This is a genomic window from Actinotalea sp. JY-7876, assembly GCF_014042015.1.
Lineage (GTDB): Bacteria > Actinomycetota > Actinomycetes > Actinomycetales > Cellulomonadaceae > Actinotalea.
Genome location: NZ_CP059493.1, coordinates 1,320,337 through 1,377,180, shown reverse-complemented (window position 1 = coordinate 1,377,180; position 56,844 = coordinate 1,320,337). Strand labels below are relative to the sequence as shown.

Annotated in this window: 51 protein-coding genes (2 of these 51 cut by a window edge); 17 read left to right on the top strand and 34 right to left on the bottom strand. The window is 75.4% G+C overall.

Translation table 11 applies throughout. The features are described 5' to 3' along the window. The 9 genes from murG to mraZ all read right to left on the bottom strand — a co-directional run. Positions 1-910: the 5' portion of an undecaprenyldiphospho-muramoylpentapeptide beta-N-acetylglucosaminyltransferase gene (murG, locus tag H2O74_RS06505; protein ID WP_182113649.1), read on the bottom strand. The gene continues 215 nt to the left of window position 1, outside the view; the window shows 910 of its 1,125 coding nt (coding positions 1-910); it begins with the start codon at positions 908-910; its stop codon lies off the left edge, out of view. Then, the gene (gene ftsW, locus H2O74_RS06500) at positions 903-2,165 is read right to left on the bottom strand and encodes a putative lipid II flippase FtsW (protein ID WP_182113648.1); all 1,263 of its coding nucleotides are present in this window, start codon (positions 2,163-2,165) and stop codon (positions 903-905) included. The genes murG and ftsW overlap by 8 nt, the downstream gene beginning before the upstream one ends. A gap of 3 nt (positions 2,166-2,168) precedes the next feature. Next, positions 2,169-3,611, bottom strand: a complete 1,443-nt coding sequence (gene murD / locus H2O74_RS06495; RefSeq protein WP_255491825.1) for a UDP-N-acetylmuramoyl-L-alanine--D-glutamate ligase — start codon at positions 3,609-3,611, stop codon at positions 2,169-2,171. Beyond that, complete coding sequence (gene mraY / locus H2O74_RS06490; RefSeq protein WP_182113646.1) at positions 3,611-4,693, bottom strand: phospho-N-acetylmuramoyl-pentapeptide-transferase; 1,083 nt, start codon at positions 4,691-4,693, stop codon at positions 3,611-3,613. Before mraY ends, murD begins: the two co-directional genes overlap by 1 nt. Continuing rightward, complete coding sequence (locus tag H2O74_RS06485) at positions 4,690-6,720, bottom strand: UDP-N-acetylmuramoyl-L-alanyl-D-glutamate--2,6-diaminopimelate ligase (protein ID WP_220458028.1); 2,031 nt, start codon at positions 6,718-6,720, stop codon at positions 4,690-4,692. Before H2O74_RS06485 ends, mraY begins: the two co-directional genes overlap by 4 nt. A 76-nt stretch (positions 6,721-6,796) precedes the next feature. Beyond that, on the bottom strand, positions 6,797-8,611 hold the full coding sequence (locus tag H2O74_RS06480; protein WP_255491824.1) for a penicillin-binding protein 2: 1,815 nt from the start codon (positions 8,609-8,611) through the stop codon (positions 6,797-6,799). A gap of 401 nt (positions 8,612-9,012) precedes the next feature. Continuing rightward, positions 9,013-9,444, bottom strand: coding sequence for a hypothetical protein (locus H2O74_RS06475; protein ID WP_182113645.1), 432 nt, complete (start codon positions 9,442-9,444; stop codon positions 9,013-9,015). After that, complete coding sequence (rsmH, locus tag H2O74_RS06470) at positions 9,441-10,445, bottom strand: 16S rRNA (cytosine(1402)-N(4))-methyltransferase RsmH (protein ID WP_182113644.1); 1,005 nt, start codon at positions 10,443-10,445, stop codon at positions 9,441-9,443. The genes H2O74_RS06475 and rsmH overlap by 4 nt, the downstream gene beginning before the upstream one ends. Positions 10,446-10,694: 249 nt before the next feature. Continuing rightward, positions 10,695-11,162: a division/cell wall cluster transcriptional repressor MraZ gene (gene mraZ / locus H2O74_RS06465; protein WP_182113643.1), complete on the bottom strand. Its 468-nt coding sequence runs from the start codon at positions 11,160-11,162 to the stop codon at positions 10,695-10,697. A gap of 352 nt (positions 11,163-11,514) precedes the next feature. Between mraZ and H2O74_RS06460 the strand changes: the two genes are divergently transcribed. The 3 genes from H2O74_RS06460 to H2O74_RS06450 are packed head-to-tail and all read left to right on the top strand — an operon-like array spanning position 11,515 to position 16,000. Next, a complete protein-coding gene (locus tag H2O74_RS06460) occupies positions 11,515-12,513 on the top strand; it encodes a MoxR family ATPase (protein WP_182113642.1) in 999 nt (332 codons plus the stop codon). A 5-nt stretch (positions 12,514-12,518) separates the two neighbouring features. Further along, a complete protein-coding gene (locus tag H2O74_RS06455) occupies positions 12,519-13,796 on the top strand; it encodes a DUF58 domain-containing protein (protein ID WP_182113641.1) in 1,278 nt (425 codons plus the stop codon). Continuing rightward, a complete protein-coding gene (locus H2O74_RS06450) occupies positions 13,793-16,000 on the top strand; it encodes a DUF3488 and transglutaminase-like domain-containing protein (protein WP_182113640.1) in 2,208 nt (735 codons plus the stop codon). The genes H2O74_RS06455 and H2O74_RS06450 overlap by 4 nt, the downstream gene beginning before the upstream one ends. 19 nt (positions 16,001-16,019) lie before the next feature. Here H2O74_RS06450 and H2O74_RS06445 read toward each other — a convergent pair whose 3' ends face one another. From H2O74_RS06445 to H2O74_RS06435, 3 genes are read right to left on the bottom strand one after another with little or no spacing between them, the layout of a single operon-like run. Continuing rightward, the gene (locus tag H2O74_RS06445) at positions 16,020-16,409 is read right to left on the bottom strand and encodes a DUF3040 domain-containing protein (RefSeq protein ID WP_182113639.1); all 390 of its coding nucleotides are present in this window, start codon (positions 16,407-16,409) and stop codon (positions 16,020-16,022) included. A gap of 36 nt (positions 16,410-16,445) precedes the next feature. Next, positions 16,446-17,711 (bottom strand): DNA polymerase IV, encoded by a 1,266-nt coding sequence (gene dinB, locus H2O74_RS06440; RefSeq protein WP_182113638.1) that lies wholly within the window; start codon positions 17,709-17,711, stop codon positions 16,446-16,448. Between the two features lie 29 nt (positions 17,712-17,740). Continuing rightward, the gene (locus H2O74_RS06435; RefSeq protein WP_182113637.1) at positions 17,741-18,259 is read right to left on the bottom strand and encodes an SAV_6107 family HEPN domain-containing protein; all 519 of its coding nucleotides are present in this window, start codon (positions 18,257-18,259) and stop codon (positions 17,741-17,743) included. 64 nt (positions 18,260-18,323) lie between these two features. Here H2O74_RS06435 and H2O74_RS06430 point away from each other — a divergent pair, with 64 nt between their 5' ends. Beyond that, positions 18,324-19,250 carry a spermidine synthase gene (locus H2O74_RS06430; RefSeq protein ID WP_255491823.1) on the top strand — a complete coding sequence of 309 codons (927 nt, stop codon included), beginning with the start codon at positions 18,324-18,326 and terminating at the stop codon, positions 19,248-19,250. A 27-nt stretch (positions 19,251-19,277) separates the two neighbouring features. Here the strand turns inward: H2O74_RS06430 and H2O74_RS06425 are convergent, their stop codons facing one another. The 6 genes from H2O74_RS06425 to H2O74_RS06400 form a co-directional block, all read right to left on the bottom strand. Continuing rightward, the gene (locus H2O74_RS06425) at positions 19,278-19,481 is read right to left on the bottom strand and encodes a cold-shock protein (RefSeq protein ID WP_182113636.1); all 204 of its coding nucleotides are present in this window, start codon (positions 19,479-19,481) and stop codon (positions 19,278-19,280) included. Between the two features lie 180 nt (positions 19,482-19,661). Continuing rightward, entirely contained in the window at positions 19,662-20,939 is a 1,278-nt protein-coding gene (locus H2O74_RS06420) for a nitrate/nitrite transporter (RefSeq protein WP_255491822.1), read from the bottom strand. Positions 20,940-21,021: 82 nt separating this feature from the next. Continuing rightward, a complete protein-coding gene (locus H2O74_RS06415; RefSeq protein ID WP_182113634.1) occupies positions 21,022-21,960 on the bottom strand; it encodes a proteasome assembly chaperone family protein in 939 nt (312 codons plus the stop codon). Between the two features lie 85 nt (positions 21,961-22,045). After that, positions 22,046-22,483 (bottom strand): response regulator, encoded by a 438-nt coding sequence (locus H2O74_RS06410; protein ID WP_182113633.1) that lies wholly within the window; start codon positions 22,481-22,483, stop codon positions 22,046-22,048. After that, the gene (locus H2O74_RS06405) at positions 22,480-24,186 is read right to left on the bottom strand and encodes an ATP-binding protein (RefSeq protein ID WP_182113632.1); all 1,707 of its coding nucleotides are present in this window, start codon (positions 24,184-24,186) and stop codon (positions 22,480-22,482) included. Before H2O74_RS06405 ends, H2O74_RS06410 begins: the two co-directional genes overlap by 4 nt. Further along, on the bottom strand, positions 24,183-25,364 hold the full coding sequence (locus H2O74_RS06400; RefSeq protein WP_255491821.1) for a PP2C family protein-serine/threonine phosphatase: 1,182 nt from the start codon (positions 25,362-25,364) through the stop codon (positions 24,183-24,185). The genes H2O74_RS06405 and H2O74_RS06400 overlap by 4 nt, the downstream gene beginning before the upstream one ends. Before the next feature lie 148 nt (positions 25,365-25,512). On the opposite strand from H2O74_RS06400, the gene H2O74_RS06395 reads away from it, so the two are divergent. Next, positions 25,513-27,906 (top strand): AAA family ATPase, encoded by a 2,394-nt coding sequence (locus H2O74_RS06395; RefSeq protein ID WP_182113631.1) that lies wholly within the window; start codon positions 25,513-25,515, stop codon positions 27,904-27,906. On the opposite strand, the gene H2O74_RS06390 is transcribed toward H2O74_RS06395, so the two are convergent. Continuing rightward, the gene (locus tag H2O74_RS06390) at positions 27,885-28,730 is read right to left on the bottom strand and encodes a matrixin family metalloprotease (protein ID WP_182113630.1); all 846 of its coding nucleotides are present in this window, start codon (positions 28,728-28,730) and stop codon (positions 27,885-27,887) included. The genes H2O74_RS06395 and H2O74_RS06390 overlap by 22 nt on opposite strands. An 82-nt stretch (positions 28,731-28,812) precedes the next feature. Between H2O74_RS06390 and serA the strand changes: the two genes are divergently transcribed. After that, positions 28,813-30,012: a phosphoglycerate dehydrogenase gene (gene serA / locus H2O74_RS06385; RefSeq protein ID WP_182113629.1), complete on the top strand. Its 1,200-nt coding sequence runs from the start codon at positions 28,813-28,815 to the stop codon at positions 30,010-30,012. A gap of 72 nt (positions 30,013-30,084) precedes the next feature. On the opposite strand, the gene H2O74_RS06380 is transcribed toward serA, so the two are convergent. Continuing rightward, a complete protein-coding gene (locus H2O74_RS06380; protein ID WP_182113628.1) occupies positions 30,085-30,357 on the bottom strand; it encodes a DUF5302 domain-containing protein in 273 nt (90 codons plus the stop codon). A gap of 148 nt (positions 30,358-30,505) precedes the next feature. Here H2O74_RS06380 and H2O74_RS06375 point away from each other — a divergent pair, with 148 nt between their 5' ends. Both H2O74_RS06375 and H2O74_RS06370 read left to right on the top strand, forming a co-directional pair. Continuing rightward, positions 30,506-31,528: an aldo/keto reductase gene (locus H2O74_RS06375; RefSeq protein WP_182114104.1), complete on the top strand. Its 1,023-nt coding sequence runs from the start codon at positions 30,506-30,508 to the stop codon at positions 31,526-31,528. Positions 31,529-31,577: 49 nt separating this feature from the next. Continuing rightward, positions 31,578-33,287 carry an AMP-binding protein gene (locus tag H2O74_RS06370; protein ID WP_182113627.1) on the top strand — a complete coding sequence of 570 codons (1,710 nt, stop codon included), beginning with the start codon at positions 31,578-31,580 and terminating at the stop codon, positions 33,285-33,287. 12 nt (positions 33,288-33,299) lie between these two features. Here H2O74_RS06370 and H2O74_RS06365 read toward each other — a convergent pair whose 3' ends face one another. From H2O74_RS06365 to H2O74_RS06355, 3 genes are all read right to left on the bottom strand, one after another. Further along, the gene (locus H2O74_RS06365) at positions 33,300-33,833 is read right to left on the bottom strand and encodes a hypothetical protein (RefSeq protein ID WP_182113626.1); all 534 of its coding nucleotides are present in this window, start codon (positions 33,831-33,833) and stop codon (positions 33,300-33,302) included. Positions 33,834-33,899: 66 nt separating this feature from the next. Further along, positions 33,900-34,361: a transcriptional regulator NrdR gene (gene nrdR, locus H2O74_RS06360; protein WP_182113625.1), complete on the bottom strand. Its 462-nt coding sequence runs from the start codon at positions 34,359-34,361 to the stop codon at positions 33,900-33,902. A gap of 128 nt (positions 34,362-34,489) precedes the next feature. After that, positions 34,490-34,924 (bottom strand): LysM peptidoglycan-binding domain-containing protein, encoded by a 435-nt coding sequence (locus tag H2O74_RS06355; protein ID WP_182113624.1) that lies wholly within the window; start codon positions 34,922-34,924, stop codon positions 34,490-34,492. Positions 34,925-35,180: 256 nt separating this feature from the next. Here H2O74_RS06355 and lexA point away from each other — a divergent pair, with 256 nt between their 5' ends. Then, the gene (lexA, locus tag H2O74_RS06350) at positions 35,181-35,945 is read left to right on the top strand and encodes a transcriptional repressor LexA (protein WP_182113623.1); all 765 of its coding nucleotides are present in this window, start codon (positions 35,181-35,183) and stop codon (positions 35,943-35,945) included. Positions 35,946-35,952: 7 nt separating this feature from the next. Here lexA and H2O74_RS06345 read toward each other — a convergent pair whose 3' ends face one another. The 3 genes from H2O74_RS06345 to hflX form a co-directional block, all read right to left on the bottom strand. Further along, positions 35,953-36,942: an L-lactate dehydrogenase gene (locus H2O74_RS06345; RefSeq protein WP_182114103.1), complete on the bottom strand. Its 990-nt coding sequence runs from the start codon at positions 36,940-36,942 to the stop codon at positions 35,953-35,955. 81 nt (positions 36,943-37,023) lie between these two features. Beyond that, a complete protein-coding gene (locus H2O74_RS06340; protein ID WP_220458027.1) occupies positions 37,024-39,282 on the bottom strand; it encodes an ATP-dependent DNA helicase in 2,259 nt (752 codons plus the stop codon). A gap of 52 nt (positions 39,283-39,334) precedes the next feature. Beyond that, on the bottom strand, positions 39,335-40,822 hold the full coding sequence (gene hflX, locus H2O74_RS06335) for a GTPase HflX (protein ID WP_182113622.1): 1,488 nt from the start codon (positions 40,820-40,822) through the stop codon (positions 39,335-39,337). Between the two features lie 109 nt (positions 40,823-40,931). Here hflX and H2O74_RS06330 point away from each other — a divergent pair, with 109 nt between their 5' ends. Continuing rightward, positions 40,932-41,594 carry a class I SAM-dependent methyltransferase gene (locus tag H2O74_RS06330; protein WP_255491820.1) on the top strand — a complete coding sequence of 221 codons (663 nt, stop codon included), beginning with the start codon at positions 40,932-40,934 and terminating at the stop codon, positions 41,592-41,594. 34 nt (positions 41,595-41,628) lie between these two features. Here H2O74_RS06330 and dapF read toward each other — a convergent pair whose 3' ends face one another. From dapF to H2O74_RS06315, 3 genes are read right to left on the bottom strand one after another with little or no spacing between them, the layout of a single operon-like run. Continuing rightward, positions 41,629-42,621, bottom strand: coding sequence for a diaminopimelate epimerase (gene dapF, locus H2O74_RS06325; protein WP_182113620.1), 993 nt, complete (start codon positions 42,619-42,621; stop codon positions 41,629-41,631). Next, on the bottom strand, positions 42,618-43,610 hold the full coding sequence (gene miaA / locus H2O74_RS06320) for a tRNA (adenosine(37)-N6)-dimethylallyltransferase MiaA (protein ID WP_182114101.1): 993 nt from the start codon (positions 43,608-43,610) through the stop codon (positions 42,618-42,620). Before miaA ends, dapF begins: the two co-directional genes overlap by 4 nt. Continuing rightward, a complete protein-coding gene (locus H2O74_RS06315) occupies positions 43,607-44,338 on the bottom strand; it encodes a hypothetical protein (RefSeq protein WP_182113619.1) in 732 nt (243 codons plus the stop codon). The genes miaA and H2O74_RS06315 overlap by 4 nt, the downstream gene beginning before the upstream one ends. A 75-nt stretch (positions 44,339-44,413) precedes the next feature. On the opposite strand from H2O74_RS06315, the gene H2O74_RS06310 reads away from it, so the two are divergent. Together H2O74_RS06310 and H2O74_RS06305 are read left to right on the top strand one after the other, a co-directional pair. Continuing rightward, on the top strand, positions 44,414-44,995 hold the full coding sequence (locus H2O74_RS06310; protein WP_182113618.1) for a YbjN domain-containing protein: 582 nt from the start codon (positions 44,414-44,416) through the stop codon (positions 44,993-44,995). Continuing rightward, on the top strand, positions 44,992-45,477 hold the full coding sequence (locus H2O74_RS06305) for a YbjN domain-containing protein (protein ID WP_182113617.1): 486 nt from the start codon (positions 44,992-44,994) through the stop codon (positions 45,475-45,477). Before H2O74_RS06310 ends, H2O74_RS06305 begins: the two co-directional genes overlap by 4 nt. A 24-nt stretch (positions 45,478-45,501) precedes the next feature. On the opposite strand, the gene miaB is transcribed toward H2O74_RS06305, so the two are convergent. Then, complete coding sequence (gene miaB, locus H2O74_RS06300; RefSeq protein ID WP_182113616.1) at positions 45,502-47,121, bottom strand: tRNA (N6-isopentenyl adenosine(37)-C2)-methylthiotransferase MiaB; 1,620 nt, start codon at positions 47,119-47,121, stop codon at positions 45,502-45,504. Between the two features lie 122 nt (positions 47,122-47,243). Here miaB and H2O74_RS06295 point away from each other — a divergent pair, with 122 nt between their 5' ends. The 4 genes from H2O74_RS06295 (at position 47,244) to H2O74_RS06280 (ending at position 50,618) form a co-directional block, all read left to right on the top strand. Next, complete coding sequence (locus tag H2O74_RS06295; protein ID WP_182113615.1) at positions 47,244-48,032, top strand: amino acid ABC transporter ATP-binding protein; 789 nt, start codon at positions 47,244-47,246, stop codon at positions 48,030-48,032. A 91-nt stretch (positions 48,033-48,123) separates the two neighbouring features. Then, positions 48,124-49,011, top strand: a complete 888-nt coding sequence (locus H2O74_RS06290) for a glutamate ABC transporter substrate-binding protein (RefSeq protein WP_182113614.1) — start codon at positions 48,124-48,126, stop codon at positions 49,009-49,011. An 84-nt stretch (positions 49,012-49,095) separates the two neighbouring features. After that, positions 49,096-49,746 carry an amino acid ABC transporter permease gene (locus H2O74_RS06285; RefSeq protein ID WP_182113613.1) on the top strand — a complete coding sequence of 217 codons (651 nt, stop codon included), beginning with the start codon at positions 49,096-49,098 and terminating at the stop codon, positions 49,744-49,746. Further along, positions 49,743-50,618, top strand: coding sequence for an amino acid ABC transporter permease (locus H2O74_RS06280; protein WP_182113612.1), 876 nt, complete (start codon positions 49,743-49,745; stop codon positions 50,616-50,618). Before H2O74_RS06285 ends, H2O74_RS06280 begins: the two co-directional genes overlap by 4 nt. Before the next feature lie 43 nt (positions 50,619-50,661). Here the strand turns inward: H2O74_RS06280 and rny are convergent, their stop codons facing one another. From rny to H2O74_RS06260, 4 genes are all read right to left on the bottom strand, one after another. After that, positions 50,662-52,131: a ribonuclease Y gene (rny, locus tag H2O74_RS06275; protein ID WP_182113611.1), complete on the bottom strand. Its 1,470-nt coding sequence runs from the start codon at positions 52,129-52,131 to the stop codon at positions 50,662-50,664. A 75-nt stretch (positions 52,132-52,206) separates the two neighbouring features. Beyond that, positions 52,207-52,686: a regulatory protein RecX gene (locus tag H2O74_RS06270; RefSeq protein WP_255491819.1), complete on the bottom strand. Its 480-nt coding sequence runs from the start codon at positions 52,684-52,686 to the stop codon at positions 52,207-52,209. Between the two features lie 110 nt (positions 52,687-52,796). Beyond that, entirely contained in the window at positions 52,797-53,837 is a 1,041-nt protein-coding gene (gene recA / locus H2O74_RS06265) for a recombinase RecA (RefSeq protein ID WP_182113610.1), read from the bottom strand. A 326-nt stretch (positions 53,838-54,163) separates the two neighbouring features. Continuing rightward, positions 54,164-54,388 (bottom strand): DUF3046 domain-containing protein, encoded by a 225-nt coding sequence (locus H2O74_RS06260; RefSeq protein ID WP_182113609.1) that lies wholly within the window; start codon positions 54,386-54,388, stop codon positions 54,164-54,166. Positions 54,389-54,471: 83 nt separating this feature from the next. Between H2O74_RS06260 and H2O74_RS06255 the strand changes: the two genes are divergently transcribed. Continuing rightward, positions 54,472-56,844, top strand: the beginning of a protein-coding gene (locus H2O74_RS06255; protein WP_182113608.1) for an ATP-dependent helicase. Its footprint extends 2,610 nt past the window's final position; the window shows 2,373 of its 4,983 coding nt (coding positions 1-2,373); it begins with the start codon at positions 54,472-54,474; its stop codon lies beyond the right edge, outside the window.

Below are 56,844 nucleotides of genomic sequence, written 5' to 3'. Positions count from 1 at the left end.
TGCCCACCGGGAGCGGCACGTAGACGGCCGGGATCCCGAGCGCGGCGAGCTCGCCCACCGTGCCGGCGCCGGAACGGCACAGCACCAGGTCGGCGACGGCGAGGGCGAGCTCCATCTCGGCGAGGTACTCCCGGACCTGGTAGGCCGCCGCGTCCGCGGGCCCGAGCCCGCCCAGGGCCGCGCGCACGTCGTCCGCCTTGCCGCGACCGGTCAGGTGGAGCACCTGGGCACCCGCGGCGAGGAGGTCGGCGGCGGCGCCCGCCGCCGCTCGGTTGAGGCTGAGCGCGCCCAGGGAGCCGCCCGTGACGACCAGCGTGGGGCGGTCCGGGTCGAGCCCCAGCGCGGCCGCGGCGGTGGCGCGCGAGCCGGCCGGGTCCGCGGTGCGCGCGACCACGAGGTCGGCGACCTGGCGCCGCAGCGGGAGGCCGGTCACCACCGCGCCGGGCAGCGGCGTCCCCGGGAACGTCACGGCGACGGACCGGGCCCACCGGGCACCCAGGCGGTTGGCCAGACCGGGCCGCGCGTTCTGCTCGTGGATGACGACCGGGACGCCCCGGCGGCGCGCGGCGAGGTAGGCGGGGGTCGAGACGTAGCCGCCGAAGCCGACGACGACCTGTGCGCCGGTCGAGTCGATTGCCTCGCCCGCCGCCGCCACCGCGCTCCGCAGCCGGCCCGGGAGCCGCAGCCAGTCCGGGGTGGGACGGCGGGGCAGCGGCACGCGCGGCACCTCGACGAGCGGGTAGCCGCGCGCGGGGACGAGGTCGGCCTCCAGCCCGGTCGCGGTGCCGAGCACCGTCAGCCGCGTGCCTGCGTCCCGGGAGCGCAGCTCGTCCGCGACCGCCAGCAGCGGGTTGACGTGGCCGGCCGTCCCACCGCCCGCCAGGAGCACCGAGGCCAGCCGCTCAGTCATCGCTCACCTGCCCCGCGCGCCGGCGCTCGCCGCGGTCCGGGCCCGACGGGCGTCCGACCACCGCGAGCGAGCGCCGCACCATGCTCGCGCGCGCGGAGAGCGCCTCCTTCGCCCCGGGCTCCGTCCGCGCGAACGAGACGAGCACGCCGATGGCGATCATCGTGGTGATGAGCGCCGACCCGCCCGCCGAGACGAGGGGAAGCGGCACGCCGATGACGGGCAGGAGACCGATGACGACGGCGATGTTGATGAGCGCCTGGCCGAGGATCCAGGCCCCGATGGCACCGGTCGCGACCTGGACGAAGGGGTCGGGGTGCCGGCGGATCAGGCGGGTGACCGCGATCGCGAGCACGGCGAACAGCGCCAGCACGAGTCCCGTCCCGAGCAGACCGAGCTCCTCGCCGAGGATCGCGAAGATGAAGTCGTTGTGCGCCTCGGGCAGGTAGGACCACTTCTCGCGGCTCTCGCCGAGGCCCCGTCCGGTCAACCCGCCGGACGCGAGGCCGTACATGCCGCGCGTCGTCTGGTAGCACGCACCGAGCTGGTCGCAGTCGTCGCTGAAGAAGGCCTCGATCCGTGCGATGCGGCTGATGTTCAGCTGGGCGAGCCCGACGACCCCCGCCGCGGCGAGGACACCGGCGAGCGCGAACATGCGCATCGGCACGCCCGCCACGAAGAAGGCGCCGGCCACCAGCGTGAGCAGCACGATGCCCGTGCCGAGGTCACCGCCCGCCAGGACGAGCCCGACGGCCGCCAGCGCCACGACGACGGCGGGCAGGAGCACGTGCATCCACTGGTCCAGCAGGTGGCGCTTGCGCGCGAGGACCGTGCCGAGCCACACCGCGAGGGCGAGCTTGACCGCCTCCGACGGCTGCACCTGCACCGGGCCGAGCGGGAGCCAGTTCTTGTTGCCGTTGACCTCCTCGCCGACGAGCACGGTGAGGACCTGCAGGCCCGCGGCCCCGATGAGCAGCGGCCAGGCCGCGCGGCGGTAGAACGCCACCGGCATGCGGCTCGCGAGCCACGCGAGCGGCAGGCCGACGAGGGCGAACTGCGCCTGCCGCAGGAAGATGCCGTACGGGGAGGCGCCCTTCGAGGCGATGAGAGCGTCCACGCTCGAGCTCGACAGAACCATGATCAGGCCGAGCGAGAGCAGCAGCCCCGACGCACCCAGGATCAGGTAGTAGCTCGTGACCGCGCTGTTCCACTGACCGAGGACCGAGGTGCGCGTGTCGTCGGCCGTCTGGACCGCCACGGCTCAGCCCGCCGTCGGGGCGTCGGGGGCGAGCTCCCGCACGGCGTGGGCGAACGCGTCCCCCCGCTGGGCGTACGACGCGAACTGGTCCATCGAGGCGCACGCGGGCGCCAGCAGCACGGTGTCGCCCGGACGGGCGAGCGAGCGTGCTGCGGTCACGGCGCGGGTCATCACGGTCCCAGTGTCGGCCGGATCGATCGCGACGACGGGGATTGCGGGCGCGTGTCGGGCCAGCGCCTCGCGCCACGGCTCCTGGTCGACGCCGATGAGCACGACCGCCCGCAGCCGGTCCGCCCGGTCGCGCACGAGGTCCTCGAACCGGGCGCCCTTGGCCAGGCCGCCCGCGACCCACACGACCGTGCCCGGCGCGAAGGCGGCGAGCGACGCCGCCGCCGCGTGCGCGTTCGTGGCCTTCGAGTCGTCGACCCACTGCACGCCGTCGAGCGTGGTCACGTGCGCGATCCGGTGCGCGCCCGGCCGGTAGTCCCGCAGCCCGTCGCGCACCGCCGACGCCGGCACGCCGTGGGCCCGCGCCAGGGCGGCCGCCGCCAGGGCGTCCGTGACGACGTGGGCCGCGAGGCGGCCGTCCGGCCCGGCGAGGTGCGCCAGGTCCTGCGTCGTGCCGAGCTCGGCGGCCGAGCGTGCCCGCAGCGGGTCGTCCGCCGCCGCGTGGAACGCGCGGTCGACGAGGATGCCGTCCACCAGCCCCAGCTGCCCCGGCCCGGGCGCGCCCAGCGTCAGGCCGACGGCGCGTGCGCCCTCGGTGACCTCGGCCTCGCGGACCATGCGCTCGAGCAGGGGGTCGTCGGTGCCGTAGACGCAGGCCACCTCGACCCCCGTGTAGATGCGCGCCTTGTCCGCCGCGTAGGCCTCGAACGAGCCGTGCCAGTCGAGGTGGTCGGGCGCCACGTTCAGGACCGCCGCGGCCTGGGCCGCCATGGTGTGCGTGTAGTGCAGCTGGAAGCTCGAGAGCTCGACCGCGAGCACGTCCACGTCGGGGTCCGTCGCGGCCGCGACGACCGGCGTGCCGACGTTGCCGACCGCCGCGACGCGCCGGCCGGCGGCGCGGAGCACCGACTCGAGCATCCCGACCGTCGTCGTCTTGCCGTTCGTGCCCGTGAGCACGAGCCACGGGGCGGGCCCGAGGTCGCCGCGCTCGGCGCGCAGCCGCCAGGCGAGCTCGACCTCGCTCCACACCGGCACGCCGCGTGCTGCGGCGGCGGACAGCACGGGGCCCGACGGCGCGAACCCCGGCGAGGCGACGACGAGGTCGACGCCGTCGAGGTCGACGTCCTCCTGCGAGGCCACGTCCGCCTCCGGCGCCCGCGCGTCGAGCGTGACGACATCGGGCGGGTCCGGCAGGGCACGCAGCGCCGCGAGGACCGCGCGCCCGGTCACCCCGAGGCCGAGCACGAGCACCCGGCGTCCGCCGAGGTCCAGAGCCACTACCCGGCCACCCACTCCGCGTAGAAGATGCCGACGCCGACCGCCACGAAGAGCCCGGCGATGATCCAGAAGCGGATGACGATCGTCACCTCGCCCCAGCCCGACAGCTCGAAGTGGTGGTGCAACGGGGCCATCTTGAAGACCCGTCTGCCCGTCATCTTGAAGAAGCCGATCTGGATGACGTCGGACAGCACGATGAGGACGAACATCCCGCCGATGATCGCCGCGAGCACCTCGGTGCGGGACAGGATCGACAGGCCCGCGAGCGCGCCGCCGAGCGCGAGCGACCCGGTGTCGCCCATGAAGATCTTCGCGGGCGACGCGTTCCACCACAGGAAGCCGAAGCAGGCTCCGGTCACGGCGGCCGCCACCACGGCGAGGTCGAGCGGGTCACGCGTCTCGTAGCACCGCGGCCCCGCCGTCGCGAGCTCCTGGCACGTCTGGTTGGACTGCCACACGCCGACCAGGACGTAGGCGCCGAACACGATGAGCGAGACGCCCGTCGCCAGGCCGTCCAGGCCGTCGGTGAGGTTCACGGCGTTCGACCACGCCGTGATGAGGAAGTTGGCCCAGATGATGAACAGGATCAGGCCGACCGTCGGCCCCGCCCAGGCGAGGTCGATCTGCGTGTCGCGGACGAACGAGATGCGGGTGGACGCCGGGGTGCGGAAGTTCTCGTTGGGGAACTGCAGCGCGAGCGCGGCGAACGAGATCCCGACCAGGCCCTGGCCCACGACCTTCCAGCGCGCCGAGAGCCCCAGGCTGCGCTGCCGCGAGATCTTGATGAAGTCGTCCAGGAACCCGACGACCCCCAGGCCCGTCATGAGGAACAGCACCAGCAACGCGGAGGCGCTCGGCCGGTTGCCGGTGACCAGCCCGGCTCCCGCCCAGCCCAGCAGGGTCGCGACGATGATGACGACGCCACCCATGGTCGGGGTGCCGCGCTTGGTGAAGTGCGCCGTCGGGCCGTCCTGGCGGATGAACTGGCCGTACTGCTTCTTGACCAGGAAGCGTATGAACAGCGGCGTGCCCAGCAGCGCGATGAGGAGCGAGAGGCCGCCGGAGATCAGGACGGTTCTCATCGGCCCACCCCGCGTGCCACGTCCAGCACGGGCGCGAGCCCGCCGCCGGTCACCAGGACCACGTCGCCCGCACGCAGCTCCCCCGCGAGCCAGTCGGCCGCGGCGGCCGCGTCCGCGACCACGCGCGACTCCTCACCCCAGGAGCCCTCCTGGAGGGCCCCGGTGTGCACCGCCCGGACGGCGTCGCCGACCGCCACGAGCCGGTCGACGTCGAGCCGCACGGCCAGCCGGCCGACGCCGTCGAGCTCGTCGACCGGCGGGGCGCCCGCCAGCGTCCCGACGACGGCGATGCTGCGTCCCGTGCCGGCTCGCGTCACCAGCTCCCGCAGACCGGCGCGCACGGTGTCCACCGTCGCGCCCGCCGTCTCGTCCAGGACGGTCACGTCGGGCACCGTCGTGTCGGGCACCGTCGTGTCAGGCACCGTCGTGTCAGGCACCGCGAGGGCGGCCGCCGCCTCGAGGAAGACGTCGCGGTCGTTGTAGCGGTGGAACACGCCGGCGATCTCCTGGGTCGGCTCGTGGCCCTTGCCGGTCACGATGACGGTGTCCTGCTCCCCCGCGAGCCGCACGGCCGTGCGCAGCGCCTCGGCGCGCGGCTCGACCTCGTGGACGTCGGCAAGGTCGGGCCGCACGGCCCGCACGCCCTCGAGGATCGCGGCGCGGATCGACGCGGGCGGCTCGGACCGGGGGTTCTCGTCCGTGACGACCAGGACGTCGGCGAGCCGGGCGGCGATCTCGCCCATCATGGGCCGCTTGCCGCGGTCGCGGTCGCCGTCGGACCCGAACACCACGACGAGCCGGCCCGGGGTGATCGGACGCACCGCCTCGAGGGCGAGCACGAGCGCGTCGGGCGTGTGGGCGTAGTCCACGAGGCACAGGGGAAGGCCGGAGCCGCGCTCGACGACGCGCTCCATGCGCCCCGGGACCGCGGACGCGCCCGCGACGCCCGCGACGGCGTCGGCCAGCGGGACACCGGCCCGGTAGGCGGCGACGATCGCGACGGCCGCGTTCGACACGTTCACCAGCCCCGGCAGAGGGCTGACCGCCTCGAGCCGCTCGCCGCCCGGGCCCGTGAGCACGAACGTCGAGCCGACGCCGTCGAGCCCCACGCTCGCCTCGCTCACGCGCCAGTCCGCGACCGCGGCGCCCGCCGAGTCCTCGCGCGTCGCCACCGAGTCCACCGGGATCTGTGCCTGCGCCGCGAGGCGGACGCCCCACTCGTCGTCGACGCACACGACGGCGCGCCGGGCGTGCCCGGGCGCGAACAGCCGCGCCTTGTCGCGGAAGTAGCCCTCCATGTCGCCGTGGAAGTCCAGGTGGTCCCGCTGCAGGTTCGTGAAGACCGCCACGTCGACCTCGAGGCCGCCGACGCGCTCGAGCGCGAGGGCGTGCGAGGAGACCTCCATCGCCACGGCCGTGGCCCCGCGCTCGCGCATGAGGGCGAACAGGCCGTGCAGGACGGGCGCCTCGACCGTCGTGCGGGGGCTCTCGATCGCCTCGGCGCCCACCCGGAGCTCGACCGTGCCGACCACGGCGGTGGTGGCGTGCGCGCGGCGCAGGGCCGCGTCGACGAGGTAGGACGTCGTCGTCTTGCCGTTGGTCCCGGTGATGCCGACCACCGTGAGGTGCTCGGCGGGGCGGTCGTAGAACCAGGCCGAGAGCTCGCCGAGGAGCGTGCGCGGGGAGGCCGTCGGCCCCCAGACCAGCACGGGCACCTCCTGGGCCGCCGCGCCGAGCAGGTCGAGCCCGGCGGCGTCGGTCAGGACCGCCGCCGCCCCGGCCGCGACGGCGGCGTCGGCGTAGCGCGCACCGTGCGAGCGGAGGCCGGGCAGGGCGACGAAGAGGTCCCCCGGAAGGACGTCGGCGGAGCCGACGGCGACACCCGTCACCTGCACGTCCACGTCGTCCGCGCGGCCCCGAGCGGACGCGCCGCGGGGCGCGCGCTCGAGCCCGAAGCGGGCGGCGAGGTCGGTGAGGTGACGCGTCGGGCGATGCTCGGGCCGCATCCGGCCCTGGGGGGACGTCACGGACCCGAATCTACCGGTGTCCGCGCCGGGCGCCGCGCCGGAGCCGCGTCCGAGCACTCGTCGAACCGCCCCACGCTCACTCCCACGTGGTCGCGAAGAGCTCCGGCGGGGTGCCGCTCGGCGGGATGCCCAGCGAGCGCAGGGCGTGCGCGGTCACCTCGCTGAAGACGGGTGCTGCGACGTCGCCGCCGTAGATGGAGGACTTGGGGTCGTAGAGCGCCACGTTGACGGCCAGGCGCGGCTCGTCCGCGGGGGCGATGCCGACGAACGACGCGACGATCTTCTGCACGCCGCCCTCCTCCCACGCCTGGGCCGTCCCCGTCTTGCCCGCGATGCGGTAGCCGGGCACCGCGGCGTTGGACCCGGTGCCCTCCGCGACGGCGCTCTCGAGCATCCGCAGCACCGTGTCCGCCGTCTCGGGGCTCACGACCTGGACCGGCTCGCTCGTCGGCGTCGGGTGGAACGTCCCGTCCGCGTCGTACGTGCCCGCGACGACGTGCGGCTGCACGCGCAGCCCCCGGTTCGCCAGCGTCGCGAACACCTGGGTGCTCTGGAGCGTGGTGACGCCGACGCCCTGGCCGAACAGCACGGCGTAGGCGGTGCGGCCGTCCCAGTCCTCCGCGTCGTGCAGGAGGCCCCGCGACTCGCCCGGCAGGCCCACGCCGGTCTTGGTGCCGAAGCCGAACCTGCTCATGTAGTCGTGCCGCACCTGCGGGGGCAGGTTCTGCCCGACCATGACGGTGCCGGTGTTGGACGACTGGGCGAGGATCCCGTTGAGGGTCAGCTTCTCGTCCGGGTGCTCGTGCGAGTCCTTGAACGTCTGCCCGTTCGGGGTCGTGTACTGGTACGGGACGACGTACTGCGACGTCGGGGTCGCGATCCCGGTCTCGAGCGCCGCAGCCATCGCGACCACCTTCGCCGTCGAGCCGGGCTCGTAGACCGCGGCCACGGCGCGGCTCGCGGCGGCGCTCGTGGGGGCGTTCGGGTCGGTCGTCCCGGAGTCGGCGAGCACCAGGATCTCGCCCGTGCGCACGTCGACCACCTGGACGACGCCCCACGCGGCGCCGGTCGCGGCGACCTGCTCGTCGAGCGCTGCCTGGGCCATGTGCTGCAGGTCGCGGTCGATCGTGAGCTGCACGTCCTGCCCGGGCACGGCGGGGACCAGCTCCTCCAGGCCACCCGGGATCCGCTGGCCGCGCGCGCCCTGCTCGTACGTCTCCGAGCCGGGACGCCCCGCCAGCACGTCCTCGAACACCTGCTCCAGGCCGGCCTGGCCGAAGCCCTCGCCACCCACGAAGCCGACGATGTTGCCGCCGGTGGTGCCCTCCGGGTAGAGCCGGTCGGTGGTCCGCTCGCCGGAGATGCCGGCGATCTGCAGGTCCCGCACCTGGCGGTAGACGTCGGGGGTGACGCCCTTGCTGAGGTAGACGAACTTGTCGGTGCCCATGAGCTTGAGGGCGAGCGACTGCGGGTCGACGCCCAGCATCTCGCCCAGCCTGGTCGCCGCCTCGAGGGCCGCGGTCTCGAGCGCCCCGGGCTCGTCCGGCACCACCTGGCCGAACTGCTCCTGGTTCACGACGAGGTCGTAGCGCTCGACGGAGGTCGCGAGGACGTCGCCGTCGCGGTCGAGGATGTCCCCACGGTCGCCCGGGATGGCGACGGTGTGCAGCCGCTTGTCCATCGCGACGGCGGCGATCTCGGCGCCCTGGAGCCCCTGGACGTAGACGAGCCGCCCCGTGAAGAGGACGAGGAGCGAGAGCGCCAGCCCGAGCAGCACCGTCTGGCGACGGCGCGGGGTCCCCGTCCGGGGTGGGGGCAGCGTGACGACGCGGGGCGCGGCGGCGCGGGCGGCGGCCGGACCCTCGCCCGCCCGGGTTCGTGGGCGTGCCACCGACGGCCGCGGCGTGACCCGCGTCCCGCGGGACGCGGACGCGTTCGCGCGCGTGGGCGTGGGCGCCGTCCGGCGCTGCGGCGAGGCCGCGCGGGGGGCGCCGCCGGGGACCTGCCCGGCGGCGCCACGGCGCCGGTCCGGCGCAGGGCGCGCGCCGGTCGCGGGACGGGCGCCGTCCGGGACACGCGGTCCGGGACGGGGCGCGCCGGCGACCGGGGCACCGGGTCGGGCGGCGCCGGGGCGCGGGGCGCCCGTCCGCGGCACGCCCTGGCGGCGCTCGCCGCCGCGGGGCGTCCGGGCGCCCGCCTCGGTGCGGCTCTGCTCTGCCCTGCGCGGCTCTGCCCTGCGTGGCTCGGTGGCGGGACCCCGCCCGGGCGAGCCGGACCCGGGCGTGCGCGGGCTCATCCCTCGGCCCCCGCGGGGACGGGGTCACCGAGCACCGCGCCGTCCGCCAGGCGCAGGTAGGCGCCGTGCGTGGTCGGCACCATGCCCAGCGCCGTCGCGGCGGCAGCGAGCTGGGTCGAGGACTCCGCGGCGCGCAGCTCGGTCGCGATCCGCTCCTGCTCGCGCGAGGACTCGGCGAGCCGCTGCTGGAGCGCGAGGCGCTCGTACTCGCCCTGCGCCATCGAGGTGTTCAGGAGCAGCGCCCCGAGGAGCGACGCCGCCAGGAGCGCCATGCACAGGACCACGAAGGGCACGCGCGTGCGGGCCTGGGCGGGCGCACGCACCACGCGCAGGCGGGGAGCCGGCTCGGGCGCCCGCCGACGCCCGGGCGAGGGCGCGGGTGCGGTGCGGGCGGTGGCCCGCACCGCGGTCTGCTCCGCCGCGCTCATCGTGCCCACCCCCCGCTGAGCTCACGCAGGTGGTCGGGGGTGGCGCGCAGCCGCTCGGCGGCGCGCAACCGCACCGACGCGGACCGCGGGTTCGCGGCCAGCTCCGCCTCGGACGCCCGCTCGGCGCCCCGCGTGAGCAGGCGCAGGTACGGGCGGTGGGTCTCCGGCTCGACCGGGAGCCCGGCGGGTGCGCTCGAGACCGCGCCGCGGGCGAGCGCTCGCTTGACGAGCCGGTCCTCGAGCGACTGGTAGGCCATGACCACGATCCGGCCGCCGACGGCCAGGGCCTCGATCGCGGCCGGCATGGTCCGCTCGAGCACCTCGAGCTCACCGTTGACCTCGATGCGCAGCGCCTGGAACGTGCGCTTGGCCGGGTTGCCGCCGGTGGCGCGCGCGGCCGCGGGGATCGAGGCGCGCACGATGTCGACCAGCTCGGCCGTGCGGGTCAGCGGGGCGGCCGCGCGGCGCGCCACGACGGTACGGGCGATCCGGGGCGCGAAGCGCTCCTCGCCGTACTGCCGCAGGATGCGCACGATCTCCGCCTCCGGGTAGGTGTTCAGGACGTCGGCCGCCGTCGGGCCGGTGGACGCGTCCATCCGCATGTCCAGCGGGGCGTCCTTGGCGTACGAGAAGCCGCGCTCGGCCTCGTCGAGCTGCAGCGAGGAGACCCCGAGGTCCCCGAGCACGGCCTGCACCGGTCGGCCGACGACGTCCTGGACCACGTCGAGGACCTCGTCGTAGACCGCGTGCACGGCGGTGAACCGGTCGCCGAAGGGGCGCAGCCGCTCGCTCGCGAGCGCGATCGCCTGCAGGTCGCGGTCCAGTCCGACGACCCGCAGCGTCGGGAAGCGACCCAGGAGGGCCTCGGTGTGCCCGCCCATGCCCAACGTCAGGTCGACGAGCACGGCGTCCGGCCCCTCGAGCGCCGGGCCGAGCAGCTCGACGCACCGGTCGAGGAGGACGGGCACGTGCCGGTCGGAGGTCGCGCGCTCCTGGTCCATCCCCACCTCCTCGGTGCGTCGTGCGTCGTGTCGTCCGCGGCTGCGCGCGGTGCTCGTGTGGTCCCGCGCCGGCGCGCGTCGTGCGTGGTGCGTGGTGCGTCGTGCCTCGGTGGTTGCAGGTCGGGCGGCCCTCCGCCGCCCGACCAGGTCTCCCTCCGCAGCCCCTCTGGCACCGGGGAAGTGCGCCAGAGCGGGCGGGGAGAGACCTCGTCGTGCGGAGGCGGCCGGTCTGCCCGGCCCCGTGGTCATTCAGAAGGCACCGGGGAACACCTCCTCGGCGGTCTCGGAGTAGGTGGTGACCTGCTCCTCGAGGTAGGTCTCCCAGGCCGCCGCGTCCCAGATCTCCACCCGGGTGCCGGCGCCGATCACGGCGACATCCCGGTCGAGCCCCGCGTAGGACCGCAGCGCCGCCGGGATCGACAGGCGCCCCTGCTTGTCCGGCACCTCGTCGTGCGCGCCGGAGAGGAAGACGCGCAGGTAGTCGCGGGCCTGCTTGCTCGTGACGGGCGCCTGGCGGATCTGGTCGTGCATCCGCCGGAACTCGTCCATGGGGAAGACGAAGAGGCAGCGCTCCTGCCCGCGCGTGACCACCAGTCCGGAGGCCAGCTGGGGGCGGAACTTCGCGGGCAGGATCAGCCGGCCCTTGTCGTCGAGCCGCGGCGTGTAGGTGCCCAGGAAGGGCGTGTAGGACGCGTACGCCGTCGGCTCGTTCGCCACGTCGCGCCCTCCCCTCACCCCGTTGCGCGCCCCGGGCAGGCCCACCGCTCCCCAGGTCCCACCACAGTACTCCACTTCCCTCCACCAGCAAGGGAGCAGTGCCACGTTTCACCCTCCTGCCACGGTGTCGCCGCAGGTGAGGGGCGGTGGAGGACGGTGGAGGGCCGTGACGCGGCGGGCGCCGCCCCAGGCGCGTCCCGGGGGCCAGGACGCCCCGGCGTGCGGGGCAGCGCACCGGGCGCGGCGCCGGCGACCCGTCCCGGTGGAGCGAAGTGGGGGATCGCCCGCCCGGGGGCCATCGCCCCAGGGCACCCGGTCGCCTACGCTCGGGACAGCCGAGGAAGGGGTCGCCATGCACGCACTGCCCTCCGCGCGCGAGATCGACGACGTCGCCGACACCGCGCAGCGCGTACGGGCGGCCATGGAGACGGTCATCTCCGGCCGCGCGGAGCTGGTGCGGCTCACGGTCGCGGCGCTCCTCGCCGAGGGCCACGTGCTGCTCGAGGACGTGCCGGGCGTGGGCAAGACGACGCTGGCCAAGGCGCTCGCACGATCGGTCGACTGCAGCGTGGGGCGCATCCAGTTCACGCCGGACCTGCTGCCGAGCGACCTCACGGGCGTGACGATCTACCGTCCCGAGTCGCACCAGTTCGAGTTCCGCCCCGGCCCCGTCTTCGCCAACGTCGTCATCGGCGACGAGATCAACCGCGCCTCCCCCAAGACGCAGTCGGCGCTGCTCGAGTGCATGCAGGAGGGGCAGACCACGATCGACGGCACGACGTACGCGCTCCCCCGGCCGTTCCTCGTCGTCGCGACGCAGAACCCCATCGAGATGGAGGGCACCTACGCCCTGCCCGAGGCGCAGCGCGACCGCTTCATGGTGCGCCTCAGCGTCGGCTACCCCGACCGGGCCGCCGAGGTCGAGATGCTCGACCGCCAGGAGGCCGCCGACCCGCTCGCCCACCTGACGCACGTGACGAGCGCGACCGAGATCGCCGCGATCGTCGACGTCGCGCGGCGGCTGTACGCCGCACCCGGGATCAAGCAGTACGTCGTGGACCTGGCCGACGCCACACGCCACGACCCCATGCTGCGGCTGGGCGCGTCGCCGCGAGCCGCGATCCAGCTGCTGCGGATCGCCAAGGCGTCCGCCGCCATGGCGGGCCGGGACCACGTCCTGCCCGACGACGTGCAGGACCTCGCCGCACCGGTGCTCACCCACCGCCTCCTGGCCAGCACGGACGCACGGCTGTCGGGCCGCAGCGTCGCGCAGACCCTCGAGGCGGTCGTCGCCCGCACCCGGCTCCCGGCGGTCCGCACCGCGGCTCCCGACCGGCGCGCGATCGGCTGAGGCGGATGAGGGAGGCGCTGCGCGGAGTCCGCCCGACCGGCCGGGGTGCCGCGCTGGGCGCCGTGGGCGCCGTGACGGCGGTCTCGGGAGCGCTCACCGGCGTCCGCCTGGTCACCCAGATCGGCGCCCTGCTCCTCCTCGTCGTGGCCGCCGCGGTCGGCTCCCTGGTCATGGAGGGCCGGCTGCAGGGACGCGGGCGCCTCGCCCTGACCCGGCACGTGGTCCCGCACCCCGTGACGCGGGGCGAGCCGGCGACGGTCCACGTCGACGTCACGAGCACGAGCGGCGCGCACCGGCTCGACCGGCTGCAGATCGCGGAGCGCGCGGCGCGAGAGCTCTCGGGACCCCGGCCGCTGCGGGCGCGGGTCCAGCGGTCGCCGGGGCGCCTCGGCCTGCGCTACGCGATCGAGCCGCAACGCCGTGGCCGCTGGCCCGTGGGGCCGCTCGAGGTCCAACGCCACGACCTCTTCGGTGTCGCCCGGTGGCGCGGGGCGCTGGGCGAGGCGATGCTCGTCGCCGTCCGGCCGGCGACCGCCGTGCTGCCCGTCGCGCACGGGGCAGCCGCGACCGACGCCGACCGGGCGTCGCTGGGCGCGCGCACCGCCGCGGCCGACGACTCGTCCCTGCGCGACTACCGGACGGGCGACGACCTGCGGCGGGTGCACTGGCGCAGCAGCGCCCGTCGCGGCCAGCTCATGGTGCGCCAGGACGAGCGCGCGGGCCGCCGGCCCGCGAGCGTGCTCCTCGACCTGCCGGTGGACGACGCCGGTGCCGAGTGGACGATCTCGCTGGGCGCGTCGATCGCGCTCGCGCTCGCGGGTGCCGGCCACCACGTGCGCCTGCTCGGCGGTGACGCCCTGGGGGCGGCACGCGACCACCACCGCGCCGACGCCGACGGCACGGCCGCGGCGGCCCTCCTCGACCAGGCCGTCGACCTCGTCCGCCCCACCAGCCCGGCGACCCGCACCTCGTGGCTCCTCACGGCCGTGGACACCCTCAGCGAGCAGGGCCGCGGTGCGGAGCTGGTCTTCGCGGTCGTCGGCGCGCTCGAGGTCGACACGCTGACGACGCTCGCGCGCATCGGCGACCTGAGCGTCGGCTGGGCCATGGTCCGCACCACGGGCTCGGGTCCCGACGGCACGCCGACGACCGACGAGGCCCGCACGCTGCGCGCGCTGCGGCGCGCGGGCTGGACGGCGTGCGCGGTCCGCCCGGGCGAGGACCTCACGGCGTGCTGGCACCGGCTGCTCGACTCCGACGACCGGGTCGGGGCGGCGCGATGAGCGCCCCGCCCGTCGCGGGCCGGGCGGTCTGGGTCGGCGCCGGACTCGTGGCGGTGGCCGCGAGCGCCGGCGTGGCGTCGCTCGGCGCGCTGATCGCGCCCGGGCCCTGGCGCCCGGTCGCGACGGTGGTCGCCGTGCTGGTCGCCGCGGCCGTCGCCGGGGTCCGGCACGTGAGCAGGTCCCGCGTGACGCCGTCGGTCTGTGGCCTGGTCGCGGGGCTCGTCGTGCTCGTGTCCCTGTACGGCGGCGCGTCGAGCACGCCGGGGCTGCCGCTCCCGACCCCGGCGACGTTCGACCGGCTGCTGCGCCTCGCGGCTGCGGGCGCGGACGCCGTCGTGGACGGCCGGATCCCCGTCGCCCCCTCGCGCGGGCTCGAGCTGCTCGTCGTGGCGGGCACGGTCGCGGTCGTGCTCGTCACGGACGCGCTCGCGCTGGCGCTCGGGCGCGCCGGGCTCGCCGGCCTGCCGCTGCTCGGCCTGTGGGTGCCCGTCCTGGCCTTCGAGCGCGACCCCGGGGTGGTCGCGATGGTCGTCGGCGGTGCGGCGTACCTCCTCCTGCTCACCCTCACCCGCGCCCCGGCACCGCGGGCGACGGGAGGGCGCGACGCCGCTCCCGCGCTCGGCGTCGCCGTCGTCGTGGGCGTGCTGGCGGTCGCCGTCGGACCGGCCGTCGCGGCGCTTCCCGGCTACGGGTCGATGCGCCTGCCCGGCTCGTGGGGCGGGGCGGGCGTCGACGGGCCCCTGCGCCTGTCGACCGACCTGGACATGCGCTCGAGCCTGGGGGCGCGGTCGGACCGCCCGGTGCTGACCTACACCACGGACGCGGAGCGCGTCGGACCGCTGCGGATGTACACGATGGTCGAGTTCGACGGTCGGGAGTGGCAGCGCACCCCGGCCGAGGAGCTCACCGCCGCCGACGGCGTGCTGTGGCCGGTCGACCTGCCCGCCGCCCCGGACGAGGCGCTCGAGCGCCTCAGCGTCCGGGTGGGCGACCTCCAGCAGGACCGCCTCCCCGTACCGACGGAGCCCCGCGCGCTCGAGCTCGCCGGCTCCTGGTACTACGACGCGGCGCGGGACGAGGTGGTGGCCGGAGGAGGCCGCTCGACGCAGGGCCTGTCCTACGAGGTCACCATCGCCGCCCGCGACCTGTCCGCGGAGACGCTGCGTGCCGACACGGTGGGCGTCGTCGCACCGGACGACCCGACGCGCACGCTCCCCGACTCGCCCCACGCCGACCAGATCCGCGCCCTCGCGCAGGAGGTGACCGCTCAGGAGGACACCGCCTACGACCAGGCGCTCGCCCTGCAGTCGTTCTTCCGCGACGGCCGCAGCTTCCGGTACGACACGCGGGTCCCGCCGCCGGAGACCGAGGACGCAGTCTGGGACTTCCTCACGCAGAGGTCCGGCTACTGCGTGCAGTTCGCGACCGGCATGACGGTCATGGCGCGGACCCTCGGGATCCCCGCCCGCCTCGCCGTCGGGTTCCTCCCGGGCACGGCCAGCCGTGACGTCGTCGGGGAGTTCGTCGTGTCCGGCCGGCAGGCCCACGCCTGGCCGGAGCTCTACTTCGCCGACGCCGGCTGGGTGCGCTTCGAGCCGACCCCCGCCGTCCAGACCGGCGCCCCGCCGTCCTACGCCGACCCCTTCGCGGGGCTGCCGATCACGCCCGAGGAGGCGGAGCCGTCGGCGTCGGCGTCCGCGCCCGCCGCCGCTCCCGTCGCGCCGGGGCAGGAGGACCCGGGCACGGACGGGCAGGTCGGCATCGGCACGGCGAGCGTCCCGACCTGGCTCGTGGTGGGCGCGAGCGTGACGCTCGGACTGGCGCTCGCGCTCGGCGCCCTCGCCTGGCGCACCCGCCGCCGGCGGCGCGGCCCTCGGCTGCCCACCGAGCCGGAGGGCTGGTGGGCGCTGCTGCGCGCCCGGCTCACGAAGGCGGGGATCTCCTGGAGCGACTCGGCGACGCCCCGCCAGGTGGCGGCCCGTCTGCGCGACGACCTGCCGGACCAGGACCCGGCGGCACACGCGCAGGCGCTCGAGGCGGCCGACCGCCTCGTGGACGTCGTCGAACGCAGCCGCTACGCCCCCGGACCCGTGGAGTGGGACGTCGACGCGCTCCAGGGATGGGTCGAGGCGGTGCTGCGGCCCGTCGAGGCCGGGTCCGACCAGGCCGAGCCGAGACGTCGGCAGCCGACGGCGACCCGCTGAGCGGGCGGGCCGACGGCGGTCAGCGCCCTCGCTCGTCGCGACGGCGGTCCCAGCGCTCCTCGAACCGCGCGACCAGGCCGCGGTTCGCGGGCCGCGCCTTCGCGCGCGGTCGCACCGACCCGTCCTGCGAGACGACACCCGCCGGTCCGCGGCGCCGCGGCGGCGAGAACGCGAGCACGACCGAGACGAACATGGCGATGAAGCCGAGGACACCCACGAGCGGCTGGCTCGTCGCCGCGCCGATCACCAGAACAGTGAGGCCGGCGATGGCGCCGGCTCCGGTGAGCAGCCATCGCTTCACGGTCCGCGCCCCGCCACCCTGGAAGGTGTTCACGAGCTTCGGGTCGTCAGACGTGAGCTGCCGCTCCATCTGCTCCAGTACGCGCTGCTCGTACTCGGACAGAGGCATCGCTACCTCCGTGGTGCCGGTGGGACTGGGACAGCCTCAGGATAGGTCCTCCCCGGCTGGGGCGGTAGTTGAGCCCCGTCCCCGCGCCACCGTGAGCGCCGCGGCACCCAGCGCACCCGCGCCGAACCGCTGGCGGACGTCATCCATGGCCTGCTCGGCGCGCCGCCGCGCGTCGGACGCGTCGTCGACGGCTTCCTCCAGCGTGAGCTGTCGCGCGGTGGCCTCGCCGAGGCCCTCGGCGCGCACGCCGAGCAGCCGGACGCGGCGGGCGCCGAGGTCGACGCCGCCGAGCAGGTCCCTGGCCGCGGCGTACAGGTCGCGGCCCACGTCGGTCGGGGTGCCGAGGGTGCGCGAGCGGGTCAGGGTCGTGAAGTCCTCGGTGCGCACCTTGAGGGAGACGGTCCGGGCGACGTACCCCCGGGCGCGGAGCTGGCTCGCGCAGCGGTCCGCGAGCCGAAGGAGGTGGCCCTCGAGCACGTCCACGGCCGCGGTGTCCTGCTCGAACGTCGTCTCGGCGCCGATGCTCTTCTCCTGGCGCTCCGTCACGACGGGCCGGGGGTCACGGCCCCACGCGAGGTCGTGCAGGTGGGCACCGGTCGCCCTGCCGACGGCGCGCTGCACCACCGCGACGTCGGCGTCGGCGAGCTGCGCGACCGTCGTGATGCCCCACCGCGCGAGGGCGTCCCGCGTCCGCTCCCCCACGCCCCACAGGGCACCGACGGGCAGCGAGCGCAGCAGCTCGACGGTGGCGTCCCGCGGCACGAGCAGCACGCCGTCCGGCTTGGCGAAGCCGGACGCCAGCTTCGCCACGAACTTGGTGCTCGCGATCCCCACCGAGCACGGGAGACCGAGCTGCTCACGGACGTGCCCGCGGATCAGCGCGGCGATGCTCGTGGGTGGTCCCAACCGGCGTCGCGCCCCCGAGACATCGAGGAACGCCTCGTCGACGCTCACCTGCTCGACGACGTCGGTGACGTCCCGCAGGATCGCCATCACGGCCGTCGAGGCCCGCAGGTAGGCGGCTCGGTCGGGCGGCAGCACGACGGCCTGCGGGCACAGCCGCCGCGCGCGGGCCATCGGCATCGCCGAGTGCACGCCGTAGGCGCGCGCCTCGTAGGTCGCCGCGAGCACGACCGACCGCGTGTCCCCACCGACGATGACGGGGCGGCCACGCAACTCCGGGCGGCGCAGCAGCTCCACCGAGGCGAAGAAGGCGTCCATGTCGACGTGCAGGATCGAGCAGCCGTCCTCGTCGGTCCCCCAGCTGCGCTTCACCCCCGCCGGCGGCGGCGTGCGACTCATCCGCTCGTCCTGCCCATGCCCCGATCCTCTCAGGACGCGTGCAGCACCAGCCGCCCCTGCGACGCCGCGTCGGCGCCGAGCGTCCGCCGCACCGCGTCCTGGAAGTCCTCGGCGGCGGCCACGGTCCGCTCCGCCTGCTCCGCGCCGACCTCGTGCTCGCGGCCGGACTCGAGCGCGGCCCGCACCGGCGCCCCGCCGGCGAAGAAGGTGGTCCAGGGCGACAAGTCCGGGGCGACCGCGGCGACCATGTCCCAGACCGTGCGCGGGACCGGCCGACGCCGGGGCCGCCCGGTGACCTCGAGCAGCGCCGCCCCCGCGCGCAGCGCGGCGAGGTGGGCGTGCAGGAAGCGCTCCTCCTCCGAGCCGGCGAGCTGCGCGGCCGTCAGCTCCGCGTCGCTCCGCGCCAGGAGCTCCACGGCGGACGGCGGCACGGGGCGCTCCGTACCCTGCGCCCCCTCGACCGCGCGCAGGACGCGGGGTCCGCCGTCGCCGGCGCCGACCCGCAGGCGCCGCGTCGCGGCTCCCGCCGTGCTCGTCGTCGTCGTCATCGCTCCACCTCCTCAGCCATCATCGAACACCTGTTCGAGCCACGTCAAGGGCTAGCGTGTGCCGGTGCCCGATCGTCGCCAGTCCCGAGGTCGCCGCCCGGCGACCCCGCCGGCCGCGCCGGAGCTCCCGGACGGCCCCGTGCCGATCGCGACCGGGACCGCGGAGGTCACCAGGTCACCGGACGACCCCCGCGCCGTGACGCTGTTCGTCAACGGCGTGCCGAGCTCCCACCTGGACCTCGACGACCCGACCTGGCTCGAGTTCGAGTACATGCAGCACATGGCCGCGATCCTCACGCACACCACCGACACGGACGCGCACGGGCGCGACGCGGGCGGCCCACCCCTGGACGCCGTGCACCTCGGCGCGGCCGGCTGCGCGCTCCCGCGCTGGCTGGAGGCGGTGCGCCCCGGCTCCCGTCAGATCGCGGTCGACGTCGACGCCGAGCTCCTGCGACTGGTGCGGACCTGGTTCGCCCTCCCGCGCTCGCCACGGCTGCGCCTGCGCGCGGGCGAGGCGCGCGCGGTGCTCGCCGCGCTGCCGACCGGCTCGGCCGACGTCGTCGTGCGCGACGTCTTCGCCCCCGACGTCACGCCGGCGCACCTGCGCACCGTCGAGTTCCTGCAGGAGGTGTGCCGCGTGCTCCGCCCGGGTGGCCTCTACCTGGCGAACTGCGCCGACCGCCCGCCGCTGACCACCGCGCGCGCCGAGGTCGCGACGGCGCGCGCCGTCCTCGACGACGTGCTGCTCGTGGCGGAGCCCGGCCAGCTGCGCGGACGCCGCTACGGCAACCTCGTGATCGCCGGACGCGCGCCCGGCGGGCCCACGCGACCCGTGCCGCCCGCGCTCGCGCGGCACCTGCGGACGCTGCCGGTGCCCGCCGCGCTCGTCACGGGCGACGAGCTGGCCGCCTTCGCCGGCTCCTCGCCGCAGCTCCGCGACGAGGCTCCCGAGGTCACGCCCGGAGACGACGACGGCCGCGCCCCCTGAGGGGACGCGGCCGCCGTGCGAGGTCCGTCAGAGCGGGCGGACGTTCTCGGCCTGGGGGCCCTTGGGACCCTGCGTGATCTCGAACTCGACCCGCTGGGCCTCCTCGAGCGTGCGGTACCCCTGCGTCTCGATAGCGGAGTAGTGGACGAAGACGTCGGCGCCGCCGCCGTCCTGGGCGATGAAGCCGTAGCCCTTCTCGCCGTTGAACCACTTCACAGATCCCTGCGCCATGCTGTGCCTGTCCTTCTGTCCAACCGGGGGACGCTGATGACCCGACCTTGTGCCCGGTCCTCGTGCCGCAGTGCTAGTCCCACGTCCTGGCGGTGCCGGACAGGTCAGCCCTCGCAACGCGGAAAGCATCGCACGCGGCTCCCGCGTGCGCCATAGTCAAATGCGGTCCATCTGGGTGCTTCAGGGCGTCCCGTCGGCCGCCCGCGCGCCGCGCCGCCGCGCGAGCACCGCACGCACCGGGGGCACGACGACGCCCCGGGAGGCCATCTCACGCCGCGTCGCCCGCCGGCTCAGGAGGAGACCGGCCAGGCACCCCAGCCAGGGCAGGAGCATGACGGCGAACGCGGGGCGGAACGCCTCCAGCGACAGCGGCGCCGCGCCGCGCGTCGCGGCGACGTCGAGCACCACGCCGACCGCGAGGACCGAGACGACGGCGACCGCGAAGCCCCCGACGTTGACGAGGCCCGTCGCGGTCCCGAGCCGCCCGCTCGCGTTGAACGTCCGGGCGTAGTCGAAGCCGATGGCGGAGCCGGGCCCGCCGACGCCGAGGACCACGACGAGGACCACGAGCAACCACAGCGGGCTGCGTCCCGGGTGGACGAGGACGGCGACCCACGCGGCGAGGGTCGCGAAGGCGATGGTGAGCACCATCCACGACCGGCGCAGCGGGTGGCGCCCGGTGAGCGTCCCCACGACCGGACCGGACGCCACGACCGCGAGCGCGTTGAGCGTGAGCAGCCCACCGGCCTGCGCGGGGCTCAGCCCCTGCGCCACGGTGAGGAAGGGGTAGCCCCACAGCAGCACGAACACGGTGAAGCTGAACTGGCTCAGCGCGTGCGACCAGAACCCGAGCCAGGTGCCGGGTACGCGCGCCACCTCGCGCACCGGCGACAGGAGCCCGCCGCCGCTGCGCACGACGGTCCCGGGCGGACCGTCCCGCACCACGCCGAACGCGAGCGCCGACGCCATCGCGCCCACCGCGGCGAGCCCGACGAACGCCGTCTGCCAGCCGGCGAGGTGCAGGACGGCCACGAGCGGCACGGCCGCGGCCACCTGCCCGGACTGCCCCACGATGCCTGTGAGCTGGGTCAGGAGCGGGACCCGACGGGCCGGGAACCAGGCGGCCACCAGCCGGACGACGGAGATGAACGTCGCCGCGTCGCCCGCCCCGATGAGCACGCGCGCCACGTAGGCCGCCGGGAGGTCCTCCACGACACCCAGCAGCAGCTGGCCCGTCGCCATGAGCACGGCGCCGGAGCCGATCATCACGCGCGGCCCGAAGCGGTCGAGGAGCACCCCGGCCGGGACCTGCAGCGCGGCGTAGACGCCCAGCTGGACGACGACGAAGGTCGACAGCACCGCGGCGCCGACGCCGAAGCGCTCGGTGGCCTCGACGCTCGCCACGCCCAGCGAGCCCCGGTGCAGCACGCCGATCGCGTACGCCACGAACGCCGCCACGAGGACCAGGCTCGCGCGCCTGTGCGTCCCGCGACCGCCGGTCGCGGGACCTGTCGCCACCGTCATCTCTGCGTGCCCACCGTCACTTCGGCGAGCCGTCCCCGCCCTGCTGCTGCGCCAGGAAGCGCTCGAACTCCTCGCCGAGCTCGTCGGCCGTCGGGATGTCCGCCTGGTCGGCGAGCAGGTTCGTCCGGCCGATCGCCCGGGTGAAGGAGTCGTACTGCTCCTCCAGCGCCCGCACGACGGCGGCGATCTCCTCGGAGCCCGCGACCTGGCGCTCGATCTCCTCGGTCGCCTCGCGGGCGGCCGGCTCGAGCGCGGACGGGTCCAGGTCCAGCCCGGTCGCGCGCTCGACCTGCTGGAGCGCCACGAGCGACGCCTGCGGGTAGGACGACTGCGCGAGGTAGTGCGGCACGTGGACCGCGAACCCCATCGCGTCGTGGCCCCAGCGCCCGAGGCGGTACTCGAGCAGGGAGCTGGCGCTGGCCGGCACCTGCACCCGCCCGAAGAACGACTCGTGGTCGGCGACGAGCTCGGGGCGGTTGGCGTGCGCGGTGACGCCCAGCGGGCGGGTGTGCGGCACCCCCATCGGCACGCCGTGCACGCCGACGGACAGCGGCACCCGGAAGCGCTCGACGATCTGCCGCACGGCGGCGACGTACCGCTCCCACTGCACGTCCGGCTCGGTGCCGTGGAGCAGCAGAAAGGGGACGTGCTCGCCATCGCGCACGACGTCGACCGCGAGGTAGGGCTCCTCGTACTCGGACCACGTGTTCGCGTCGAACACCATCGTCGGCCGCCGGGAGCGGTAGTCCAGCAGCGCGTCGACGTCGAAGGTCACGAGGCGCTCGGACTCGAACCGGTCCGCGAGGTGCCGCGCGGCGACCTGGCCGGCGCTGCCGGCGTCGACGAAGCCGCGGACGATGTGCAGCAGGACGGGGCCCTGCCCGGCCTCCGCGCGCAGCGTCAGGTCGCGCGCGACGTCCTCGTCGATCGTGTAGATCTCGCTCGGTTCACGCATCACGTCCTCCGTCCTCCTCGCTCCTGTGGGCGCAACGCCGCCCGCCCGCCCCGCATTCCGCCGGCGACACGCCGACGGCGGGGCCTCAGCGCGAGGGGAGCCGGACCACCGAGACGAAGAAGTCGTCGATCTGGCGGACGACGTCGATGAAGCGATCGAAGTCGACCGGCTTGGTGACGTAGGCGTTGGCGTGCAGCGAGTAGCTGCGCAGCACGTCCTCCTCGGCCTCCGACGTCGTCAGCACGACGACGGGGATCCGGCGCAGCTGGTCGTCGGACTTCATCGCCGCCAGGACCTCGCGGCCGTCCATGCGGGGCAGGTTGAGGTCCAGGAGGATCAGGTCCGGCGTCGGCGCGTCGGCGTGCTCGCCCTCCTTGCGCAGGAAGGCCAGCGCGCTGACGCCGTCGCTCACGACGGCGAGGCGGTTGGCGACCTTGTTCTCGGCGAACGCCTCGCGCGTCATGAGGACGTCGCCCGGGTCGTCCTCCACGAGCAGCACGTCGATCGGCTTGGGATCGGTCATCGAGCAGCGTCCTCCCCGCCGGTACCGGCGTCCTCGTGGGCCACGTCCACCTCGGCAGCCCGCGCCGAGCCTACGGGATCCGCGCGGTCGGCACCGTCGGCCTGGGCACCGTCGGGCTCGACGCCGTCGGCGCCCCGCACGGGCAGCGTCCAGCGGATCGTGGTGCCGCCGTCGGCGGGCTCGGGGTCGATCCAGATCTGGCCGCCGTGGTACTCCACGATCTTCTTGCACAGGGCCAGCCCGATGCCCGTGCCCTCGTAGACGTCCTTGGCGTGCAGCCGCTGGAAGATCACGAAGACCCGGTCGGCGTACTGCGGGTCGATGCCGATGCCGTTGTCGTGGCAGGCGAGCTCCCACACGTCGCCCGCGCGGCGCCCCTCCAGGCGCACGCGCGGCGCCCGCTCGGGGTGCCGGAACTTCAGGGCGTTGCCGACGAGGTTCGCCACCAGCTGCGTGAGCAGGGGCTCCTCCCCGCGCACGACCGGCAGGTCCTGGGTCAGCACCTCGCCGCCCGACTCGGCGATCTGCTCGTCGAGGTCCCCGACCACCCGACGGACCACCGCGTCCAGGTCCACGTCCGACAGCTCGCCGCCGATCCGCCCGACGCGGGAGAAGCCGAGCAGGTCGTTGATGAGACGCTGCATGCGCTTGGCGCCGTCGACCGCGAAGGCGATGTACTGGTCGGCGCGCTCGTCGAGCTGCCCCTCGTACCGCTTGGCGAGCAGCTGCGTGAAGCTGGCGACCTTGCGCAGCGGCTCCTGCAGGTCGTGCGAGGCGACGTACGCGAACTGCTCGAGGTCGCGGTTGGACCGCCGCAGGTCCTCCGCCTGCTCCACGAGCTGGGCGTGGGACTCCTCGAGCGCCGCGCGCGACGCGTGCGCCTCCGCCAGGAGGTCCACCAGGCGCAGCCGCATCTGCTCGACGTCGCGTCCGACCTGGCCCACCTCGCCCGGGCCGGTCACGGCCACGGGGTGCGCGACGTCGCCGTCCGCCACGACGCGGGCGTCCTGCGCCAGCTGGGCCAACGGGGTGGTCACCCAGCGCCGCAGGTACACCCACAGCAGGGCCCCCACGGCGACCGCGCCCAGGGCGAAGACGAGGAGCACGGCGCGCAGCACGCGGTTCCAGGCGTTGAGCTCGTCGACGGCGGCCGCACGCTCGAGCTTCACGGCGTCGAGGTACTCCTCCATCGGTGTGCGCACGTCCTCGAACAGCAGGCGGCCGCGCTCGATGTCCCCGGGGGCCACCGCGGCGGGCCCGTCGGCCTCGACGGCCGCGATGGTGGGGTCGGCGAAGTCGTCCGACCACGCCCGGAGCGCCGAGGCGACGTCGGCCCGCAGGTCGAGGACCGCGTGGTCCACGCCGAGGTCCTCGACGAGCGCCTGCTCCGTCGCGGTGCCGGTGAGGAAGTCCGCCACGCCGGCCGTGAGCCGCGAGTAGGGCTCCAGGGTCACGGGGTCGCCGGTGAGCGCGTACCCGCGCACCGCCGTCTCGGCGTCGACGAACATCGTGTAGGCGGAGTCCGCCTCGGTGACCGCGTCGAAGTACAGCCCGGTCACGGCCTCCAGCCGCTCGGTGAACGCCACGAGCGCCCAGAGGGCGGCGCCGGTCAGCAGCGCGAGCGCCACCCCCACCGCCGTGCTCGCGACCGCCAGGCGCCGGGTCAGCGAGGTCGCACTGCCGGGCCGGACCCGAGAGCTCACCGACCGCCCCAGCCGAGCAGCACCAGCGCCGTGTCGTCGACCAGGTTGCCGCCGTGGCGCGCGGTCACGGCCTCGAGGATCGCGTCCACGAGCGAGGGCCCGGCCGGGTCCTGGCCCGGCTCGGACTCGGTCGCGAGCTGCTGCTCCATGACGCGCTGCAGGCCGTCCTCGCCGAGGCGGGTGAGGCCGTCGTCGACGGTCGTCTCGAGCACGCCGTCGGTGAACATGATCACGCGCCACGACTCCCCCAGCTCGACGCGCTGGGGCTTCCAGCCGCCGAGGACGGGGATGCCGAGGGCCCGCCCCCGCTGGTCGGACGGCAGGGCCGTGGTGGGCACGCCCAGCAGGAACGGCGTGGGGTGACCGCACAGGTACAGGTCGAGGGAGCGGCGGTCGGGCGCGACGACCACCTGCACGAGGGTCGCGAAGATCTCCGGCCGACCGCGCTCCGCCGTGAGGATCTGCTCGACCACGTCGAGGACCTTCGCGGGCGAGAGCCCGGCGAGCACCGACGTGCGCCAGGCCGTGCGGAGCGTGGCGCCCAGCGCCGCCTCGTCGGGGCCGTGCCCCGCGACGTCGCCCACGACCGCGGCGACCGAGCCGTCGTCGCGCTCGACCACGTCGTAGAAGTCGCCGCCCAGGAGGCCGTCGCGCCCCGCCCGGTAGCCCACGAGGACCTCGAGGGCGCCGTCGCCGACGAGCGGGGTGGGCAGCAGCGCCCGCTCGAGGCGGGTCGTCTCGTAGTCGCGCACCTGGGCGCGGTACAGCTCGCGCTCCTGGCGCTCGGCGCGGCGGCGCTGGATGGCGTAGCGCACGGACCGCGCGAGCAGCTCGGGGTCCACCTCGCCCTTGACGAGGTAGTCCTGCGCGCCGGCGGCCACGGCCCGCAGGCCCTGGCCCGTGTCGGAGAGCCCGGTGAGCACGACGACCGCCGGCACCGTCCCGGCGTCGAGGACGCGCTCGAGCGCGCTGATGCCCACGGCGTCCGGCAGCCCGAGGTCGAGCAGCACGCAGTCGACGTCGAGCTTGGTCAGCGCCTCGTCCACCGTGCGCGCACGGATCAGGTCGACGGGCTGGTCCGTGTCGGCGAACAGCTCCCCGACCAGGAGGGCGTCCGCGTCGTCGTCCTCGACGAGCAGCACCGTGATGGGCCGCGGGTTGAGCTCGTGGTAGGGCACGGGCGACCTTTCGCGTTCGGCCGACGGGGACGCAGAGTGCAGCACCGGCTGATCCTAGAGGTCCGCGCGTGGCGCACGGTCCCGGACGCGGCCACGAGGGCGGATAATGGACGGCCGCGTCCGGCGAGCGTCGATCCCAGGGGGCCCCGTGAGTTCCAGGCAGGACCAGCTGCGCCAGGAGCAGGCCGCCGTCGACGTGCGGTACGCGCGCCTCGACGCCCTGCGCGCGCAGGCCCGGGCCCGGCTCACCCGCGTGCGTCGGGTCGGACCCTCGGGGTCCCCGCAGAACCGTTCCGAGCGCGACGCCTTCGCGACGCTCTACGAGGACCGGCTGGCCCAGCTCGAGGCCGTCGAGCAGCGCCTGTGCTTCGGCCGGCTCGACCTGACGGACGGCGCGGTGCGGTACATCGGTCGGATCGGGCTGACCGACGAGGAGCACACGTCCCTGCTGACGGACTGGCGCGCCCCGGCGGCGCAGGCCTTCTACCGCGCCACGGCGGCGCAGCCCGACGACGTCGTCCGGCGCCGGCACCTCGTCACGCGCGGGCGCGCCGTGACGGGCCTGGAGGACGAGGTCCTCGACCTCGACGCGCTGGTGCGGCTGGCCGGGGCGACCGACGACGACGGCAGCGAGGGCCGGGCGGCGGCGCAGGGCGTCCTGCAGGGCCTGTCCGGCGAGGGTGCCCTCCTCGCGGCGCTGACGAGCGGCCGCACCGGGCGGATGGGTGACATCGTCGCGACCATCCAGGCGGAGCAGGACGCGATCATCCGCTCCGAGCTCGCGGGCGCCCTCGTCGTCCAGGGAGGCCCCGGGACCGGGAAGACCGCCGTCGCCCTGCACCGCGCGGCCTTCCTGCTCTACGCGCACCGGCGCACCCTCGAGCGCTCCGGCGTGCTGGTCGTGGGCCCGAGCCACACCTTCCTGCGGTACATCGACCAGGTGCTCCCGTCGCTGGGCGAGACCGGCGTGGTCACGACCACCGTCGCCGACCTCCTGCCCGGCGTGCGTGCCCAGGCCACCGAGCCCGACGACGTCGCGGAGATCAAGGGGCGGGCGGTCATGGCGCGGGTGCTGGCGCGCGCCGTGCGGCAGCGTCAGCGCGTGCCGGCGGAGCCGGTCACGGTGCGGGTCGACGGCCACGACGTGACCATCACGCCGGCCGACGTCGCCGACGCCATCGCGCGCGCCCGGCGCACCGGCAAGCCGCACAACCTCGCGCGCGTCGGGTTCGTCCGCGACATGCTCTCGCGCCTGGCGCAGCAGTACGTCACGCAGCTGGGCCAGGCGGTGCCGGCCGAGGACCGCGCCGAGATCGTCGAGGAGCTGCGCACGACGCGCGAGGTCAGGATCGCGCTCAACCTGGCGTGGATGCCGCTGACCCCCCAGAAGCTCCTGGGCGACCTCCTGACCAAGCCCGCGCGGCTGGACGCCGCGGCCCGCGAGCTGTCCCGGGCCGACCGGGCCCGCCTGCTGCGCGACCCCGAGCACGGGTGGACCGCGGCCGACGTCCCGCTCCTGGACGAGGTCGCCGAGATGCTGGGCGAGGACGACCAGGCCGCCCGCGCCCAGGCCGCGCAGGACGCGCGGGCCCGCCAGCAGGACCTCGACTACGCCCGCCAGGTGCTCTCGTCCTCGGGCGCCGGGCGCGGGCTGGTCAGCGCCGAGCTGCTCGCCGACCGGTTCAGCGAGGGCGGTCCGCTGCTCACGACCGCCGAGCGGGCCGCGGGTGACCGGACCTGGACGTACGGGCACGTCGTCGTGGACGAGGCGCAGGAGCTGTCGGCGATGGCCTGGCGCATGCTGCTGCGGCGCTGCCCCACCCGCTCGATGACGATCGTCGGCGACGTCGCCCAGACGGCGTCCCCCGCCGGCGCCCGCGCCTGGGCCGCGATGCTGGACCCGGTGCTGCGCGGGTCGTGGCGACTCGCCGAGCTCACCGTGAACTACCGCACCCCGGCCCTGGTCGCGAGCACGGCCCAGCGCGTGGCACGCGCGGCCGGTCTGCCCGTCAGCCCTCTGACGTCCGCGCGCGAGGTGCCCGACGCGCTCGAGCTGCACCGGGTCGAGGTCGCCGGGCTGCCCGACGCCGTCGCGGCGGCCGCCCGGGACGGGTTGCGGCTGGTGGGCGCCCTCGGCGCCGACCCGGCCGACGGTGCCGACGGTGCCGACGCGGCCCAGGGCGGCCCGCGGGACGAGGGCGGCCGCGTGGTGGTCGTGGCCGCGCCCGGGCGCGCCCCCGGGGTGCGCGCGGCTCTCGCGGCCTCGGCGCTGGCGCCGTTCCTCCGGCCGCCGTCCGGAGGCGGCGTCCTGGACGCACCGCTCGCCGTCCTGACGCCCCGCGAGACCAAGGGGCTCGAGTTCGACGTCGTCGTGCTGGTCGAGCCGGCGGACCTCGAGGCGACCCCGGGCGACCTCTACGTCGCGATGACGCGCCCGACGCGTCGGCTCCACGTGGTGGCGAGCGGCCGGCTCCCCGCAGGGCTGGTCGGCGACGAGGCGGACGCCCCGGCCGCGCCCCTTCACTCCTCGCAGGCGACCTGACCCAGGAGCGCCAGACCCTGGAGGTCGCCCGGACCGAGGTCGGTGCGGGTCGACGTCATGGGGTGCATGAGCTCGGCCGGGTCGTCGACGTGGTCGAGCCCGAGCACGTGGGCGAGCTCGTGGACGACGATGGCACGCGCCTGCGCCGCTCCCCCGTCGCGGGCGAGCAGCTCCGAGAGGTCGTCGGCGTCGAGCACGAGGCGCCCCGCGGCGAGCCACCTGCCCGTGCCGTCGGCCCCCGGCACGGCGGCCGAGCCGCCCACGCCTGCCACCTGGCCCGCGAGCTCGGGCACGACCGTCTCGTCCGACCACGCGACCAGGACGGGCGCCCAGCCCGACCCGTACCGCTCGGGCTGGATGAGGCGCCGCTCCAGGCGCGGCTCCTCGTCCGTGGTGCCGGCCGCCTCGAGCCGCAGGCCCGTCGCCGCCTGCACCAGGACGACCGCCTCGTCCAGGACCGCCTGGCCCCCGGCCGGCGCACCGTCGGGGCGCACGACGTACCGCACCGGCCGGCAGGGGTCGTAGCCGACGGGCCCGCCGGCGGCGTCGGTGTGCAGGAAGGCGTGCGAGCCGGACGTCGTCACGGCCACGGCGGGCAGCGGACGGCCCTGCGCCGGGGCCGGCGCGGGCACGGCGACGGCCTCGCCGTCGATCTCCACGTACGCCCGGGGGCGGACGAGCGCCTGCAGGTCCCCGCCGGACCCCTCGTAGGCCATGGCACCGCCGGTGAGCGCCACGGCCAGGACGAGCACGACCACGCCGGGACGGCGCCGGCGCCGGGCACGACGCCGCACCACCTCCGGGACCGGCGCCGCATGCTCCACGCGCACAGTGTCCCGGTGTGCGCGGCGTCCCGCCTGTCGGGCCGGTTTTGGCCGCGCTCCCCCGGCGGTCCACCATGGACGTGTGCTGCGCGCCCTGCTCCTCGAGAGCCTCCACCCCCTGGCCACGACGATCCTCGAGTCGGACGGGGTCGAGGTGACGTCCCGGACCGGCGCGCTGGACGAGGACGAGCTGATCGCCGCCCTCGACGGGGTGCACCTGCTCGGCATCCGCTCCAAGACCCAGGTCACGCCGCGCGTGCTCGACGCCGCCCCGGACCTCATGGCGATCGGCGCATTCTGCATCGGCACCAACCAGGTGGCGCTGCGTGCCGCCGCCGAGCGCGGGGTCGCCACGTTCAACGCCCCCTTCTCCAACACGCGCTCGGTCGTGGAGATCACGCTCGCCGAGATCATCGCCCTGACGCGGCGCCTCACCGAGCGCGACCGCGCCCTGCACGACGGCGTGTGGGACAAGTCCGCGGAGGGCTCGCACGAGGTGCGCGGTCGCACGCTGGGCATCGTCGGCTACGGGAACATCGGCACCCAGCTGTCGGTGCTCGCCGAGGCGCTCGGCATGTCGGTGGTCTTCTACGACTCGCAGGAGAAGCTCGCGCTCGGCAACGCGCGCCGCATGGAGACGCTCGACGAGCTCCTCGACGTCGCCGACGTCGTGACGCTGCACGTCGACGGGCGTGAGGGCAACGCCGGCCTCTTCGGCGCGGCGCAGTTCGCGCGCATGCGGCCCGGCGCGATCTTCCTCAACCTCTCGCGCGGGTTCGTCGTGGACTACGCGGCGCTGCGCGAGCACGTGCTGTCGGGGCGGGTCGGCGGCGCCGCGGTCGACGTCTTCCCCGAGGAGCCCAAGCGCCGTGGGGACGCGTTCGACTCCGAGCTGCGCGGCCTGCCCAACGTCATCCTCACCCCGCACATCGGCGGGTCGACCGAGGAGGCGCAGGAGGCCATCGGGCAGTTCGTGGCCAACAAGCTGCGGGACTACGTCCGCACGGGCTCGACCACCCTGAGCGTCAACCTGCCCAACCTCGCACTGCCCGCGGGCACCAGCACCCACCGCCTCGCGCACCTGCACCACAACACCCCGGGCGTCCTCGCGGGGATCAACCAGACGCTCGCAGAGCACGGGGTCAACATCGAGGGCCAGCTCCTCGCGACGCGCGGCGAGCTCGGCTACGTGGTGACCGACGTCGCCGCGGACCTGGGCCCCGACGTGTGCGACGTGCTGCGGACCATGCCGCAGACGATCCGCCTGCGCGTCCTGTCCTGACCCGGGCGGGGTCGGCCCGGGCGTCCTGACTCCGGGGTCCGGTCCGGGCCGCTGCGGCCCGGACCGGCCCGGTCAGCCGGTCTTGCGGCGGAACGTGCGCTTGCCGGGGCCGGTCGTCTCGGGGCCGTGGACGGCCCCGGTGTTGGACCGGCCCTGCGCACTGCGGTGCGCGGCGCCCTGCTTGCGATCGAGCGCTTCGCGGAACCGCGCCTTGGCGTCCTCGGGCACCGTGGTGTCCTCGGGCACCGTGGTGTCCTCGGGCACCGTGGTGTCCTCGGGCACCGTGGTGTCCTCGGGCGCCGTGCCGGCGCCGTCCTCGGGGGTCTGGCTGCGGTCGTCGGCCATGGGCCCACCTCCTGGTGTGGTCGTCCTCCGGGGGCTCCCGGGCTCCGGCGCTGGTGCGTGGGGCGGTGCCACGCTACTGCGCCGCACCAACGCCTTTCTCCCTGGACGCCCGGGGTGCGCGTCGGCGTACCGTCGGGCGGTGCCCACCATGACGTACCGCCGCGCCGGGCGCTCCGGTCTGCTCCTGCCCGCCGTCTCGCTCGGGCTCTGGCAGGGCTTCGGGGTCGACCGCCCCGTCGCCCTGCAGCGCGAGATCGTGCTGCACGCCGTGGACCGGGGCGTGACGCACCTCGACCTCGCCAACAACTACGGGCCGCCCCCCGGGGCGGCGGAGGAGACCCTGGGCCGGCTCCTGCGCACCGACCTGCGGGGCCACCGCCACGAGCTCGTGCTGACCACGAAGGCCGGTTACCGGGCGTGGCCGGGACCGTACGGCGAGCACGGCGGCCGGGCGTACCTGCTGCGCTCGCTGGACCGGTCGCTCGCGCTCCTCGGCGTCCCCGAGGTCGACGTCTTCTACAGCCACCGCTTCGACCCGACGACGCCCCTGGCGGAGACGATCGCGGCGCTCGGCACGGCGCTGACCTCCGGCCGGGCGCGGTACGTCGGGATCTCGTCGTACTCGGCGGCGCGGACGCTCGAGGCGCTCGACGTGGCCCGGGACCTGGGCGTCCCGCTCACGCTGCACCAGTCGTCCTGGTCGCTGCTGAACCGCTGGGTCGAGCGCCCCGCCGCCGGACCGGACGGCACCGAGCAGGCTCTGCTGGACGTCGTCGAGCGCGCGGGGATGGGCCTGGTGGCGTTCTCCCCCCTCGCCCAGGGTCTGCTCACGGACCGGTACCTGCGCGGCGTGCCGCCGGACTCGCGTGCCGCGCGCGGCGGCTCCTTCGACCCGGCGTGGCTGACGGCCGAGAACCTCGGGCGCGTCCGGGGGCTCGACGCGATCGCCCGGGCCCGTGGCCAGAGCCTCGCCCAGATGGCGATCTCGTGGGTGCTCCGCGACCCGCGGACCACCTCGGTGCTGGTCGGGGCGAGCAGCACCGCCCAGCTGGACGACACCCTGGCCGCCCTCGACGGGCCCGGCTTCTCGGTGGACGAGCTGACGGCGGTCGACGCCCTCGCGCAGGACGCCGGCGTGAACCTCTGGGCTGCACGCTCGAGCGACCTGTGACGGGACCTTCTGGTCATCAACCTACGGTTGCGTAACCTAGAATCGAGACGTGGAACCCACCGCCGACCGCCCCTGGCTCGCCTCGTACGCACCCGGCGTCCCCGCCGACGTGCCGGAGCTGGACGGGCCCGTGACACGGACCCTGGAGAACGTGGCCGCGCGGTACGCGGGCCGCGTCGCGACCGACCTGCTCGGCCGCGGCACGACCTACGGCTCGCTGGCCCGCCGGGTCGCCCAGGCCGCCGGCGCGCTGCACGCCCACGGCGTGCGGCCGGGCGACCGCGTGGCCCTGGTGCTGCCGAACAGCGCGACGCACGTCGTGGCCTTCTACGCGGTGCTGCGCATCGGCGCCGTCGTGGTCGAGCACAACCCGACGTACTCCAGCGAGGAGCTGCGCCACCAGCTGGCCGACAGCGGCGCGACGGTCGCGCTGGTGTGGACCAAGGCGGTCCCCGCGGTGCTCGAGGCGCGACCGCACACCTCCGTGCGCACCGTGGTCGCGGTCGACCTCGCCGCCGACCTGCCGCTGTCCTCGCGCGTCGCCCTGCGCCTGCCGATCGCGGCCGCGCGGCGCAGCCGCGACGCCCTGCGGTCGCCGGTCCCGACCGCACCCGACGTGACCACGTGGGCGCGGTTCGTCCGGGGCGCGGAGCCGCTGCCCGCGGCACACCCCCACCCGGACCTGGACGACGTCGCCCTGCTGCAGTACACCGGCGGCACGACGGGCACCCCCAAGGGCGCCGTCCTGACGCACCGCAACATCGCCGTCAACGCGGCGCAGGGCCAGGCCTGGACCCGTCACGACGTGGGCAGCGAGACCGTCTACGCGGCCCTGCCGTTCTTCCACGCCTTCGGCCTCACGCTCTGCCTGACCTACGCGGTGCGCATCGCGGCGACCTCGGTGATCTTCCCGAAGTTCGACGTCGACACCGTGCTCGCCGCCCAGCGCCGACGCCCCGCGACCTTCATGCCGGGGGTGCCGCCGATGTTCGAGCGCCTGGCTGCGGCGGCCAAGCGCACGGGCACGGACCTCACGTCGCTGCGCCGGTCGATCTCGGGCGCGATGGCCCTCTCCGCCGAGACGGCGCGGGCGTGGGAGGAGGTCACGGGCGGGATCCTCGTCGAGGGGTACGGCCTGACGGAGACCTCGCCGGTGGCGCTCGGGAGCCCGCTCTCCGAGGCACGTCGTCCGGGGACGCTCGGCCTGCCCTTCCCCTCCACGTGGATCCGGGTCGTGGACCCCGAGGACCCCATGGTGGACGTCCCGGCCGGCGATCAGGGCGAGCTCCTCATCTCGGGCCCCCAGGTCTTCCAGGGCTACTGGAACCGGCCCGAGGAGACCGCGGCCGTCCTGATCGAGCGTGAGGGCCGGACGTGGCTGCGCACCGGCGACGTGGTGGTCGTGGAGCCCGACGGCTTCGTGCGCCTCGTGGACCGCATCAAGGAGGTCATCATCACCGGTGGCTTCAACGTGTACCCGTCCCAGGTCGAGGACCACCTGCGGCAGATGCCCGGCATCGAGGACGTCGCCGTGGTCGGGGTGCCCGCCGCCGGTGACCTCGGCGAGCGCGTCGTGGCCGCGGTGGTCCTGTCCCACGGTGCGACGGGCGTCGAGCTCGACGCCGTCCGCGCCTGGTGCGAGACCCGCCTGGCGCGCTACGCCCTGCCGCGCGACCTCGTGGTCCTCAGCGAGCTGCCCCGCTCCCAGATCGGCAAGGTGCTGCGGCGCGTCGTGCGTCAGGACGTCATGAACCGCTGAGGCGGCGCACCCTCAGCGCGCCGCCTCGCGCAGCACGCGCGAGCGCACGTAGTCGTGGACCTCGTCGAGGGTGGCGACCTGCCGGTCCGTCTGCCCCCACAGCTCACGGCACCGGTCCGCGTCGACCCCCAGGGCCGGCGCCAGCGCCGTCATGGTCTGCCACAGCCCGCGCTTGCCGACGACGGCGCTGCGCAGCAGCTCGACCTCCAGGAGGGCCGTCAAGGGCTCCCGCTGCAGGCCGGCCCCGCTCGTCTTCAGGCGCGCCAGCCGCTCCCCGGCCCAGGTCGCCACCTGCTTGGGCCGGGCCTGGACCAGGTCCAGGTCGCCGATCAGCGCGCGCAGCTCCTCCCGCTCGCCCTCGACCTCGTCCGCCACGCGGGTCAGTCCCGGGCCCACCGGGGTCCGGGCGAGCGCCTCGGCCGTCCGGCGCATGCGATGCGAGCCGGCCACGGCGCCGGCGAGATGGTCGTTGAGGTAGGTCGACAGGGCCGCGCGGTCCAGCCCACCGGTGGCGGGGGACGTGCGGCCCGCAGCGGCGTCGGTCATCGCGCCTCCCGTCTCGTGACCGGACAAGCGTCGCAGAGGCACCCACGCGGCGCGACCGGATGACGCTCAGGCGGGACGGTCGCCGTGCTCGGCGCGCAGCGCCGTGATGGCGGCCTCGAAGTCGTCCAGCGACTCGAACGCCTGGTAGACGCTCGCGAAGCGCAGGTACGCCACCTCGTCGAGCTCGCGGAGCGGGCCGAGGATCGACAGCCCGATCTCGTGGGCGTCGAGCTCGGCCGTGCCGGTGCTGCGGAGGTTCTCCTCGACGCGCTGCGCCAGCAGGGCGAGGTCGTCCTCGCTCACGGGGCGCCCCTGACAGGCCTTGCGGACGCCGTTGACGATCTTCTCGCGGCTGAACGACTCGGTCACCCCGGACCGCTTGACCACCGAGAGCGAGGCCGTCTCCAACGTGGTGAAGCGGCGCTGGCAGTTCGGGCACTGCCGCCGGCGCCGGATCGAGGCGCCGTCGTCGGACGTGCGCGAGTCGACCACGCGGGAGTCGCTGTGCCGGCAGAACGGGCAGTGCATCGCGCCTCCACCTCCTCCGGCTGACCGCCACACCGTACCGTCGGCGGGCACCGCGCTGCGAACCGCGGTGGTCACGGACGCTGGGGGCCAGGGCGGCGGGATCAGCGCTGCGGAGTCAGGGCTGGGGATCAGGGCTGCGGCACGAGGATCTGCTGCCCGACCTGGAGCTCCGCACCGCCCAGCGCGTTGAGCTGGACGAGGTCGGCGACGACGTCGCGACGGTCCTGGCCCGGCGCCGCGACGCCCCCGGCGATCTCCCAGAGCGTCTCGCCCGGCGCGACGACGTGCGTGACCACGGGCTGGGCGGCCGCGGGAGAGTCCGCGCCGGCGGCCTGGGCCGAGAGCACGACGCCCGCCCCGGCGGCGGCCGCGACCAGCCAGACCGTCAGCCGGCCACGGCGCGTGAGGCGCAGGTGCCCGCCCTGGGCCCGCCCGTCGGCGGCCCGGACCTCCGGGACGCGCCGGGTCGTCGTGCGGCCGGCCGTCGTGCGTCCGGCCGTCGTGCGTGCGGCGGGCGTGCGGACGGACAGGACGGGCTCGTGGTCCCACATGATCGCCGTCATGGCGTCTCCCCTTCGTCGAGCGATTCGAACGCGTGTCCGTCGAACGGCTGTACGTCGAACGTCTGTACGATGTCTACCACGGGCCACCCACCGTGTCGAGACACGCTCGAACAGATGTTTGATCACGCGGCATCGCGCCCCTAAGGTGGAGGCACGACGAGAGACCATCACGAGGCACTGACACGACCCGTCGCAGGGCCGGTCGCCCGAGAAGACATCGCCCGAGAGACATCGCCCGAGAGACACGGAGGCCGTCATGGCGCCCAGGACCACACCCCCGTCGGGCACCGACCAGCAGCCGGGCGGTGACCTCGCGTCGGTGACCGCGCTGCCGGACGCCGCCGCGGGCGGCGACGGGCTCACGCCCCGCCAGCGCCTCGTGCTCGAGACGATCCGGTCGAGCGTCGAGCGGCGGGGCTACCCGCCGAGCATGCGGGAGATCGGCGAGGCGGTCGGGCTGACGAGCCCGTCCTCGGTCAAGCACCAGCTCACCGTGCTCGAGCGCAAGGGCTACCTGCGGCGCGACCCGCACCGTCCGCGCGCCATCGAGGTCGTGCAGCCCGACGACTCGCGGGCCATCAGCCGGCTCGGCGCCGACCGGGGCGGCGTGCCCGTCGACGAGACCGGCATGCACGACGCCGCCCCGGCGCCGTCGTACGTGCCGGTCGTGGGTCGCATCGCGGCCGGCGGCCCGATCCTCGCCGAGCAGGTCGTCGAGGACGTCTTCCCGCTGCCCCGCCAGCTCGTCGGCGAGGGAGAGCTGTTCCTGCTCAAGGTCGCGGGCGACTCGATGATCGAGGCCGCCATCTGCGACGGCGACTGGGTCGTGGTCCGGCGCCAGCCCGTGGCCGAGAACGGCGAGATCGTCGCGGCCATGATCGACGGCGAGGCGACCGTGAAGACGCTACGGCGTGCGGACGGCCACGTCTGGCTGCTGCCGCAGAACGCCGCCTACGAGCCGATCCCGGGCGACGACGCCGTCGTGCTCGGGCGCGTGGTGAGCGTGCTGCGGAGCCTGTGACCCCCGGTCAGAGCCCGAACTGCCGCGCGACGGCGCGGATCTGGTCGGCGGACCGGCGCAGCCCTGCCAGCTCCTCGTCGGACAGCGGGATCTCGAGCCGGGCGGCCACGCCGTCTCGGCCCACCACGGACGGGACCGACAGGCACACGTCGGAGATGCCGCGGTAGTCCTCCAGGAGCGAGGACACCGGGAGCACCCGGCGCTCGTCGCCCAGCACGGCCTCGATGATGCGTGAGCCCGCGAGGGCCACCGCGTAGTTGGTCGCGCCCTTGCCCGCGATGATCCGGTAGGCGGAGTTCACGACCTCCTCCGCGATCCGCTGGCGGTCCGCGGCCTCGAGCCGGCCGACGACCGTGCCGTTGGGCCCGGGCACGCCCGGCCACTCCATCAGGGGCACGGCGCCGATGGTCGCCGAGCTCCACAGCGGGATCTCGGAGTCGCCGTGCTCGCCCGCGATGTACGCGTGCACGTTCTGCACCGCGATGCCGGTGTGCTGCGCGAGCAGGTAGCGCAGCCGCGAGGAGTCGAGCACCGTGCCGGAGCCGAACATCTGGTTCGGCGGCAGGCCGGAGAACTTCAGCGCGGCGTACGTGACGATGTCGACCGGGTTCGTGACCATGACGTACACGGCGTCCGGCGCGACCGCGACCAGGTCCGGGAGCATCCCGCGCACGAGCCCGATCGTCGCCTCGGCGAGGTCCAGGCGGCTCTGCCCGGGCTTCTGCTTGGCGCCCGCGGTGACGACCACGACGTCGGCACCGGCGCAGACCTGGATGTCGTCGGACCCGACCACGTCGGCCATCGGCATGAACTGGATGCCGTGGCCGATGTCGAGCGCCTCGGCCTCGACCTTCGCCGTGTTGATGTCGTAGAGCGCCACGGAGCGCGCGGCCCCGCGCATGAGGGCCGCGTAGGCCATGGTCGAGCCGACCGATCCCGCGCCGACCACCGCGAGCTTGGTGGTGCGGCGCCCGGTCGGGGACGCGTCGAGCCCCATGTCGTCGTGCTCGTGCTCGACACGTCCTGCCACGTCCGCCATGAGCCGTCGCCTCTCGTTCGTCGGGTCGTGCCTGCCACCCTACGGGGCGGCGTCCGGCCCCCGGGTGATCGCCGGCCCGCCGGCCTGTGCGGCGAGCCGGGCCAGCGCCGCGCGCGCGACGCCGCCGTCGGTGGTCTGCCAGAAGGGCGGCATGGTCCGGGACAGGAACTGCCCGTAGCGCGCCGTCGCCAGCCGCGGGTCGAGCACTGCCACCACCCCGCGGTCGGCGTCGGTCCGCACGAGGCGCCCCGCGCCCTGCGCCAGCAGCAGGGCGGCGTGCGTCGCGGAGACCGCCATGAAGCCGTTGCCGCCGCCACGCTCGACCGCCTCGGTGCGCGCGGAGCGCACCGGGTCGTCCGGGCGCGGGAACGGGATGCGGTCGATCAGCACCAGGCGGCACGTCGGGCCCGGGACGTCGACCCCCTGCCAGAGCGAGAGGGTGCCGAACAGGCACGTCGCGTCGTCCTGCGTGAACCGCTCGACGAGCGTCGGCAGCTGGTCGTCGCCCTGGCACAGGACCGGGACGTCGAGGCGCTCGCGCATCGCCTCCGCGGCCGCCACCGCGGCCCGGCGCGAGGAGAACAGGCCGAGCGTCGCGCCGCCGGCCGCGGTGACGAGCGAGGCGATCTCGTCGAGCTGGGCGTCGGTCGTGGGCTCGCGCCCCGGGGCCGGCAGGTGCCGGGCGACGTAGAGGATCCCCGCGCGCGGGTAGTCGAACGGGCTGCCGACGTCGACCCCGTGCCAGCGCATCGGCCCGGGCGTCGTCGCCGCCGCGCGTGCGGCATCCGGCGCGACGTCCTCCGCGACCTCCGGCGCGGCCGGCTCGGTGCCGCGCCGGACCGCGTCGGCGCCGGCCGCGGTGCCGGCGACGGGCGCGGCGGGTGCGGCGTCGGACGCGGCGTCGCCCGGGGCGGCGTCGAGCCCCACGGAGCGCGCGAGCGGCACGAAGCTGCCGCCGAGCGTGAGCGTGGCGGAGGTGAGCACGGCGGTCCGGCCGGCGAGGAGGTTGGAGCGCACGAGACCCGCCACGGCCAGGGGCGCTGCGTGCAGCCGGGAGACCCCGGCGGAGCGGCCCCAGCCCTCCCCGCCGCGCGCGCACCACACCACGTCCCGACCGTCGCGTACCGGGTCGCCCGTCATCCGCTCAGCGATCTCGAAGACGGTGAGCACCGCGGACGCGGCCATCTTGCGTCCGCCCTCGGCCGACGGCGCCGTCGTGCCCGGCTCGGGCTTGAGCAGCGTGAGCAGGGCGCGGGCGGCATCGCGGACCGCGGCGACGGACGCGGCGAGGTCCGGCGGGAGCCCACCCCGGAAGCGACCCTCGGGTGCCTCCGCGAGCGCGGCACCGAGGTCCTGGCCCGCGACGTCGAGATCCGTCGTGGGCACGCCGCCGTGGCGCCGTGCCAGCCGCGCGGCGTGCTCGACCGTGGCGGCGGACAGCTCGGCCGTGGCCTGCGCCGTGACCCGGTCGATGAGCTCGTGCGCCTCGTCGACCACCAGGACGTCGTGCTCGGGCAGGACGTTCGGCGACCCGCCCGCCGCGATCCCGAGCATCGCGTGGTTCGTCACCACGACGTCGGCCTCGCGCGATGCCCGGCGCGCCCGCTCCGGGAAGCACTGCTCGAGCATCGCGCACGAGCTGCCCAGGCACTCCATCGCGGTCACCGAGACCTGGCGCCACGCGCGGTCCGGCACACCGGGCACGAGGTCGTCCCGGTCGCCGGTCGCGGTCTCCTCGGCCCACTCGCGCAGCCGGAGCACCTGCCGCCCGAGGTCACCGGGTCCGGGCCGAGCGGCGCCGTCGGTGCCCGCCGCCGGGTGGTCCGCCGCGCCGGGCGCCTCCCCCAGCGCGTCGAAGAGCGTGCCCGGCTCGTCCTGCGGGTAGCCGCCGGCGACCTTCTGCAGGCAGAGGTAGTTGTGCCACCCCTTGAGCAGCGCGATGCGGGGCGCGCGGGGCAGGTGCGGGGCCACCGCGTCCGCGACCAGCGGCAGGTCGCGCGTCATCACCTGGCGCTGGAGGGCGAGCGTCGCCGTCGAGACGATCACCCGCTCGTCCGCGAGGACGGCGTGCCGCACCGCCGGCACGAGGTAGCCGAGCGACTTGCCGGTCCCGGTCCCCGCCTGCACCAGCAGGTGCTCGCCGCTGTCGAGCGAGCGGGCGACCGCCCGGGCCATGTCGTGCTGGCCGTCGCGGCGCCGGCCGCCGAGTGCCGCGACCGCGCGGTCGAGCAGCAGGGAGGTGTCCTCCTGCGCGGCAGCCGACGAGGGCTCGGCCGCCGGCCGTGGTGCTGCACTCACCGACGCAGCCTACGGCGCGGGCGGGCCCTCGCCGGCACCGACCACAGGCGGCTCAGCCCGCCGCCGCCGCGCGCAGCTCGGCGGCGAGCTCGGCGTCCACGCGCCCCCGCAGGAGCGTGCCGACCTCGGTGTGCTCGGTCGACTCGACCTCCCCCTCGGAGTGCGCCCGGCTCACGAGGTCGCCCCGCTGGTAGGGCACCACGAGCTCGACCGCCTCGCGGGGCTGGGGCAGCGCCGCCGCGATGATCTCGCGGAGCTGGTCGATGCCGGCCCCCGTGTGCGCCGAGACGACCACGGAGCGGGGCTCGCGACGGCGCATGCGCACGACGACGTCCGGGTCCGCCACGTCGGCCTTGTTGAGCACGACGATCTCGGGGATCGACTCCGCGCCCTCGATCTCCGCCAGCACGGCCCGCACGGCGGCGACCTGCCCCTCCGGGTCCGGGTGGGAGACGTCCACGACGTGCAGCAGGACGTCGCTCTCGCCGACCTCCTCGAGGGTCGAGCGGAAGGCCTCGACCAGCTGGGTGGGCAGCGAGCGCACGAAGCCCACCGTGTCCGTCAGCGTGTAGGCGCGGCCGTCCGGGGTCTGCGCCCGCCGCACCGTCGGGTCGAGCGTGGCGAACAGCGCGTTCTCCACGAGGACCCCGGCGTCGGTGAGGCGGTTGAGCAGGCTCGACTTGCCGGCGTTGGTGTACCCCGCGATCGCGACCGACGGCGTGTGGTGCCGGCGGCGGGCCGAGCGCTGGGTCTGGCGCGAGGGCGCCATGGCCGCGATCTCGCGGCGCAGCTTCGCCATCCGCGTCCGGATGCGGCGCCGGTCCAGCTCGATCTTGGTCTCGCCGGGGCCGCGCGAGCCGATCCCCGCACCCCCGGCGACCCGACCACCGGCCTGGCGGGACATCGACTCGCCCCAGCCGCGCAGGCGCGGCAGCAGGTACTCCAGCTGTGCCAGCTCGACCTGCGCCTTGCCCTCCCGGGACTTGGCGTGCTGCGCGAAGATGTCGAGGATGAGCGCGGTCCGGTCGATGACCTTGACGCGCACGATGTCCTCGAGCGCGCGGCGCTGCGACGGCGCCAGGTCCGCGTCGACGATCACGGTGTCCGCCTCGACCGCCTGCACGAGCTCCGCGAGCTCGGCCGCCTTGCCGGAGCCGAGGTAGGTCGAGGGGTCCGGGTGCGAGCGGCGCTGCAGCACGCCGTCGAGCACCTGCGAGCCCGCCGTCTCGGCGAGCGCCGCGAGCTCGCGCAGCGAGATCTCGGCGTCGGTGCCGGTGCCCGAGGTCCAGATGCCCGCGAGGACGACCCGCTCCAGGCGCAGCTGCCGGTACTCGACCTCGGTGACGTCGCTGAGCTCGGTCGACAGGCCGGAGACGCGGCGCAGCGCCGCGCGCTCCGCACGGTCCAGCTGGTCACCGTCGGCGTCGCTCGTCCGGGTGCCGCCCTCGTCGAGGGCGGTACCGGCACGGGCCAGGACGCGGGCCACGACGGCCTCGGCGAGCTCCCGCTCGTCCCGTGCGGTGGGTTCCTGCTGGGTCATGCGGGGCCTCTCGTGCCGGCGACTGGGACGTTCCAGCGTGTCACGCGGGGGCGGCGGTCGCGAACGAATACGCCGAGGGCGCAGCACGGGGCTCGGTAGAGTTCCGGGCGTGCCGCAGCCGACGTCGCCCGACCCCGCGCAGGGTGCCGCGCCCGGTCCCACGGGGGACCACTACTTCAGCGCCTCGCCCGCCTCGTCCGGCGAGCTGCACCGCCTCGAGGTCCGGCTGGCCGGACGCGACCTGAGCGTGTGGACGGCGGCGGGCATCTTCTCCCCCGGGCGCCTCGACCTCGGCACCCAGGTCCTCCTGCGGTCCGTCCCGGCGCCGCCGTCGGCCGGGAACCTCCTCGACCTGGGGTGCGGGTGGGGGCCCGTCGCGCTGACCATGGCGCTCTCCTCCCCCGGGGCGACGGTCTGGGCCGTCGACGTGAACGAGCGCGCCCTCGACCTCGTCCGCCGCACGGCGGCCGACCTCGGCCTGGCGAACGTGGTGGCGGCACGGCCGGACGACGTGCCGGACGACGTCCGGTTCGCCGCCGTGTGGTCCAACCCGCCGATCCGGGTCGGCAAGGACGCCCTGCACGCCATGCTGCGCCGCTGGCTCGGTCGCCTGGAGGCCGACGGCGAGGCGCACCTCGTCGTCCAGAAGAACCTCGGCGCCGACTCGCTCCAGCGCTGGCTGGCCGAGGCCGGCGCCCCCGTCACGCGGGCCGCGAGCGCGAAGGGGTTCCGCGTGCTGCGCGTGGACGGCCCGGGCACCCTGGGCGGCTGAGGACACCGCCCGGCGGCGCGCCGAGCCGACCGCGTCAGGCGGGCACGGCGGCCGAACCGAGCAGCGCGGGCAGGTCCACGTCGGCCTCGGCGACCAGGACCGCCGGCCCCGCGAGCTCCACCCGGTCACCCAGCACGCGCACGCGCACGGTGCCGCCGGGCACGTGCACCGACCAGGTCGCGGGCGCGTCCGCGCCCGCCCAGGTCCGCACGGCGATCGCCGCGGCGCACGCGCCCGTGCCGCACGAGCGGGTCTCGCCGACCCCGCGCTCGTGCACGCGCATGCGGGCCTCGCCGACGGCCACGCCGTCGACCTCACGCTCACCGAGCGGCACCACCAGCTCGACGTTGGTGCCCTCGGGCGGCTGCGGCGCCACGACCGGCGCCCGGGTGAGGTCGGCGCGGTCCAGCTCGGCCGTGTCCGCGAGCGCGAGGACGGTGTGCGGGTTGCCGAGGTCCACGCTGAGCGCGGGGCGCGTCACGGGCAGCCCGACGACGTCGACCTGCGCGTCGCCCCCGCTCGCCACCGCCCCCGGTCCGCCCGCCAGGCGCCAGGCCCCCATGTCGACGGCGTACCACGACGCGCCGGTCCCCGGCGCCGGCTCGGGCACCCGCACGACGCGCCGGACGCCCGCGCGCGTGCCGAGCACCAGCTCCTCGGCCCCGTCCCAGAGGCCCAGGTGCTCCGCGAAGCGGGCCAGCACCCGGACGCCGTTCCCGCACATCTGGGCGAGCGACCCGTCGGCGTTGCGGTAGTCCATGAACCAGCGTGCCCGCGGGTCCTCGCGCAGCGCGTCCCGCCCCTCGGGCAGGTGCTCGCTCGCGACGAGGCGGATGACGCCGTCACCGCCCAGGCCCGCGCGCCGGTCCGTCAGGGCGCGCACGAGCTCGGGGCCGAGCGCGAGGGCGTCCTGGCGGTCGTCGACGAGCACGAAGTCGTTCTCGGTGCCGTGGCCCTTCCAGACGTGGAGCGTCGTGGGCGCGAGCGGCACGGCCGGCGTGGGCGCGGCCAGGGCGTCGTGCGTCATGACCCGAGCGTACGGCGGCGCGTCCCCGGGTCGACGAGCCGTCCGGCGTCCGCGGCGTGCACCAGCGCGACGGCGTGGTCCACGAGGTCCGGGTCCTGCGCGTCCAGCCAGTGCACGCGCGGGTCGCGGCCGAACCAGCCCATCTGCTTGCGGGCGAGGCGACGCGTGCCCGTGACCACGCCGGCACGCGCGTCGTCCAGCGAGCGCTCCCCCGCCAGCGCGGCGAGGACCTCGGCGTAGCCCACGGCCCGCCGGGCCGTGCGGCCCAGGCGCGGCCCGAGGGCCCGGACCTCCTCGACCAGGCCGCGCTGCCACATGCGCTCGACGCGGTGCCCGATGCGGCGGTCGAGCACCGCCCGGTCGCAGTCCAGCCCGATCTGCACGGTGGGGTGCACGTACTCCTGCTCGGGCAGGGAGGCGGTCCAGGGCCGGCCCGTCACCGTGATGACCTCGAGCGCGCGGACGATGCGGCGCACGTTCGCCCGCCCGATCGCGTCCGCGGCCGGCGGGTCGAGGCGCGCGAGCTCGTCGTGGAGCACCCCCGGGCCCTCCGCCTGCGCGCGCGCCTCCAGCGCTGCACGCACGGCGAGGTCGACCGGCGCCAGCTCCATCCGGTCCAGCAGCGCCCGGACGTACAGCCCGGAGCCGCCGACCACGACGGGGCGGCGGTCGCGCGCGGCGATCGCCGCGACGTCGGCCCGTGCCGCGCGCTGGTACGCGGCGACCGAGGCGTCCTCGGCGACGTCCAGCACGTCGAGCTGGTGGTGCGGGATGCCGCGCCGCTCCTCGGCCGTGACCTTGGCGGTGCCGATGTCCATGCCGCGGTAGAGCTGCATCGCGTCGGCGTTGACGACCTCGCCGTCGAGCCGTTCGGCCAGCGCCACCGCGAGGTCCGACTTGCCGGTCGCGGTCGGTCCGACCACCGCGACGACGACGGGGGCCGCGGCGCCCGGTGCGGGCGTGCCGTCGCCCGTCGCCCCCGCGCTCACGGCGCGCCCCCGTCCGGGACGTCCCACGTCAGCACCGCGTAGCCAGCACCCAGGGGCGCCGCACGGTGGAGCAGCGCACCGGGTCCCCGCGGCGACATCCCGACGAGCACCTGCCACGGTCCCCAGGCGCTCACCGCGAGGTCCGCGGCCAGCGCGGCCGGGACGCGCGCCAGGCGCGCGAGCGCGTCCGGGCCGGCGTCGAGGAGGTCGGCGACCACGGCGTCCTCGAACGCGGCGGCACGGCGGTCCGTCGGCAGCGGGCCGTCGGGACCGCGGCGGGCGCTGAGCGAGCCCACGAGCAGGACCGCCGTGCGCCCCGGCGCGGCGACGACCTCGGCCCCGAAGCGCGCGAGCGCCGCGGCGTCGGACCCACCGGCGGCGACCATCTCGACCGCCCGGTCCCAGCCGGCGTCGTGCAGCAGGTGCAGCGCGACCGCGGCGGGCGTCGCGCGGTACCCGCCCGGGGTCGGTGCGGCGAGCGGGGCGGTCGGCCCGAGCAGGGCCGGGTCGACGCCCGCGGCCGCGAGGCTCGGCCGGACGGCGTCGACGCGCCGGCCTTGTGGCGGACCGGCGGGCACGACGGCGACCACCCGGTCCGGACCCCGGGCGACCAGCGCCGCCACGGCCGCCGACGCCGCCGTCCGCTCCGCGCCGAGCACGTCGCCCCGGCCCGCCGCACCCGGCACCAGCAGCGCCGTGTCGGGGACGAGGGCAGCACCGGCGAGCACGGCTCCGACGGTATCGCGGACCGCGCCCGGCCCCGCCCACGGTCGCCGCACCCGGCTCGCCGCTATCCTGTCGCGATGGGGTTCCTCTCCTGGGTCCGTCGCGTCGTCGAGGCAGGACCGTCGCCGCGCGAGCCGTCCCCGGGCCGTCCGCTGGCCGGCCTCTTCGCAGACCCCGACCGCCTGGCACCGGCCCAGCACCCGCAGCGCGCCGCGCCCCGGCCCGACGTCCCGGCCCCGCTGACCACCGAGCGGCTGCGCGTCTGGTTCACGCGCCACGGCTACACGTACTTCGTCGACGACGAGGGCGACGTCGGTGGGCTGTGGCGGGGTCGGCTCTTCTACTTCTTCCTGTTCGGCGACGACCAGGAGATCCTGCAGGTCCGTGGCCAGTGGAACCGGGAGTTCTCCATCGAGCGCCTCACCGAGGTGCTCGAGCTCTGCAACGACTGGAACGCCGAGAAGATCTGGCCCAAGGCCTACGTGCGCGTCCGGGACGACGGCATGGTGCACCTCACGTCCGAGGTGGCGACCGATCTCGAGCACGGCGTCACGGACGCCCAGCTCGGGCAGCTGCTCCACTGCGCCCTGAGCGCGTCGAGCGTGCTGTTCGACACCGTCGACGAGCTCTACCCCGACCCCGCGGCGGCGGCGCCGTGAGGGCGCGCCGGCGCGACGAGGCTCCCGGGCCCGAGTCCGGGCGCGGCCCCTCCCGCCTGACCCAGCGGCCCCGGCCGCTCGACAGCGCGCGCGTCGAGGCCTACCTCGTCGGCGAGGGCTACCACGTCCACCGCGACGAGGACGACGACCTGACGGGGACCTGGGACGGGGACCGGTTCTGGTTCCTGCTCCTCGGTGAGGACCACGAGGTGCTGCAGGTGCGCGGTCGCTGGCACCGCACGCTGCCCGAGCACCGCCGGGCCGCCGCGCTGCTCGCCGTCAACGACTGGAACCGCGAGCGCATCTGGCCCAAGGCGTACGTGCGAGCCGAGGACGGCGAGCTGGCGCTCTACGGCGAGGTGTCCGTCGACCTCGAGCACGGGGTCACCGACGACCAGCTGGCACAGCTCGTGGCGTGCGGCCTGGGCACCGGCGTGCAGCTCTTCGCCGCGCTCGGCCAGCTCGTCCCGCCGCAGGACTGACCCGCGCGGACGGGCCCGCGCCCGTCAGGCGCGGCGCAGCGAGGGCATCGGCAGGACGACGGGCCCGCCCGGCGCGGGCGCCGTGCCGTGGCCGTGCGCGTCGTCCTCGAGGCCGGCGCGGGCGCGCTCGCGCCGCGCCCAGGCGTCGCCGGCGCGCGTGCGCCGGACCTCGTAGGGGCCGCCGTCGAGGGCCGAGTCGGCCACGAGGTGGTGCGGGGCGGTGTGGGTGACGCGCACGGCGACCAGGTCGCCCGGCCGCGGCACGTCCGGCGCGACGTCGACCGCGGCGCGCGGGTCCAGGCCGTCGGGGCGCGGCTCGGGGACCGACCCCGGCGGGGTCGCCAGGTGGACCAGGCGGTTGTCCGCCGCGCGGCCCGTGACTCGCAGGGTGGCCCCGTCCTTGCGTCCGGTGCCCTCCGCGACGAGCACCTCGACGACGCGACCCAGCTGGGTCGCGTTCTCGCGCGCGGAGACGGCCTCCTGGAGCGCGATCAGGCGCTCGTAACGCTCCTGGACGACCTCCTTGGGCAGCTGCTCGGGCAGGTCCGCCGCCGGCGTGCCGGGACGCGGCGAGTACTGGAACGTGAACGCCGAGGTGAAGCGGGAGGCCTCCACCACGCGCAGCGTCTGCGCGAAGTCCTCCTCCGTCTCCCCCGGGAAGCCGACGATGATGTCGGTCGTGATCGCCGCGTCGGGCATCGCGGCCCGCACGCGGTCGAGGATGCCGAGGAACTTCTCCGAGCGGTACGAGCGGCGCATCGCGCGCAGCACGCGGTCCGAGCCCGACTGCAGCGGCATGTGCAGCTGCGGCATGACGGTGGGCGTGGCCGCCATCGCCTCGATGACGTCGTCGGTGAAGGCCGCGGGGTGGGGCGAGGTGAACCGCACGCGCTCGAGCCCCGGCACGGCGCCGACGGCGCGCAGCAGCTTGGCGAACGCGCCGCGGTCCCCGAACTCGACGCCGTAGCTGTTGACGTTCTGCCCCAGCAGCGTGACCTCGATGGCCCCCGCGGCGACCAGTGCCTCGACCTCGGCGAGGATCTCCCCGGGCCGGCGGTCCCGCTCCTTGCCGCGCAGGTGCGGCACGATGCAGAAGGTGCACGTGTTGTTGCAGCCCACGCTGATCGACACCCAGCCCGCGTACACGGACTCGCGGCGCGTGGGAAGGGTCGAGGGGAAGACCTGGAGCGACTCGGCGATCTCGACCTGCGCCGCGGCGTTGTGGCGCGCGCGCTCGAGCAGCACGGGCAGCGCGTCCAGGTTGTGCGTGCCGAAGACGACGTCGACCCAGGGCGCCTTCTCGACGATGACCGACCGGTCCTTCTGGGCCAGGCAGCCGCCGACGGCGATCTGCATGCCGGGCCGCGCCGCCTTGACCGACGCGAGGTGCCCGAGGTTGCCGTAGAGGCGCGTCGCAGCGTTCTCGCGCACCGCGCAGGTGTTGATGACCACGACGTCGGCCCGTGACGACGCGGCGTCCTGCGCGCTCGCGGGCACGTACCCGGCCGCCTCGAGCATGCCGGCCATGTGCTCCGAGTCGTGCACGTTCATCTGGCAGCCGAGCGTGCGCACCACGTAGGTGGGCGGGGCGGCCGCGCCCGGCGAGGTCGGGGCGGGCGCGGGGGTGGGCAGGGTCGTCGTCATGGCCCCACCAGGGTACGGCGCGTGCCGCCTAGACGATTCCTTGACCGGCCGATGCCGACTTGTGACCAGGTTGGCAGTGTCGCGGCTGGCCGGGGCCCGGTTCGTCCCCCTAGGTTCAGCAGATGGTGTCTGCAGCATCCGATCCCGTGCCCACCCCCGGACCTTCGTCCCTGGGCGAGCCGCTCGTCGTCCTGGACAAGGTCAACAAGTACTTCGGGGCCCTCCACGTCCTGCGGGACATCGACCTCACGGTGCGGCGCGGGGAGGTCGTGGTCGTCATCGGCCCCTCCGGGTCGGGCAAGTCGACGCTGTGCCGGACCATCAACCGCCTCGAGACCATCGACAGCGGGACCATCACGATCGACGGCCAGCCGCTGCCCGCCGAGGGCAAGGCGCTCGCCCGCCTGCGGGCCGACGTCGGCATGGTGTTCCAGTCGTTCAACCTCTTCGCGCACAAGACGGTCCTCGAGAACGTCACGCTCGGACCGATCAAGGCCAAGGGCGTGCGCCGCGCGGACGCCCAGCGCAACGCCATGGAGCTGCTCGAGCGCGTCGGCGTGGCCGACCAGGTGCAGAAGCTGCCCGCCCAGCTCTCCGGGGGCCAGCAGCAGCGCGTGGCGATCGCCCGGGCGCTCGCCATGAACCCGAAGGTCATGCTCTTCGACGAGCCGACGTCGGCGCTCGACCCGGAGATGATCAACGAGGTGCTCGACGCCATGGTGTCCCTGGCCTCCGAGGGCATGACGATGATCGTGGTCACGCACGAGATGGGCTTCGCGCGCCGGGCCGCGCACCGCGTCGTCTTCATGGACGCCGGCCAGATCGTCGAGGAGGCGGAGCCCGAGACGTTCTTCACCGCCCCCCGCAGCGAGCGCGCCCAGGACTTCCTGTCCAAGATCCTCACCCACTAGGCCCGAGCCCCGGCGCGGCCGCCCCCGCCCGACCGACCCAACCGATCAGACCCCGCACCCAGGGGTGAACACGACACGAAGGGACGACCCCATGCGCTCACGGAGAGGAGCCGTCGCGGTGATCGCCGCGATGACGCTCGCACTGACCGCCTGCAGCAGCGACACCGACGAGCCGGCCGAGGAGGACGCGGCCGCGGAGGGCGACGCCACCGAGGGCGCCGCCGCGGACTTCCCCGAGGGATCCACGATGGCCGAGCTGGCCGAGGCCGGGTCCATCACCATCGGCACGAAGTTCGACCAGCCCCTGTTCGGGCTCGTCGGGCCCGACGGCGTGCCGCAGGGCTTCGACGTGGAGATCGCCAAGCTCATCGCCGCCGAGCTCGGGATCGACGAGGACGGCATCGAGTGGGTCGAGACGACGTCGCAGGTCCGTGAGGACTTCATCGAGACGGGCCAGGTCGACTTCATCGTCGCGACGTACACGATCAACGACGACCGCAAGGAGCGGATCTCCTTCGCCGGCCCGTACTACGAGGCCGGCCAGTCGATCCTCACCCTCGCGGAGAACGAGGACATCGAGGGACCGGACGACCTCGCGGGCACGAAGGTCTGCACCGTCTCCGGCTCGACCCCCGAGAAGAACCTGCTCGAGAACTTCCCCGACACCGAGGTCGTGCCCTTCGGCACGTACGCCGAGTGCATCGACCCGCTGCGCAACGGCCAGGTGGACGCGGTCTCCACGGACAACGTCATCCTCGCCGGCTTCGCCGCCGACAACGACGACCTCGAGGTGCGGGGCGAGCCCTTCACCGAGGAGCCGTACGGCATCGGCCTCGCCAAGGACGACACCGAGTTCCGCGACTGGATCAACGACACGCTCGAGGCCGCCTACGAGGACGGCCGCTGGACCGAGGCGTGGGAGGCCACGGCCGGGACCGTGCTGCCGACGCCCGAGCCGCCCGCCGTCGACCGCTACTGAGCAGCTCGTCCGCCGCGCGGGGCCCAGCGCCCCGCGCGGCGGACGAGGGCTTCGCCGTCCCACCAGCACCGAGGAGTCGTCCGCGTGGACGTGATCGTCGACAACCTGCCGACGTACCTGCAGGGGTTCGCCACGACCCTGCGGCTGACGTTGTACTCGGGTGCCCTCGCGCTCGTCGCCGGGGTGCTCCTGGCGGCGCTGCGCGTCTCGCCGCTGCGCCCGCTACGGGCGCTGTCCGCCGTCTACGTCGAGGTGCTCCGCAACACCCCGCTCACGCTCGTCTTCTTCGGCCTCGTCTTCGTGGCGCCGCGGTTCGGCCTCATCACCCCCCTCGGCTTCTGGACCGCCGTCATCTGCCTCTCCGCCTACACCGCGGCCTTCGTCAGCGAGGCCGTGCGCTCGGGCATCAACAGCGTCGGCGTGGGTCAGGCCGAGGCCGCCCGCGCGATCGGCCTGACGTTCGGCCAGACCCTCGGCGAGGTGGTCCTGCCCCAGGCGGTGCGCAGCGTGATCCCGCCGCTGATCAACGTCTTCATCGCGCTCGCCAAGAACACCTCGGTCGCCGCCGGCTTCGCCGTGGTCGAGCTCATGGCCACCGGCCGGCGGCTCGGCGTCGCCAACGCCGCCGACGGGCTCTGGGTCCTGGTCGGTGTCGCCGTGTTCTACCTGCTCCTGACCATCCCGCTCGGCCTCGTGGCCGGCGCCGTCGAGCGGAAGGTGGCGTTCTCCCGATGAGTGCCGTCCTGTACGACTCCCCCGGACCCGTCGCCCGCCGGCGCGAGCTCGTCGGCTCCATCGTCGGCACCGTCGTGGTGGTGGCGCTGCTCGCCCTGGCGGCCTGGTACGCCGCGGGCAGGGACGTGTTCGCACCCGACCGCTGGGACGTGCTCTACGACCCGCCGAAGAACCAGTCCGCGGCCGACGTCTGGGCCTTCATGTTCAAGGGACTGGGCGCGACGCTGCGGGCGGCCGCCGTGGCGGCGCCCCTCGCGCTGGTGCTGGGGCTGGTCCTGGCGATGCTGCGCACCGCCCGCCACGCCGCGGTGCGCATCCCCGCGACCGTGGTGATCGAGATGTTCCGCGGCCTGCCCGTGCTGCTGATGATGTTCTTCGGCCTCATCGGCTTCCGCTGGGACGCCTTCGGCGCCGTGGTCTTCGGCCTCACCGTGTACAACATGGCGATCATCGCCGAGATCCTGCGGGCCGGGCTCGCGGCCCTGCCGAAGGGCCAGTCGGAGGCGGCCTACGCCGTCGGCCTCACGCGCCGCCAGACGCTGCTGACCGTCCTGCTCCCCCAGGCCGTGCGCACCATGCTGCCGAGCCTCATCGCGCAGCTCGTCGTGCTCCTCAAGGACTCCTCGCTGGGCTTCATCGTCGGCTACGCCGAGCTGCTCAAGTCGATCCAGAACAACGCGCAGTTCTTCGGCAACAACTACTACGTCGCCCTGTTCGTCGTGGGCGCCGGCATCTACCTCGTGGTGAACCTCAGCCTGTCGTGGCTCGCACGCCGGATCCAGCGGCGCACCACCCGCACCGCGGCCCCGCCGCGTGCCGCCGACACCCTCGCGTCCAACACGATCGGCGGCGGCGGGAGCAGCACGTCCTGAGCCCGTCCCGCGGGCGTGCCGGGTAGGGCGGCGGTGGCGCGGGTCAGCCGGCCGTCGCGCTCGCCCGCAGCTCGCGGATGACGGTCACGGTGATCTCCCCGGGGTAGGAGAGGTCCTTCTCGATCTGGCGCGCGATGTCGGACGCGAGCCCCGGCAGCGCGGTGTCGGCGACGAGCTCGGGCTCCACGACGACCCGCAGCTCGCGCCCCGCGGCCATGGCGACGGCCCGTCGCACGCCGTCGTGCGCGACGACGATGCGCTCGAGGTTCTCCATGCGCTCGACGTACTGGTCCAGCTCCTCCCGGCGGGCGCCGGGACGCGCCGCCGAGCACGTGTCCGCCGCCTGGACGAGGACGGCCTCGACGGACTCCATCGGGACCTCGTCGTGGTGGGCCGCGATCGCGTTGACGACGACCGGCGACTCGCCGAGGCGCCGCGCGAGGTCCGCGCCGACGGTGGCGTGGGTCCCGCCCAGCTCCCCGGTGAGCGCCTTGCCGATGTCGTGCAGGAAGGCCGCGCGGCGCGCCACCTGGGCGTCGGCGCCGATCTCCGCCGCCATGAGCGCGGCGATCTGCGCGCTCTCGACGAGGTGGGCGAGGACGTTCTGCCCGTAGCTGGTGCGCAGGCGCAGCCGACCGAGGACGTCGATCAGCTCCGGGTGCAGGCCGCGCACCCCCGCGCGCTCGGCGGCGTCGTGACCCGCGGCCGCGGCGCGGTCGGCCGTTCCGGCGACCGCCTCGGCGTAGGCGATCTCGATCCGCTGAGGGTGGATGCGGCCGTCCGCGAGGAGGCTCTCGAGGGCGACCGCGGCGACCTCGCGCCGCTCGGGGTCGAAGCTCGACAGCGTCACGGAGTCGGGCGTGTCGTCGATGATGACGTTGACCCCGGTGAGCGCCTCGAAGGTGCGGATGTTGCGCCCCTCCTTGCCGATGATGCGGCCCTTCATCTCCTCGCCCGGCAGCGGCACCACCGTGACGACGCTCTGCGCGCTCGTCGGGCCGGAGACGCGCTGGACGGCCGTGGCGACGACGCGCCGCGCGCGCTCCTCGGCGATGCGCTGGGCACGCGCCTCGATCCGGCGCACGGCCGCGGCGGCCTCGTGGGTCGCGAGCTCGGTGGCCTGGCGCACCTGCTCGGCCCGCGCCTCCTCCGCCGAGAGCCCGCTCATCGCCTCGAGCGCGGCGGCAGCGTCGACGCGAGCCTGCGCGAGGACCCGGGCCGCCTCGGCGCGGTCAGCCTCCGCGGCGGCGGCGCGCGCCTGGGCGCGGTCGAGGGCGTTGCGGGCCTCCTTGCGCTCGGCCGCCACCTCACGCTCGCGCTCCACGACGCGCTCCTCGCGGCGCTGGGCGTCCGAGAGCTGCGCGCGGGCCTCCGTGCGGATGGACACGACGTCGGACGCGGCCTGGCGCCGGGTCGCGGACGCCTCCCGGCGGGCGAGCAGCACGAGGACCAGCGCCACCAGGCAGGCCATCAGCAGGACGACCACGATCACCGTCTCGCCCACGCCAGCCATGTCGCTCTCTTCCGTCGTCGTCGCGCACGCACCGACCGACCGGTCGAGCCGCATGCGTGCGCCGGGGCCGGCGCGTCAGTCCGCGCGGACGTCCCCGGCGTCGTGGTCACTATGGTCCACCATCTCCCGGACCAGCCTCGACGACAGGCCGGAGGAGTACCCCTTGCGTCCGAGCATCGCCATCGCCCGACGCGCCTGGGCCTGCGGGTCGATGTCGGGTCCCGAGCGCCAGCGCCGACGCAGCAGCTCGCGCGCTGCGCGCTCCTCGGTCTCGTCGTCGACCTGGGCGAGCGCCGCCTCGGCGTGCTCGTCGGCGATGCCCCGTCGCCGCAGCTCCTGCGCCAGGCCGCGCCGCGCCAGGCCGCGCGAGGCCTGCTGGCTGCGCACGAGCATCTGGGCGTACTCGGCGTCGTCCACCAGCCCGACCTCGGTGAAGCGGTCGAGCAGGCGCGACGCGAGCGCCTCGTCGACGCCCTTGCGCGCGAGCGCGTCCTCGAGCTGGCGCCTGCTGCGCGGCGCCCCCGTCAGCTGACGCAGGATGATCGCCCGCGCCACGGACTCCGGGTCGGGCTCCGCGTCCAGCGCGGCGGCGCTGTCGGTCGGCTGGTCCCCGGGCTCGTCGGCGGGCCGGCCGCGGGGCCGGCGCCGGCCCGCCGTCGGCCCCGTCAGAAGTCGACCTGCTTGGACGGGTCGGCCGGCGCGTCGATCCGGGCGCCGATGCCGAGCTTCTCCTTGATCTTCTTCTCGAGCTCGTCGGCCAGGTCGGGGTTGTCACGCAGGAACCCGCGCGCGTTCTCCTTGCCCTGGCCCAGCTGGTCGCCGTCGTACGTGAACCACGACCCTGACTTGCGCACGAACCCGTGCTCCACGCCCAGGTCGATCAGGCCACCCTCGCGCGAGATCCCGATGCCGTAGAGGATGTCGAACTCGGCCTGCTTGAACGGCGGCGCGACCTTGTTCTTGACGACCTTGACGCGCGTCCGGTTGCCGACCGCCTCCGTGCCCTCCTTGAGCGTCTCGATGCGGCGGATGTCCATGCGCACCGACGCGTAGAACTTCAGCGCCTTGCCACCGGTCGTGGTCTCGGGCGAACCGAAGAACACGCCGATCTTCTCGCGGAGCTGGTTGATGAAGATGGCCGTGGTGCCGGACGCGCTCAGGGCGCCGGTGATCTTGCGCAGCGCCTGGGACATCAGGCGCGCCTGGAGGCCGACGTGGCTGTCACCCATCTCGCCCTCGATCTCCGCCTTGGGCACGAGGGCCGCGACGGAGTCGATGACGACGATGTCGATCGCGCCGGAGCGGATCAGCATGTCCATGATCTCCAGGGCCTGCTCACCCGTGTCGGGCTGCGAGACCAGGAGCGCGTCCGTGTCCACCCCGAGCTTCTTGGCGTACTCGGGGTCCAGCGCGTGCTCGGCGTCGATGAAGGCCGCGATCCCGCCGGCCCGCTGCGCGTTCGCGACGGCGTGCAGGGCGACGGTCGTCTTGCCGGAGGACTCCGGGCCGTAGATCTCCACCACGCGGCCGCGGGGCAGGCCGCCGATGCCGAGCGCGATGTCCAGCGCGATCGAGCCGGTGGGGATCACCTCGATCGGAGCGCGGGTCTCGTCGCCCAGGCGCATGATCGACCCCTTGCCGAACTGGCGGTCGATCTGGCCGAGCGCGGCCTCCAGGGCCTTCGTGCGGTCTGCGGGAGCTGCCATCGTGTCACCTCGGGTTCTGGGCGGAACCCCACCCGGGGACCCGCGTTCGGCTGTGCGTCGGTCGTGCGTCTCGAGTCATGCGTCTCGGTCGTGCGCCGTGGTCGGCGACCTGCTGGTGACGCTACGCCCGGCCACCGACATCCCCGCGACGGGGCCGCCGGGGCTGGGGACGCACCGGACGCCGTACGCACCTGTGGACGAGTGTAGCGAACAGGTGTTCGATCACGGTGCGACACGCGGGGCGTCGATCCCCGCGGCGGTGGTGACGTCGCCGAACGTCGTGACGAGTCCTCGGGCGCTGATCAGCGGCTCCTGCTCGCCGACGCTCACCGGCGCCGGGACCCGCGCGTCAGGCTGCCCCAGCGGTCGGCCTGGGGGACGTCCATCGCGTCGCACAGCGCCCGCCAGACGGCGCGCGGGTCCTCGCCGTCCGCGAGCGCCTGCACCGCCGTGCGGTCGCCCAGCCCACCGAGCGCCTGGTCCTGCGTGAGGGTGCGGCCCAGCGGGCCGAGCACGTCGTCGACCAGCTCCCAGAACTCGCTGTAGCGCACGGAGCCAGGGTGCCACGGGGCGCGCCCGCTCGTCGCCGCGGGCCGACCGCGCCCGTGTCCGACCCGCGCGCCACAATGGCCCGATGAGCCCGATCGGACGGACGCCGGTCGCCGGACCCGGCGGACCGGTGACCGTCGCGCCCGGGCCGGCCGAGGTGCTCGCGCGCTTCTCCGCGCCGACGCGCGCGTGGTTCACCGGTGCGTTCGACGCGCCGACCTCGGCCCAGGCGGGCGCCTGGGACGCGGTCGCGGGCGGCGACCACGCCCTGGTGGTGGCGCCGACCGGCTCGGGCAAGACGCTCGCCGCGTTCCTCTGGGCCCTGGACGGGCTCCTGACGCAGCCGCCGCCCGAGGACCCCGTCGACCGCTGCCGCGTGCTGTACGTGTCGCCGCTCAAGGCCCTCGCGGCCGACGTCGAGCGCAACCTCCGCTCGCCGCTGGTCGGCATCCGGCAGGCCGCGACGCGGCTGGGCCTGGAGGTGCCCGAGGTGCGGGTCGGGATCCGGACCGGCGACACGCCGCCCTCGGAGCGCCGGGCCTTCGGCACGCGCCCGCCCGACATCCTCATCACGACGCCCGAGTCGCTCTTCCTGGTCCTGACGTCCGCGGCCAGGGAGGGCCTGCGAGGTGTCGGCACGGTGATCCTCGACGAGATCCACGCCGTGGCGGGCACCAAGCGGGGGGCGCACCTGGCGGTGAGCCTGGAGCGGCTGGACGCGCTCCTGGACGAGCGCGGGGGCGACGGGCCGCGCCCGGCGCAGCGGATCGGGCTCTCGGCCACGGTGAGCCCCGTCGCGGCCGTCGCCGGCTTCCTGCGCGGGGCCCGGACCGCGTCCGACGGCGGCCGCGAGGTCGCGGTGGTCCAGCCCCCGTCGACCAAGCGGGTGGAGGTCGACGTCGTGGTCCCGGTCCCCGACCTCACGGACCTCGGGGGTGCGACCCGCCCGGCGGGTGCGTCCGACGGCGCGGTCGGCTCACGCGGACCCGCGCACGGACGCGACGACGGGCCGGACCTGTCGGGCAGCGCCGCCGGGGCGCCCACGCGACCGTCGATCTGGCCGCACGTCGAGGAGCGCGTCGTCGACCTCGTCGCCACGCACCGCTCGACGCTCGTCTTCACCAACTCCCGGCGCGGCGCGGAGCGCCTCACCGCCCGCATGAACGAGGTCTGGGCCCAGCGGCAGGGCGAGGACCTCCCCGATCCGGGCAGCCTGACCCCCGCGAGCGTGCAGGCGCAGTCGGGCGCCGCCGTCGGGGTCGACACGTCGGACGCCGCCACGGTGCTCGCGCGCGCCCACCACGGCTCGATGAGCCGTGCGGAGCGCACGCGCACCGAGTCCGAGCTCAAGGAGGGTCGCCTCCCGGCGGTCGTCGCGACGTCGTCCCTCGAGCTCGGCATCGACATGGGCGCCGTCGACCTCGTCGTCCAGGTCGGCTCGCCGCCGTCCGTCGCGTCCGGCCTGCAGCGGATCGGGCGTGCCGGGCACCAGGTCGGCGCCGTCTCCCGCGGCGTCGTCTTCCCGACCTTCCGCGGCGACCTCGTCCCGGCGGCCGTCATCGCGCAACGCATGCGCGACGGACGGATCGAGCGGCTCGACGTCCCGCGCAACCCGCTCGACGTCCTCGCCCAGCAGGTCGTCGCCATGCTGGCGGTCGAGGACTGGTCGGTCGACGACCTCGCGCGCGTCGTGCGGCGGGCCGGGCCGTTCGCGGACCTCGGCGACGCCAGCCTGCACGCGGTCCTCGACATGCTCGCGGGCCGCTACCCGAGCGAGGAGTTCGCGGAGCTGCGGCCACGGATCGTGTGGGACCGCACGACCGGCGTGCTGAGCGCGCGTCCCGGGGCGCTGCGGCTCGCCGCGACGAGCGGCGGCACGATCCCGGACCGCGGCCTCTTCGGCGTGTTCCTCGCCGGCGCCACCGACGCGCCGGCGGACGAGGCCGCCGGCGGCACGCGCCTGCGCGGGGGCAAGCGCGTGGGCGAGCTGGACGAGGAGATGGTCTACGAGTCACGCGTCGGCGACACCTTCACGCTGGGGTCGAGCACGTGGCGCATCGAGGACATCACGCCCGACCGGGTCCTCGTCAGCCCCGCGCCGGGACTGCCCGGGCGCCTGCCCTTCTGGAAGGGCGACTCCCCCGGCCGCCCGGCGGAGCTGGGCGAGGCGCTGGGCGCCTGGGTGCGTGAGATCGCCGCCCTGCCGCGCGACGAGGCGGTGCGGCGCGTCGGGTCGGCCGGCCTCGACGCGTGGGCCACGGACAACCTCGTGGGCTACGTCGAGGAGCAGCGGGCCGCCACGGGTGTGCTGCCCGACGACCGAACGATCGTCGTCGAGCGCTTCCGCGACGAGATCGGCGACTGGCGCATCGTCATCCACTCGCCGTACGGGGCCCGCGTGCACGCGCCCTGGGCCCTGGTCGTCGGGGCGAGGCTGCGGGAGCGGTACGGGCTCGAC

Coding starts and splice junctions, on each gene's coding strand:
- nrdR (WP_182113625.1), bottom strand. CDS start 34,361: ATGCACTGCCCGTTCTGCCGGCACAGCGACTCCCGCGTGGTCGACTCG.
- H2O74_RS06445 (WP_182113639.1), bottom strand. CDS start 16,409: ATGCCTCTGTCCGAGTACGAGCAGCGCGTACTGGAGCAGATGGAGCGG.
- dapF (WP_182113620.1), bottom strand. CDS start 42,621: ATGACGCACGACGCCCTGGCCGCGCCCACGCCGGCCGTGCCGCTCGCG.
- hflX (WP_182113622.1), bottom strand. CDS start 40,822: ATGACCCAGCAGGAACCCACCGCACGGGACGAGCGGGAGCTCGCCGAG.
- H2O74_RS06450 (WP_182113640.1), top strand. CDS start 13,793: ATGAGCGCCCCGCCCGTCGCGGGCCGGGCGGTCTGGGTCGGCGCCGGA.
- rsmH (WP_182113644.1), bottom strand. CDS start 10,445: ATGGACCAGGAGCGCGCGACCTCCGACCGGCACGTGCCCGTCCTCCTC.
- mraY (WP_182113646.1), bottom strand. CDS start 4,693: ATGAGAACCGTCCTGATCTCCGGCGGCCTCTCGCTCCTCATCGCGCTG.
- H2O74_RS06365 (WP_182113626.1), bottom strand. CDS start 33,833: ATGACCGACGCCGCTGCGGGCCGCACGTCCCCCGCCACCGGTGGGCTG.
- H2O74_RS06415 (WP_182113634.1), bottom strand. CDS start 21,960: ATGCGTGAACCGAGCGAGATCTACACGATCGACGAGGACGTCGCGCGC.
- H2O74_RS06410 (WP_182113633.1), bottom strand. CDS start 22,483: ATGACCGATCCCAAGCCGATCGACGTGCTGCTCGTGGAGGACGACCCG.
- H2O74_RS06425 (WP_182113636.1), bottom strand. CDS start 19,481: ATGGCGCAGGGATCTGTGAAGTGGTTCAACGGCGAGAAGGGCTACGGC.
- H2O74_RS06380 (WP_182113628.1), bottom strand. CDS start 30,357: ATGGCCGACGACCGCAGCCAGACCCCCGAGGACGGCGCCGGCACGGCG.
- H2O74_RS06460 (WP_182113642.1), top strand. CDS start 11,515: ATGCACGCACTGCCCTCCGCGCGCGAGATCGACGACGTCGCCGACACC.
- H2O74_RS06455 (WP_182113641.1), top strand. CDS start 12,519: ATGAGGGAGGCGCTGCGCGGAGTCCGCCCGACCGGCCGGGGTGCCGCG.
- H2O74_RS06355 (WP_182113624.1), bottom strand. CDS start 34,924: ATGACGGCGATCATGTGGGACCACGAGCCCGTCCTGTCCGTCCGCACG.
- H2O74_RS06345 (WP_182114103.1), bottom strand. CDS start 36,942: ATGGGGCTCGACGCGTCCCCGACCGGGCGCCGCACCACCAAGCTCGCG.
- dinB (WP_182113638.1), bottom strand. CDS start 17,711: ATGAGTCGCACGCCGCCGCCGGCGGGGGTGAAGCGCAGCTGGGGGACC.
- lexA (WP_182113623.1), top strand. CDS start 35,181: ATGGCGCCCAGGACCACACCCCCGTCGGGCACCGACCAGCAGCCGGGC.
- recA (WP_182113610.1), bottom strand. CDS start 53,837: ATGGCAGCTCCCGCAGACCGCACGAAGGCCCTGGAGGCCGCGCTCGGC.
- H2O74_RS06310 (WP_182113618.1), top strand. CDS start 44,414: ATGGGGTTCCTCTCCTGGGTCCGTCGCGTCGTCGAGGCAGGACCGTCG.
- H2O74_RS06475 (WP_182113645.1), bottom strand. CDS start 9,444: ATGAGCGCGGCGGAGCAGACCGCGGTGCGGGCCACCGCCCGCACCGCA.
- H2O74_RS06435 (WP_182113637.1), bottom strand. CDS start 18,259: ATGACGACGACGACGAGCACGGCGGGAGCCGCGACGCGGCGCCTGCGG.
- H2O74_RS06290 (WP_182113614.1), top strand. CDS start 48,124: ATGCGCTCACGGAGAGGAGCCGTCGCGGTGATCGCCGCGATGACGCTC.
- H2O74_RS06375 (WP_182114104.1), top strand. CDS start 30,506: ATGACGTACCGCCGCGCCGGGCGCTCCGGTCTGCTCCTGCCCGCCGTC.
- miaB (WP_182113616.1), bottom strand. CDS start 47,121: ATGACGACGACCCTGCCCACCCCCGCGCCCGCCCCGACCTCGCCGGGC.
- H2O74_RS06295 (WP_182113615.1), top strand. CDS start 47,244: ATGGTGTCTGCAGCATCCGATCCCGTGCCCACCCCCGGACCTTCGTCC.
- H2O74_RS06280 (WP_182113612.1), top strand. CDS start 49,743: ATGAGTGCCGTCCTGTACGACTCCCCCGGACCCGTCGCCCGCCGGCGC.
- rny (WP_182113611.1), bottom strand. CDS start 52,131: ATGGCTGGCGTGGGCGAGACGGTGATCGTGGTCGTCCTGCTGATGGCC.